The sequence below is a fragment of the Pontibacillus sp. HN14 genome, from assembly GCF_021129245.1.
GTDB lineage: Bacteria > Bacillota > Bacilli > Bacillales > BH030062 > Pontibacillus.
Genome location: NZ_JAJOLR010000001.1, coordinates 1,668,909 through 1,726,579, shown reverse-complemented (window position 1 = coordinate 1,726,579; position 57,671 = coordinate 1,668,909). Strand labels below are relative to the sequence as shown.

Sequence of the window (57,671 nt, the reverse complement as noted above, 5' to 3'; positions counted from 1 at the left end):
GACCTTTCATATTTAGAATTGTTGCCTTTAGCAGGGGAGATCCTCATTGAAGGAGCACCGTCTACAGATTATAGCGAAAACCTGCAGGAACAGTTATCCGAAAAGCTTAAAACGATAAAGATTGAAGAATTTAAGAAAGAAGAAATTCGTAAAGGTCTTCAACTTGCCATTTTAAAAGGAATGAAGGGATCAACTCAGCAACAGCACCTTATTACTCCTGACTCCGTGGCGATCTTTATGGGGTATTTAATTCAGAAGGTCCTTGGAGATGGTCAGCAAGAAACTATTCGACTGTTTGACCCTGCCACAGGAACAGCTAATCTGTTAACGGCCATCATAAATCAGATGGAGCAATCAGTAGAAGCCTACGGAAGTGAAGTAGACCCTACATTGATTCAGTTAGGTCTGTTGAATGCTAATCTGCAGAAAGCTGAAGTAGAGTTCTTCCATCAGGATAGTTTGCGCCCATTGCTACTTGAGCCTGTAGATATTGCCGTAGCTGATTTGCCAGTTGGTTATTATCCGGATGATGTACAAGCTGCTAATTATACGTTAAAAGCTGAAGAAGGTCATTCTTATTCACACCACCTCTTTATTGAACAAACGCTTCATTATGTAAAAGAGGGTGGGTACTCATTATTCCTAATTCCAAACTTCTTATTTGACAGTGACCAGTCAGAACAACTGCATGCCTTCTTGCAAGAACATGTTCATGTTGTGGGTGTGCTGCAACTTCCGGAATCGATGTTCAAAAATGAGAAATTTGGTAAGAGCATTTTCATTGTGCAGAAGAAAGGGCAAGAAACAAAGGCTCCAAAACAAGCTTTAATGGCCAAGCTACCTTCCTTCCAAAATGCGAAAGCGATGAATGATATGGTGAACCAAATTAATGACTGGTTTAAGTCGGAACGTATGTCATAATTTTTAGAAAATAAAGATTTTACCCAGAAACCGTTTCCAATTGCTGAATTGTCTTGAAATGCATGATGGCGGGTGGTTAAATGGGAAATGGTAATCATGAACCTAGAGTATTAAGGGGATGAAATTAATGTCAAAGATTTTATCAATTAATGCAGGTAGTTCTTCTCTAAAGTTCCAACTAATTGAGATGCCTGCTGAGGAAGTTGTAACAAAAGGTCTTGTTGAACGTATTGGTTTAGATGACGCTGTTTTCAAAATTGAATTTAATGGCGAGAAAGATAAAACCGTTACAGATATTCCAAATCACGAAGTTGCTGTACAGCTGTTAGTAGACAAGCTTACATCAACAGGGGTTATTCAATCTCTTGATGAGATTGATGGAATTGGTCACCGCGTTGTACACGGCGGAGAGCGCTTCGCAGATTCAGCTGTTGTGACGGAAGAAGTGATTCAAGAAATTGAGGCAGTTTCTGAATTAGCTCCTCTTCATAATCCAGCGAATCTTACAGGAATTCGTGCATTCCAAGAAGTGCTTCCAAACGTACCAGCGGTTGTTGTATTTGATACGGCATTCCACCAAACCATGCCGGAACAATCTTATCTTTACAGCCTTCCGTATGAGTATTATGAAGAGTATGGAATTCGTAAGTATGGTTTCCATGGTACTTCACACAAATTCGTTTCAGAACGTGCGGCTGAAAAGTTAAATCGTCCAATTGAGCAACTTCGTATCCTTTCTTGCCACATTGGTAACGGTGCTTCCATTGCTGCAATTGAAGGCGGCAAGTCTGTCGACACTTCAATGGGCTTCACACCACTTGCTGGTGTAACGATGGGTACTCGTTCAGGTAACATTGACCCTGCACTTATTCCATATATCATGGATAAAACAGGGAAAACGGCTGAAGAAGTTATCCGTGTTCTAAACAAAGAAAGTGGTATGCTGGCTCTTTCTGGTTCTTCTAGTGATATCCGCGACATCATTGAGAAAGCAGACCAGGGTGATGAGCGTGCGGAATTAGCACTTGAAGTATTCGCTGCGCGTATCCACAAATATATTGGTTCTTACGCAGCTCGTATGCATGGCGTAGACGCTATCGTATTCACAGCTGGCGTAGGCGAAAACTCTGCACCTGTTCGTGAACGTGTTCTTAAAGGATTAGAGTTCATGGGCGTCTATTGGGATCCAACTCTTAACAAAGGGATTCAGGGTGATGAAGCATTCATTAGCTACCCTCACTCTCCAGTTAAAGTAATGGTTATCCCAACGAACGAAGAAGTTGTCATCGCGCGTGACACTGTTCGTTTAACTCAATAGAGTTTATCCAACCTTCCCTGACTTGTCGTCAGGGAAGGTTTTTTTATGTCGGATTGTTATGAGGTTTAAAAATACTGAAATGCTTGGTGGCACAAGGGGAGAAATTCATTTTTGAGAAGAAAAAAGGGGTGGTGAGAGTTGCTGGAGAATAGTTAGGCAATGAAAGGAGTTGAGTTTATGATGCAGAAGAAACGATTATTACCTTTAGAGTTAAAACAGCTCGAAGCCTTAAGGAGACGGATTGACCCGTGTCATTCCCAATTAGGGGCTATTACGGAAGAAATCGAAAAGGTGAAAGGAAACTACCGGAGGAATGTAGACATAGACAACGTCTTACACTTGTTAAACGACGAAGGATTGAATTTGTTTCATGACCTTCAGCTTGAAGACGATTGGGGCGTCCTGTCTCTTAATACTCTGATTGTAGCAAAGTCGTTTATTGCCATTGTTGATGTTCTACAAGTCGAAGGAGAAGTTACATGGAAATGGAATCAGTTTATTGCTCATAGAAGAAGCTTCCCCGAAAGGATTCCTAATCCTTCTAGTCATGTAGCTACACTAAAAATTCGTTTGGAACGATGGTTGGCTCAACATTCCATTACGGCTGTTCCAATCAATGCTTTTGTAACATATACAGAAGCAGAAACTTTTCTAATAACAGAAGATTCCGATGTTCCAGTTTGTGATTTTGATCAACTTCTTGCTCAACTAAGAGATCTCCACTATTTTTCCCCTCCTACTCTTCCTGAAGCTTCTTTGATTTCCCTCTGTGATTTATTCAAGAATAGTCATGTTTCTTCAAAACTAAATGTACTTGAGGTCTTTAACATCTCTGAAAGCGAAGTGTTGAAAGGTGTTCATTGCCCAGATTGCAGGGCTTTGCCTATGAAGCGCTATCCTCAGATATGGCAGTGTCCCTGGTGCTTGTTTCGTTCAAATAATGCACATCAAACAGCCTTGTATGAATATCAGCTATTATATAAGGATACGATTTCTAATAAGGAGTGTCAGGAGTTTTTAATGATTGATTCTCCTCGTAACTCGTATAATTTATTAACGTCAGTAAAAGTAAAGAGCCAACGCGAGCACAAAGGTAGAGAGTATTATCTTTCTCCCATATTATAAACATTCGCAATTTTCTTAAAGTAAAGCTAAAATAAGAGAGAAGGAATGCTACGGATAAGGGGTGGGATGATGAGCGATGAACGGGTAATGAGGGATATTCGGAATTGGGAGAAGCAATGGGAAGATTATCAAGCTACTGACTTCACAGCGATTTATGACCAGTGGATGAAACGATCGTTTCGCAATGTGAATCCTAAGGCCAAAAAGACTTTTTTTCATCAGTTTGATCAATGGTTATTTCATACACATGCTTATATTCAAGGATCAGCTTTTCAAACGGAGGCTAGACAACGAATTCTTACGAGTGGCCGGATTTTTCGTTCTGATATTGAATACTTAGAAGATATGAGGAAGCTCCCCATTGATCAGTTAACGTATTTAGCTCACCAACAGATTGCCAAAGGCAAGCTTTATTCTTTTGCTCAAGGAGGATTAACGGGTGCTGGGGGATGGTTGTTGTTGGGCATTGATTTTCCGCTCATGATGGTTATGAATGTGCGTGCTGTCCAATTAATTGGCTTGACATTCGGATATGAGATCAACCACCCATATGAAATGATGCTGTCATTGAAGGTGTTTCACGCTGCAACACTTCCAAAGAGACTACAGAAAGAGGCATGGGAAGAGCTTAAGATGGAGCTATCTCATGACACTTCTCCGTTTATTTATGAAGGGGATGAAAAACTCACGAATGAGAGATGGTTAGAACAACCTATGAAGCAGGGTATGAAGTCATTGTTTATCCTTATGTTCAGGAAGAAAATGATCCAGGGACTTCCGCTTGTAAGTATGGCCATTGGTGCGAATGCAAATTACCAGTTGACCAAACAAGTTACAGCTTTCGCGCTCCGCTTTTATCAATACCGCCATATTACACAACAAACGATCCCATCATAAAAGCCCAGACTTAAGTCTGGGCTTTTTTTATTAATCCTTTTTGTGATCTTATGGGTAGTATTTAGAGGAAAATTCAGTCCTTTTGCGGACGAACAACAAGAACATCACAGCTTGCATAGCGCGTAATATGCTCAGAAACACTTCCGATAAAAAAGCGTTCGACCGTATTTAATCCTGTGGCCCCGCAAATAATTAAATCCGCATTAAATTTTGGAGCGACTTCCTTAGCGATTTTTACTTTGGGAGATCCGTATTCAACGTCTACGATGACAGATTGTACACCTTGTTCTTTAGCGTGATTTTCGTATTTAGTCAGGATTTCTGTTGCGTACTCTTCAGCTCGGATGGCAAGTGAACGGTCATAAGCTTCAACCGTAGCGAAAGCGCGCGTATCCACGACGTGAGAAAGAAATAACGTTGCGTTATTACGCTTAGCAATCTCAACAGCTTTCTCAAAAGCAAACTCAGATGCATCAGAACCATCAACGGCAACGACAATTCGTTGGTATTCGAAAGACATAACACATCTCTCCCTTCTTTCCTTAATTATAACACGAAAGCGCCTTCAATTGGTAAAAGGTGTAGGGAGGAATGAGGCGAAACTGTGACATACTACAAGTGTGGAGGTGTTTTCATGAAAAGCAAAGACAAGAAGAATAAATTAGGTTTAACTTACGATGCTGAAGGGGAAAACATGGTAGCAAGTCAACTTCGTGACAGCTATCAAAGTGGCTATATCGATGAAAATGCTCAACGTGAGCGCGAACAACTAAAAGGGATTAAACCTCGATAAAAAAAGCTACCCTCATCCTGAGTCTTACACGAACTCAGGATGAGGGTTTCTTATGCTTGCTATAATTCCGTAACCAATCCCGACTACTACAAACGTAATAAATCCTGGAGAGAAAGAGTCTGGAAGAAGGAAATACAGAATACTTCCAAATACCACAAATAAAAAGGGAAGCTTTAAAAAACGCTGCTCTTTTTGGATCGTCTGTAAGGATTGAGGGCTTAGGACTCCCTTTTTAATAACTAAGAAATCCACCACTATAACAGCCGAAATCGGAATGATCAGTCCGCCGAGAATGGAGATGAATTGCTCGGCTTCACTAACTAAAGTGGGAAAAGAACTTAACGCTACTCCGAGCAACCCGAAGATCACAGCACTTGTTATCCTTGATAGTCTAGAGAATGTATTTAGGAGGCTGTACCCTCCTGTATAGGCGTTGCTAATATTAATGGAGACCATCGAGATCATGGCTGTTAGCGTAATAATCCCGAGCAATAAAGGAGAGCTCGTAGCATTGCTTGCTGATACATAAGGATTTAGCTCATTAAATAACACAGCTGAGCTACAACCGATTGTAGCTGTAATCAGAAATCCTATACTGTTTCCGATCCATAATCCAAGTGCTCCTTGCTTTGGACTTTTAGCGTATCGTGTCATATCCGCTGAAGCGCTAACCCCGGATACATACTGAACGAAAGCTAAACTGGCGAAAAAGATCATCATGCTAAGGCTACCGTGTCCCTCGTGTGGGGAGAGCGTAACAAGTGAACTGGATGCTTGATTTGTAGTAAAGTATAAGTAAACCATTACCCCTTCTCCAACCAACAATAAGGGCAGAAAGTAAGAAGTTGCTTTCTTAACAGCTCCAAACCCAACAATAGCCAAGATCACCATGATGATGGACAAGGGAAGAGAGAACATTAAAAATGGATATTCTTTTCCCGTCATTCGTACAATGAGTTGTTGGAGTACATAAGTTCCTCCAATGGTCTGGACGCTGAACCAGTAGAGCGATGTGAGACTTCGAATAGGAGAAGAGATGTATCTAGCACCTTTTCCCCCAAGCATTGTCCGGATTGCGTATTGAGATGGGATTCCATAAAGAGAACCAGGATATGATAATAAGGACACAAATATAAAACCTGCAATTGCACCGATACTCGTAGCGATTACAGCTGCAAGAAATGATAAGTTTCCCTTCATAACCGCTAGAGCAGGAATAAGAAAATTCCCGGCATTAGCCGATATGGCAATTTGAATGATGGCATATTGATACCAGGGTGTTGTTCGTTCGGAAACGGGCACCGCATCTAACCCAATTTTCTCTACGAAAGATTGCTTTGCTGACGTAGCAGCTTGATTCATACCGTCACTTCCTCTCTTAGCACATCAATTGTACATATATACGGAACAAATTGTAAATACAAAAGGAGGTACCAGTATATGCGGCACGCCATTATTACAGCAGGAGCAAAAGGATTAGGAAGAAAAGTTACAGAAGAATTTTTAGAGGCTGGTTTTTCCGTGACGATTACGTATCGAAAGGATCGTCAGAAAGTAGAGGAGCTAGTGGAGAAGTATCCTTCTAAAAAAGATCGAATTCATTTCGTTCAGGTCGATGTTACAAATCAAGGGGATATTAAGAAGCTTGTAAATGAAGCAGTTGAAAAGTATGGGCGTGTTGATGTGTTAGTAAATAATGCAGGTCCATATATATTCGAACGTAAGAAGTTAATGGATTATACCGATGATGAATGGAATACCATGATCCGTGGAAATTTAGACGCAGTCTTCTATTTATTGAAAGCTGTTATTCCGATTATGAGAAAACAACGGTATGGACGAATTATTAACTACGGCTTCCAAGATGCAAGTCAATCACCAGGCTGGGTTTACCGTGCTGCATTTGCAGCGGCGAAAACCGGACTAGTATCTTTGACAAAGTCGATTGCATATGAAGAAGCTGAATATGGAATCACTTCCAATATGGTGTGTCCTGGTAAGATTGAAGGGGACTTAAAAGAAGCTTCGATTGAAACAGGGAAAGATACACCAGATCCAAAAACTCCTGTAGGTAGATCGGGCACGGGTGGAGATATTGCTAGGTCTATTTTGTTTTTAAGTGACGAAAACGCAGACATGATTACAGGAACCATTATGGAAGTAACCGGCGGGGTCGACGTTATTCATAAAAATCGGCAATTCAAATAATCTACACGTTCCTGTTCCTATACGAATAGGAATAGGGACGATTTAATATTCGCTCAGTAAAACGCTAGAGCTTACCTGAATAATTTTGTTACAATGAAAGGGCTTACAAAAATATGTTAGTAGTTTCGATTATGGCCTCATACAAGATCAAGGAGGGAAAAGAATGAGAATTGGCATACCTAAGGAAATTAAGAATAACGAAAATCGAGTGGCGATGACGCCTGCTGGAGTTATGTCATTAAAAAATGCAGGGCATGAAATTGTAGTTGAAATGGGAGCGGGGATCGGTTCTGGCTTTCAGGATGAGGAGTACGTTGAGGCTGGAGCAGAGCTTGTGCAAACAGCTTCTGAAGCTTGGTCGCAAGAGATGGTGATGAAAGTAAAAGAGCCTCTTAAAGAAGAGTTCAATCATTTCCACGAAGGATTAATCCTCTTTACATATTTACATTTAGCTCCTGAACCTGAATTAACTGAAGCCTTAATCAATCAGAAAGTGGTTGCGATCGCCTATGAAACCGTACAAGCTCAAAATGGAACGTTACCTCTCTTGACGCCTATGAGTGAAGTAGCGGGTCGGATGGCATCCCAAATTGGGGCTCAATTCCTTGAAAAGTCTAAGGGAGGAATGGGCATTCTTCTTGGAGGTATTCCCGGCGTCAGAAGAGGGAAAGTCACCATTATTGGAGGAGGCGTAGTCGGGACAAATGCTGCCAAGATTGCTATGGGGCTTGGAGCAGATGTTACGATTATTGATCTTAGTCCTGAGAGATTGAGGGAACTTGATGACATTTTCGGCTCTTCCATTAACACCATTATGTCTAACCCTTTAAACATAGCCAGAGAGTTGCGCACGACTGATTTGGTGATTGGGGCTGTGCTCATACCGGGAGCAAAAGCGCCGAAGCTTGTGACTGAGGATATGGTCAAAGATATGATGGATGGGTCTGTAATCGTTGATGTAGCGATTGATCAGGGAGGGATTTTTGAGACTACTGATCGAATTACAACGCATGACAATCCAACCTACGAAAAACACGGTGTCTTACATTATGCTGTGGCCAATATGCCTGGAGCCGTTCCACGTACTTCTACAATCGGTTTAACGAATGTTACGGTCCCATATGCTCTACAGCTGGCGAATAAAGGGTATAAAAAGGCTTGCCTTGATAATGAAGCCTTATTAAAGGGGATTAATACGCTCGAAGGTTTTGTTACCTATAAAGCTGTAGCAGAAGCACACAATCTAGAGTATTGCGATGCACATTCCTTATTAGACGAATAGAATATAACGAGCAAAGGACAGGCTTAGTAAGCCTGTCCTATCGTATACCAAAGCTAAAGTGGCAGTGAGTGTGACGATTTTTTTGCGTTATAAGGCCCTTAGGGGTTTGCAATCGGAACAAAAAGCGTATGTTAAGTTATATGGATAAAAAACGAAACCTATTTCTGTTACATCCGTAGAAAGGATATACAGGGTTCAATCTAAGAGGCGAGGTGATAAAGTTTTGGGGATATTTTCAAAATGGTTTTCAAAATCAAAACCTAATGAGAATGAAGTAAAAGCAAGGACCCCCCTGACAATTAAGGTGGGGGACATTGTCACTTATGACTTAGCGGACTACGAGGTAGTAGGTAAAATCACTTATAAGGATGGCTCCTATGAATGGTATGCCTATCAATTGCTTGAAGGAAGGAACACGATATGGCTTTCTGCAGAGATGGACGATGAACTAGAGTTAGGTGTGTATAAAACCATCTCGTTACCTGTTGAAGAACCTTTCCCTTCTGAACTTAACTATGAAGGTCAGACGTATCATCTAGAGGAAGAAGGAAAAGCAAAGGTAACGGGTGAAGGTAGAAGCAAGAACATCGATGGTCGTGTCACTCATTACGCTGATTATGCTGATTCTGAAGATGAGCAATTTATAAGTGTTGAAACATGGGGAACAGAAACAGAAGTCAGTCTTGGGGAATCGGTTGAAGAATATGAGATCAAAATACTTGCAGGTTCATAATGAGAAGGAGGATATTCTTGTATGTTTAAATTATTTAAGCGTGTAGGCACAGTCGTTAACTCTGAATTAAATGCGATGCTTGATAAAGCAGAAGATCCGGTGAAGATGTTAGATCAATTCATGAGAGATATGGAGAAGGACATTCGTGAGGCTGAAAGTGCAGTTGCAAAACAAATTGCAAATGAAAAAATGCTTAAGCGAAAGTATGATGATGCACAAGCATTAGTAGATAAACGTCAGGAACAAGCCGAGAAAGCCATTGAAGCTGGAAATGAAGATTTAGCGAAGCGAGCTTTACAAGATAAGAAAAATCAACAAGAGCAATCGGAATCCCTTAAAGAATCATGGGAAAGAGCGCGAACAGATTCAGAATCATTACGCCAGAAGTTAGATGAAATGAAGAAAGAATACCAGGAAATGAAGCTGAAGAAAGACTCTTTAAAAGCGCGGGCAGAGTCTGCTAAAACACGAACAAAAATGAACCGTACAATGTCTGGTATCTCAAGTGATGAATCAAAACGTGGGTTTGAGCGTATGGAAGAAAAGGTTCTAAAATATGAAGCTGAAGCTGAAACAAGCGAAGACCTTTCAAGTGAATCGCGTTCTTTAGATGATGAATTTGAAGAGTTGGAAAAAGATAGTGTGGACGATGAGTTGGCGGAGTTAAAGAAAAAGTTAGGGAAAGAATAAGGAGTTGCTTTACGGCCAGCTTCTACACGAAGCTGGCCTTTCCTTTGCAGTAAAAGTTTAGATAAGGAGGTGAGTAAAGAATGAGGGGCGTTTTTATAGTAGTCATTCTTTCCGTCTTAACCTTAACTGGATGTAGTCAAGGGCTTCAGGAGTTTCAATCTTCCTCATTTGATGAAGGGATGGGCGATTCAAAAAGTGGGATGTCCGGATCGCGAACCTATACATTTCCGGAAGAACCTCCTAAAGACGAAATGGTTGAGCAATTGAATAACAAGAAAAATACCTCACCTGAGGAACTTATTCGCTCGGTCTTTCCCCTCCTGGATGTTGTTGAAGGGTCAAACGCAAATCAGGAAGCTCGTATCTATGTGACACAGCGTTTTTCTATTCAAGAATTGTCGGAAACGTTAACGGATGCATTTCCTCCTAAAAGAGAAAGCGAACTGAAAGAGGGGAAGAAAATTGTAGTCTATCCAAATCTGTTCGTCACATTCAAAGAAAGTGAACAAGACAAGGATGCTGTGTTCATAGAAGTAGCAAGCGATAAATTTGTTCGGGATAATTATAGTCCTAACTTTTTCAATGGATACTTAGCGTTATGGTTTTTAGACGAAGTTCTAGATGTGGATGATTGGGGCAAAAAACGTAAGAAGATCTGTGCTAGTAGTGGTTGCTATGGTGGGTACTCGAATAGTAAATATCGCTCAGGTTCAACTGGAAGCTTAAGGGGTTCTAGCGGCCGAGGTGGAGGACCAGGTACAGGGAAATAAAAAAGGAAAGAAAGGTGATTATAGATGGAGCCATTCTTATGGACGTTTTACTATTTTGTAGTGGCGATTGTAGTTGTTTTTATTGGACTCATTATATTTGAGAACTTAACAAGTCGTTATAAGGACTGGGAAGAAATTAAGAAAGGAAATACGGCAATAGCCCTTTCAATCGCAGGGAAAATCATTGGGATCTGTATTATTTTATCCTTTGCCATTTATCACTCTTTACAATTGATGGACACGTTAATATGGGGAGCTTATGGTGTGGTGTTACAAATGATTGCGTATTTACTTTTTGAAGTGATGACGCGCCGCTTCTCCGTTGAAAAACAGCTTCAAGAAAATAATGTAGCTGTAGGGATTGTAACAATGGGCGTTTCTATAGGGCTTGCATTTGTAATTGGCGCCTCTATAACGTAAATATTAAACCCTTTGCTCTCTTGTAGGGTGAAGGGTTTTTATACGGTCGTCTTTGGAGAATTTCCGGTACAGGTGATACAGGAAATAACTAAAATTTATGAAAGTGAAAGGAGGGAGAGATATGAAAGCTGAAGCGGTAAGACAAAGTAAACTCATTTATTGGGCATCGGGCATTGTATCGATCTGTGGAATCATATTTGAAGTTCTATTCGGTGCCCTTGGTTCATACATACTCGGGGATGGCGTGAAACAATATACGTTAACCATTTCGCTCTTTTTGACAGGAATGGGAATTGGGGCTTCTGTTAGTGAGCGAATCATGAAAGATTTAATCTCTGCTTTTATTAGAGTGGAATTCGCAGTAGCTTTAATTGGCGGCTTTTCAAGTTTCCTTATGTTCGGGATCACGGCGTTTGCTCCATCAGGTTCTGAAGCGTTATTTTTATATACCGTCACCTTTAGTATCGGTGCTTTAACAGGAGTAGAGCTCCCTATATTAATCCGAAAGGCGAACGATTTAGGGGTAGAACTTAACCGGTCCACCGCGCGAGTGTTGTTCTCTGATTATGCCGGCGGCCTAATTGGAGGCCTCTTATTTGCCTTTTATTTAAGGCCGCAAATGGGAATGGTGAAGAGTGCATTTATTGTGGGAGTCATTAATCTTTCTGTAGCCCTTTTTATTCTGTGGTTATTTCGAAACGAGGTCGCCCATTTAAAAACCCATCTATCAGCAGGCATATTGATTGGGCTGCTCTTGATTAGTGGTGTGTTGTTTGGCGAAGAAATGGCTTTTTCATTTGAACAAAAGCTTTATAAGGACCCTATCATACATATGGAAGAAACGGCTTATCAACGGATTGTCATCACAAAAGAACAAGGTGATACAAGATTATACCTAAACGGCGCCTTGCAATTTAGTGCAGCGGACGAACATCGTTATCATGAAACGCTCGTTCATCCTGTGATGGCGAAAGCTTCTTCCCATCAGAATATCTTACTCTTAGGGGGAGGAGATGGACTAGCGGTTCGGGAAATACTTAAATACGAGGATATACAGAGCATTACAGTCGTAGACCTTGACCCCAGAATGACAGAGCTTGCCCAAACGAATTTCCACTTACTGCAATTAAATGAAAATGCCTTAAGTGATGAACGGGTAAGCATATTAAACCGAGATGCTTTTGAGTATTTAGAACATACATCTGAAACATATGATGTCGTCATTGCGGATCTTCCTGACCCTAATAATGAGAGCTTGAATAAACTATATACATGGGAGTTTTATTCTCTTATTCGAAATCATCTCAACCCAGATGGGGCTTTAATGGTGCAAGCAACTAGTCCCGTTTTCGCTACGGACGTGTATTGGACGATCTCTGAGACAATCGCTTCAACTGGTTTACATATAAAGAACCTGCATACGGATGTTCCGAGCTTTGGGAATTGGGGATTCGTACTAGCAAGCCGCTCACCGATAAAGATGGATGAGCTCACTATTGACGTCCCTACAAGGTATTTAAATCAAGAGATGCTTCCGGCTCTTGCTGCATTCGGTAAAGATGAAGATCGAGATATAGATGGTGCGGAGATCAAACCGAATACGTTAATCGATCCTCATTTAATTGAAAAGTATGAACAAGCATGGAAAAACTATTAAACGGGTAAAGACAATAGTGAAGCTAATTTTAATCGATAAAAAGGAGAGATTTCTGTGAAAGTATCGTATCATGGACATTCAGTTGTTAAAATCGAAACCAATGAAAACACGATTCTAATTGATCCTTATATTTCTGAGAATGGAAACTGTGATCTTGACGCTAGTACGGTTAAGGCAGATGTAATCTTATTAACTCATGGTCATAATGACCACGTTGGAGATACGGTTGATATTGCGAAGAGAAATGACTCGTTTGTAGTGGCTCCATTTGAACTTGCTACGTATTTAGGAAATAAAGGATTAAACACTCATCCAATGTACATTGGAGGGGAGCACACGTTTGATTTTGGAACCGTTAAGTTTACACAAGCTTTTCATGGTTCTTCTTACACGGAGGAAGATGGCACGATCGTTTACACGGGCATGCCAACTGGAATCTTGTTTACTTATGAAGGAAAAACCATTTTCCATGCAGGGGATACCGGGTTATTCAGTGACATGAAACTAATCGGTGAACGAAACTCCATTGATTTAGCATTCTTGCCAATAGGAGACAACTTTACGATGGGGCCAGAAGATGCAACGCTAGCTGCTGAATGGTTACAAGCTAAACACGTTGTGCCTGTTCACTACAATACGTTCCCGCTCATAGAACAAGACGGTGAAGCTTTCGCTGAAGGAATAAAAGGTGGAGCTGGAAAAGTGATGCAAGTGGGTGAGTCCCTCACTCTTTAGATTGTAATAGGTGAGAAGATAAGAGCTTACGTCCTCATGAGGACGTAAGCTCTTTTTGTTTTCAAGTTCTGCCCACCGTTACATCTTCCTCCCATTCGTTTCATATAATGAGGACAAGAACAATAGAGGAGGAGAATGTATTGCGTCAACATGCATTATTAAGGTTACTATTAGCGTGCTTTCTGTTTTATGTAGCATGGCCTTCCGTACAGGTACAGAATCATACGATCGGCTCTTTCTTTTGGATGACTTGGCTTGTTTTTTTATTTATGGTGATGGGAGCAAACCTGGCTATCTTATTGAAATTGCCGGTTCAAGTCGAATATGAAGAAGAGGAATCTACAAAAGAAAAAGAGTTTTCTCTTGGTAAAAATTGAAGCCGACTTTGTTCATCTGTATAATAACACTAAGAAGGAAAAAGACTAGTACAGTTTGTATAGTTCGGAAAGCATGGTGAATAAGAGTGGCAACGAAGCATGAACAAATATTGAACCATATCGATTCTTTATCGATCGGAACCAAGATCTCTGTCAGAGGAATTGCTAAAGCCTTAGAAGTAAGTGAAGGAACGGCTTACAGGGCCATTAAAGAAGCTGAGAATCAGGGTCTTGTGAGCACAATTGAACGTGTGGGGACGATTCGAATTGAACGGAAGAAGAAAGAAAATATCGAGCGACTTACATTTGCTGAGATTATCAACATCGTAGATGGCCAAGTGCTTGGGGGAAGAGAAGGTTTATATAAGACACTAAGCAAGTTCGTCATTGGAGCAATGAAATTAGAAGCCATGATGCGTTATACCGAAGCTGGATCTTTACTGATAGTAGGTAACCGGACAAATGCACATGAGTTAGCGCTAAAAGAAGGGGCTGCTGTTCTGATCACAGGGGGCTTTGATACAGAGGAACATGTGAAGCGTCTTGCCGATGAGAAACAACTCCCAATCATTTCGACGAGTTATGACTCGTTTACAGTGGCAACGATGATTAATCGTGCGATATATGACCAGTTGATCAAGAAGGAAATTGTGTTGGTCGATGATATCTACACACCGTTTGAGAGCTCTTATTACCTCCATCCGGATGATCCAGTTAGCAGATGGCATGATTTCAATGAAAAGACCATGCACAGTCGCTACCCTGTCATTGACGGCCAGTTGCGTGTAGTCGGTATGGTGACTTCAAAAGACGTAATTGGAAAAGAACCAAGCCTTTTAATTGAAAGGGTTATGACGAAACAACCGATGACGGTGCAAACGAAAACGTCACTTGCGAATGCCGCTCATATGATGGTTTGGGAAGGCATTGAGATTATGCCTGTTGTGGATGCTTATCATAAGTTCAAAGGAATCATTTCGCGCCAGGATGTATTGAAGGCGCTCCAACAATTGCAACGACAACCACAAGTCGGGGAGACGATTGATGACCTAGTCACAAGTCAGTTGCAAGAAACGGCAGATGCCTTTGATCAAACGGTCTATGAAACACGTGTTACACCACAAATGACCAACCAATTAGGGACACTCTCATATGGCGTGTTTACTTCTCTTGTTGTTGATGCAGGAAGCCGACTGCTTCACCACTACAAAAAGGGAGATCTTGTTGTAGAAAATTTATCGATTTACTTTATTAAGCCCGTACAACTAGATAGTACGCTTGGGATCAAGCCTCGTGTGTTAGAGGTTGGAAGGAAGTTTGCTAAGGTGGACGTAGAAGTGTTTAATGAGAAAGTCTTAGTTGGCAAAGCGATGCTCATGGCTCAATTAATTGATCGCTAAAAAAAGTACCCGAACTCTTTCGTGTGAAAAGGGTGGCGGGTACTTCAGGTTATGCGCTTCGTTCTTTAAGTTGCTTCCCGTAAAAACGGGTGGTTTTGTAGCCATAGACAAGTTGGGCACCACCTAAAGCAATAAACAGAATGGTAATGTAAAGAGCTAGTCGCGTCTGATAGACGAGATAGACGTTAATTGAAATGGAAAGCATAAATAATCCTAGAGCCATCCGTGCTTTTGAATTGGTGTACACTTGTTTTAATGGATCTTCGCCCAAACGAAGGATTTGTACTTTGTAGAATAAGTACATTGCTAAAGAAAGCACGATAATAATCGGGATAATGACCATTTGAATCGACCTTTCACCAAAAATGTAAGACTATTCTTATTGTAACGATATTGATCGTGTTATGCTACCCGTTTTTGGACTGGTATGATTAAATAGTACATAAGAGAAATTAAAAAAGGAGTTCTGTTTATGAGCAAAGCCGAAGTATTTCAATTGATTCAACAATATCAAACAATCATTCTGCATCGCCACGTACGCCCTGATCCGGATGCCCTTGGTTCGCAAGGGGGTCTTGGGGAAATTATTCGTGCTACTTTCCCTGAGAAGAATGTGTATCTTGTAGGGGACGAGGATCCATCTCTTACGTTTCTCACTTCAATGGACGCTATTGAGGATGATGTGTTTGAGGGTGCGCTTGTTATCGTATGCGATACAGCGAACCAAGCCAGAGTAGACGATCAGCGTTATACAAATGCAGAGAAAATTATTAAAATTGACCATCATCCAAACGTGGATCCGTATGGAGACGTTCGTTGGGTGGATACTGAGGCTAGCTCTACCTCTGAATTAATTTATGAGTTTTATGTTTCCTTTAAAGAAAATGGCTTGGAAATGACGGATGAAGCGGCTCGCTTAATATACGCAGGGATTGTTGGAGATACCGGACGATTCTTGTTCCCAAGCGCGACAGGAAAAACGTTTAGCTATGCAGCTGAACTTGTTACGTATAACTTTAACCGCCCTGCTTTATATGATCAGCTTTATAACACTGAACATGAAATTGCCAGGCTGAAAGGGTATATTCTGCAAAACTTTACGGTTGAAGAGTCAGGACTTAGCACGGTTAAAATCACTCAGGATATCCTGAATGAATACAACGTAACACCCCTTCAAACATCAGCTGTCGTAGGAACATTAGGGGATGTTGAAGGAGTCTTAGCCTGGGCGATCTTTGTGGAGGAAGAAGACCAGATTCGAGTTCGGTTACGCTCGAAAGGACCGGTTGTGAATGAAATTGCAGCGAAATATAACGGGGGCGGCCACCCAATGGCCTCTGGTGCTTCTGTGAAAACGTGGGCTGATACAGAAAAGGTAGCTGCTGACTTGAATACAGTTTGCATCCAGTATAAGAATAATTAGCATTCTATGAAACGGAAAAGGTCTAGAGGAATAACCTCCGGGCCTTTTTTGTGTTTAACCCGCTGTTAGGTAGGGACGGGGGACATTCCGTTACCTTTAAGAGAAAACAAAAAAGCACGCCCATTTCTTTTGGGGTGCTGATTGCTCAGTTATGGGCTTTCTTTAAGTGTGGCATAATAGCTTGAGATCTAGATGGGTCAGGGCTACATTTGTGCTAGTTGTTCATCGGAGGGTGCTGGCGAATTTTTCTGAGGGATAAACCAACAACCACTTTCTGTTTCATCTGTAAAAACAGGAATTTGTTGGTTTTCGATCTCGCGCTTCACTAAACGAATGAGTTCTCTTGACTCGGCATAGGCTGTTTGACCTTTATTCAATTGTTCCAGCTTATCTTCCACCATACGCTTTCGGTTCATGATAAACATGTTCCTCACCCCTTTATTTAGTCATGATGTGTTTCTATCTTTATTGTATAAAATTTCGGGCAGTAGGACTATAGATTTCAGAATTTTTCACAAATTGTTCATTACTTTTTGACGAAGTCGATCGTTAAACTCACTTTAAAATTAGGAGCGATAACCAGACGTTCCACTTTAACTTCATAGGTGAAATCATCTACCTTATAACTTCTGTTTTCTATGGATGAGTAAATTAAACTCGTATTCTCTGATAAAGATTCAATATTTTGCCCGATAATGTCAGGGAGCTGCTTTCTTACCATATCCCTTAATTTGTATACGCTAAGACGGTCTAATTTGTGCTCAGAAAGTAGTTTTTTTTCATTTAAAAAAGCAATTTCGATACTTTGAACAGAAATGGATTTCTTTTGCTGTTCATTCAGTTCTTCCTTATCTTTATTCAAGATCTCATAATTGTCTTCTAGAGTCGTAAGTTCACTTTGTAATCGTACATTTTCTTCTATTCGTTGCTCTATAAGGGTCCCATACATAAATAAAAATACTGCAAAAGCTAATATGGCTCCTATGAACACTCCTGCAAAAAATCGTTGCCAGCTTGTCTTCTTATAAAGAGGAGGAATGTGCATTAGGATACCTCCTCTTGTATAAGCCATTCAATAATGAGCAAAGCCGTTTGTACACCGCCCATAGCTGAAAGAATTAAAATAATTTGCTTAAATATATCAATGGTAGACCCATCATAAAATCCCTTTTCAAAGTTTGTTATCGCATCAAACGTACCTCCAATAGCCGCTACGATGGCCCAAATCCGAAGACTTTTGGCTAAACGATTCATATACGTAAAAGGGGCTTCCCCTGTAGCGAATGCTCCAATGGTGCCGATTAAGGTTCCCCCGATCATCACCCCGAGTGCAATGAAGTAATACTGAAAAATCGCTGCAAAGAAACGTTCTTCCATACAATCCTCCCCTTCAGGATGGTACAACCTGCCTTATAGTAAATGTATGGGATAGAATGTCTTAGTATGCCATCGTTTCGTTTCACTAGGAGGATGCGCTATAATGAATAGAAGAATTTGACCATGAGGCGGTAGTTAATATGGATTTTGTTCATCTACAGGTTCGTAGTGGATATAGTCTGATGAGAAGTACAAATACAATTGAAAAATTAGTGGCCACCGCAAAAGAACGAGGGTTCACCTCCCTGGCGCTCACCGATGAGGGTGTCATGTACGGGGCGGTATCCTTTTATCAAACATGCCATAAATATGGCATCAAGCCGATTATGGGGATCACCGTCCGTGTATTTAACGGAGATCTCTCAGAAGAGCTGGTGTTGCTTGCTAAATCGAACCACGGTTATGAGAAGTTAGTGGAGTTAAGTAGTTATCTTCAGTTACGGGAACAAGCTGGTATAGATAGAGAAGATCTACGAGGATATACTCAAGATTGCATCGGTATTTTGCCTTTATATAATTCCTCCCTCCACCCGTTCATTCTACGAAATGAAGACCAGCAACTGTTAGAAGGGTTACAAGATTGGAAAGGATATTTTGGTGAGAGTGATTTCTATATAGGTATAGAGGATCATGGTTTAGAGGAAGAGCGACATCTTCATGTAGCTCTCGATGAAGTGATGCCTGATGGGACTCCCATGGTTGCCTTGCAGGACGTATGGTATTTAAATGAAGAAGATGTCTATGCGTATGATTGCCTGCAATCCATCCGTTCAAACACCAAATGGGATGGACAGCCTGATACAAATCAGAAGCATCACCATTTTAGGTCTTCTTTGGACATGTTTAACTTGTTTGGGGAATGGAGGCCTGAACTTCTAAGCCAAACGGTTGATATAGCCAATCAGTGCGATGTGACTTTAAACTTTGATCGAAGAATGCTACCAAGCTATCCCGTTCCGATAGAGGGAACGTCTGATCAATATTTGCGATCTCTATGTGAAGAAGGGTTGCAGCGTCGCTATGGAAATCCTTCAGAAGAAGTTAGAGAACGCCTTGATTATGAACTTAAGGTTATTGAAGCGATGCAGTTTAGCGATTACTTCTTAATCGTATGGGATTTCATGGCGTATGCGCGAAAAGAGAGGATTATGACAGGACCTGGGAGGGGTTCAGCTGCCGGGTCTCTTGTAGCTTATTTGTTGTACATCACGGACGTAGATCCGATTGAGTATGAATTGCTATTTGAGCGCTTCTTAAATCCTGATCGTGTAACAATGCCAGATATCGATATTGATTTCTCTGATGTTCGTCGCGATGAAGTCATTCAATATGTAGCAGAGAAGTATGGTACGGAGCATGTTGCCCAAATTATTACCTTCGGGACATTCGGACCGCGGTCTGCCATTCGAGAGCTTATTAAAGCAATGGGGATTGACCAACAAGAAGCAGCCTATTTAATGAAGTTTATTCCTCAGCAATCACCAGGGTCTATTGTAGAAATCGTGCAGGAAACGCCAGAGTTAAAGGAATATATACAAGGGTCGGACCAAATGAAGCGGTTATTCAGGATTGCTACAAGGCTTGAAGGGTTGCCTCGTCATGCATCTACTCACGCAGCCGGAGTTGTCATTAGTCAAGAGCCACTTATGAAGAATGTACCGTTAACAAGTGGTCATAATGGCGTTCCCCTTACGCAGTTTGCTATGAATGAGCTAGAAGCTATCGGATTGTTGAAAATGGATTTCTTGGGGCTTCGTAATTTAAGTCTTATCGAACGGATGACCGATACAATTAAGAAGAAGGAATCGAGTCAGATTACGTTTGATACATATTCGGACCCAGCAACATTTTCTCTCCTTCGAAACGGGAAGACAACGGGAGTTTTCCAGTTAGAATCAAAAGGTATGCGTGATGTGTTAGAGCGCCTTGAGCCAACTCATTTTGAAGATATTGTAGCAGTTAACGCCCTGTATCGACCTGGACCAATGGAGTTTATTCAGACCTATATTAATAGAAAGAATGGAAGTGAGGAAGTGAACTATCCTCACCCTGACTTGCATCCGATCTTGCATAAGACCTATGGAGTACTCATTTATCAGGAGCAGATTATGCAAATTGCGCATAAGATGGCTGGGTTCTCTTTAGGACAAGCAGATATTCTTCGAAGGGCAGTCAGTAAGAAGAAAGAACAAGCTATAGTAGAACAAAAAGATGCGTTCATCAATGGATGCCGTTCAAACGGCTATTCAAAGGATGTAGCAGAAGAAATGTTTCAATGGATTGTTCGCTTCTCGAACTACGGTTTCAACCGAAGCCATGCTGTGGCTTATAGCATCATTTCCTACCAGTTAGCTTATTTGAAAGCCCATTATCCGGCGTATTTCATGGCAGAGTTAATGAGTTCTGTTTCAACCGATCGGATTCAATCATATATAAACGAAGCAAGGGATTTGTCTGTAAAGGTTTTGCCTCCTTCGATTAACCGTAGTTTTGGAAGGTATACTGTTGAACGAGGGGCTATCCGGATAGGGCTTGGAAGTATTAAAGGGGTAGGGAAGAATGCATTAAGAGAGATTCTACAGACCCGTAAAGCTAAACTGTTCAATCATTTATTCGATTTTTGCAGGCGTGTTTCCCTTTCCGTTGTAAACCGGCCTGTAATGGAGTCTCTTATATTGGCTGGGTGTTTCGATGAATCAAACCCTAACAGAGCATCCTTATTAGCAAGCCTTGATCATGCGATGGAACAAGGGGAGCTGTTTAGTGAAACAAATGAGCAGGAATCCTTTTTCATGGAAGAGATTGAACTAGGAGCTAACTATGTTGAGGTGGAACCTTTTTCAAAAATGAAACAACTCAGCATGGAACGTGAGGTTCTCGGAGTCTATATCTCTTCACACCCTCTTGCTTCCTACCGTGAGCAATTAAGAGAGAATGGTTTTTTATCTCTACGTGAAGCGAGCCAGGCTGCTCGGAAGAAAAGCTTGAAATCAAGTGTAGTTGTTCAACAGCTTAAGACAATTCGCACGAAAAGAGGAGATCCAATGGCTTTCCTCACTCTAGGTGATGAGCAAACAGAAATGGAAGCGGTCGTTTTCCCTGATCTGTTTCGCGAGGTGCGGCAATGGATTGACGAAGAACTCCTTATTTTTATAGAGGGAAGAATGGAAGAGCGCAATGGAAAGCTTCAGTGGATTCTTGAGAAGATTGGTCCCTTTCAAGAAGAAGAACTGCAGTCTTCCTCTACGGAATCTCGCAGATTGTTTTTAAAAATACAAGATGATCAGGATTCAACCCTTAAAAAGGTGAAGGAGATTACGACTCAATATCCAGGGAAAGTACCTGTTATTGTGCACTACCCCATTCGAAAAGAAACGTATCAATTAGGAATCTCGTATGCCATTGATCCGAAACATGAAGCCATTAAACTGTTAGAAGGCGAACTGGGGAAAGAGAATGTGGTGTTGAAATAGGGGCTGATTTTGTTCCCCTTGCGCTTTTCGTGTCTAGCTCCAGGGGCTAGGGGCTAGCGTGATAAGCAAACTACCTGCAGTGACTAGCGTCACTTTCGGCAGTTTGCTTATCCGTACGCCCCTGACCAAGCCCCTTGCGCTTTTCGTGTCTAGCTCCGGCTCCTAGCCCCTAGCGTCATAAGCAAGCTGATTCCAGTCCGCTACGCGAACTTGCATCATCTTGCTTATGCGGCCCCACAGGAGGTGGGGTCGTTCGACGTTGCCACACGACGTGGCGGTCTTAGTCGAACTTCCTCTTTGGGCTGCCTGCGCTTTTCGTGTCTAGCCCCTGACCAAGCCCCTTGCGCTTTTCTACTTTACACAGATTGGTCATTTGTTATAATGAAGTAGGTTAGTGGTCAGACCACTTTGTGAAGGTTTTTACAATACGTTTTTTACAAAAAAGGAGCGGGTTTTGGTGACGAATTTACGTGAAGAGGCACTTCATATGCACCGTGTTCATAAAGGGAAACTTGCGACGCATTCAAAGGTTCCTGTTAAAAATAAAAATGATTTAAGTTTAGCTTATTCTCCAGGGGTAGCTGAGCCTTGTAAGGAAATCTATGATCATAAAGAAGCTGTCTATGATTATACGATGAAAGGGAACATGGTAGCTGTTGTGAGTGATGGTTCTGCTGTTCTTGGTTTAGGGAACATTGGTGCAGAAGCGTCTTTACCAGTTATGGAAGGAAAGGCGGCTTTATTTAAGAGTTTCGCAGGTGTTGATGCATTCCCAATTTGCCTAGGCACGAATGATGTGGATCAAATTGTGCAGACTGTTAAATTAATGGAGCCTACGTTCGGTGGAGTGAATCTTGAGGATATCGCTGCTCCAAACTGTTTCCTTATAGAAGAACGTCTTAAGAAAGAAACGAATATCCCGATTTTCCATGATGATCAACATGGTACAGCCATTGTAACGGTCGCTGGTTTAATGAACGCATTAAAGCTATCTGGCAAGAAGTGGTCCGACATTAAGGTTGTGGCTAATGGGGCTGGTGCAGCCGGTATTGCGATTATTAAGCTACTTTATCATTTCGGTGTTCGTGACATTATCATGTGTGACTCAAAAGGGGCTATCTTTGAAGGTCGCAGCTATGGAATGAACGACGTGAAAGATGAGATTGCGAAGATGACAAATAAAGACCGTATTGAAGGCGAGCTTTCTGATGTCATGGAGGGCGCAGATGTTTTCGTTGGGGTATCTGTTGGAGGATTACTTTCCAAGGAAATGGTTGAGAATATGAATGATGATCCAATTATCTTTGCCATGGCTAACCCAGAACCGGAGATTATGCCAGAAGATGCGAAGAATGCAGGGGCAAGTGTAATTGGAACAGGTCGTTCTGATTTCCCAAACCAGGTGAACAACGTGTTAGCCTTCCCTGGAATCTTCCGTGGTGCTCTAGATGTACGAGCTACTAGAATTAATGAAAAAATGAAGATTGCTGCGGCAGAAGCGATTGCTTCTCTGGTTAGTGAAGAAGAGCTACACGCCGATTATGTTATCCCTGCCCCGTTCGACTCACGTGTCGCCCCTGCTGTTGCGGCTGCTGTCGCCAAAGCCGCTATGGAATCCGGCGTGGCCCGTCATCAAGTTGATCCGGAAGAGGTTGCAGAGAAAACCCGTCAACTAGCGTTAATTGATGAAGATAACGAATAGGTTTGGTAGTAAACGTAATCTGATATAGGATTATGACCAAAGGAGTGAGCCTGATCCGTGACAATACCATCTAAATCTAAAGTATACGAAGAGGTATTGAAGGAAATCAGACGCTTAATCGATTTAAATAAACTCTCTCCAGGAGATAAGCTTCCATCAGAGCGTGAGCTTTCTGAACAATTGAGTGCTGGTCGCTCTTCAGTTCGAGAAGCTCTACGCGCGATGGAACTTTTAGGTTTAATTGAAACGAGGAGGGGAGAAGGAACTTTTTTAAGTTCTTATCGCCCTTACCATATGGTTGAGATCTTGTCTGCTTTTATACTTCAAGAAGCGAAAACGAAAGAGAATTTAAAGTCTACGAAACAGCTTATTGAGAAGGAAGCTTCTAAAATCGCTATGCATCATTTACAAGAGCAAGATTATCAAACATTAGAAGAGCATATACGGTTATTTGAAAGCGGCTCTGATACGTTTCATTATGACTTTTTTTACACAATCTTTGATGTTGGGGAAAACCAGCTATTGCTAAAAATATGGCGCTTAATGGAAGAGTTTTCACGTACATTCCACAAACCCGTTTACGATATAGAGTTATATAAAGCACTTATTGATGCCCTTCAAACCAAGGACGACAAACGGATAGAAACGCTCTGTGCTCAACTCTATCAGGAGAAATTGTCGAAATGATCAAGACAAAATTCTACAACACTTTTTAAAAACATTCGTTAAAGTGAAAAGGTAGACAGGCTTTATATGTCCTAAAGGAGGAATCACCTTGCTTAAAGATTTTTTTAGCAAGAAGAAAAAATACGCATCCATACCTCGGGAAGAAGCAAAGCAAGAGATTCCCGAAGGATTAATGCAAAAATGTCCTAATTGTCATAAAATCTTTTACCGTAAAGAATTAAAAAAGAACTTAAATGTCTGCCCAAACTGTTCTTTCCATCACCAAATGACAGCGAGAGAACGTATTGATAGTCTATTTGATGAACATACTTTCGAAGAATGGGATCAAAATATTGTTACGGAGAACCCGCTAGGCTTTCCAGGCTATCTTGAGAAAGTTGAAAAAGACCGCGAGAAGACAGGTTTAAATGAAGCGGTTGTAACTGGTAAAGGAAAAATGGATGGCTTAGAAACGGCCTTCGCTGTTATGGACTCTCGTTTTCGTATGGGGAGTATGGGGTCTGTTGTCGGCGAGAAAATTGCTCGCGCTGTAGAAAAGGCACGAGAACAACAAATTCCGTTTATTATATTCACAGCCAGTGGTGGAGCTCGTATGCAAGAGGGTGTTCTTAGCCTTATGCAAATGACAAAAACTTCTGTAGCTATCCAACGCTTTAGTGATGCAGGTGGGCTTATGATTTCAGTTATGACCCATCCTACTACAGGTGGTGTTTCGGCAAGTTTTGCTTCCATTGGAGATTATAATTTTGCAGAACCAGGAGCTTTGATTGGCTTCGCGGGACGAAGAATTATAGAACAAACCATTCGCGAAGAATTGCCAGAAGACTTCCAAACAGCTGAGTTCCTATTAAAGCATGGTCATTTGGACCAAGTGATCCCACGTCACGATATGAAAGAAATCTTAACAACTCTACTAGATATCCATGAAGGAGGTGCACAATCATCGTGAAACAGGTATTAGAATTTGAGAAGCCCGTTATGGAACTGAGAGAAAAGATTGCAGAATTGAAGACATTCACTGCTGAGAGTGATATGGATTTAACTTCTGAGATCGAAACCTTAGAGCAACGTTTAGTAAAACTTGAAGAAGACGTCTACGGAAATATGAAACCATGGGACCGTGTGCAGATGGCTCGCCACGCTGAACGTCCTACAACGCTTGACTATGTACATGAATTGTTTACTCATTTCTTAGAGTTTCATGGAGATCGTTTATACGGAGATGATGAAGCGATCGTCGCAGGCGTTGCGAAATATAAAGGTCAGCCTGTCACGGTTATTGGGCACCAGCGTGGTAAAGATACGAAAGAAAACATTCGACGAAATTTCGGTATGCCTCATCCAGAAGGATATCGGAAAGCTTTACGTCATATGAAGCAAGCGGAGAAATTTAATCGTCCTATTATTTGCTTCATTGATACGAAAGGGGCTTATCCAGGGAAAGCTGCTGAAGAGCGAGGTCAGAGTGAAGCGATTGCCCGTAACCTGATGGAAATGGCTGGTTTGACTGTACCTGTTATATGTATTGTAATCGGTGAAGGAGGAAGTGGAGGGGCTCTTGCACTCGGTGTAGGAGATCGCATTCATATGCTTGAAAACTCTACTTACTCTGTTATTTCACCTGAAGGTGCAGCCGCTCTTCTTTGGAAGGATTCAGGCTTAGCACAAAAAGCTGCTGAGACGATGATGATTACATCTTACGACTTGAAGAAGCTAAATGTAATTGATGATATCATTCCTGAATTAAAAGGTGGAGCACACCGTGATGTGGCGGCTCAAGCTGCTGAAATCGACCAAGTGTTAAGTCAGTCCCTGGAAGAATTAACTCTCTTATCTAATGAAGAATTACTTGAGAAGAGATGGGAAAAATATAAGCAGATAGGAGATTATACGACATTGTAATCTCTCTGTGCTTGATGAGGGTGTCTGAAAAGGCGTAACGGTCTTACGATCTTGCTTGAATAGACACCCCTTTTCATATTCCAAAAAGTTCTCATTAGCTAATATCGACAAAATTCGCGAAGAATGGTAAAGTAAGTTCTTGCCTACTCACTTCTCATTTGTCCGAAAGAACATTGGCTGTTGTGAGTGACAACGTGGAGCAATCATTAGTCCGCCCTAATTTAATCTAATCTAAAAAAGGGTTTTAGATATATGATACATATGGGAATACTGTTTTCAGAAGATTCCTGTTGTTGAAACTTTTAATCAAGATAGGTTTATGGTTGTCAAACGATAGGTTTAGCAGTATCTTTGAATAGGGAGAAAGCTACACACGTTTCGACAATATATGAATCATACTTACTACATTCAATGATTTAAAAAAACATTGATCGTTTAACGAGGTGATCGCAATGAAAAAAATAGGTGTGTTAACTAGTGGAGGAGATGCGCCAGGAATGAACGCTGCGATTCGTTCAGTCGTTCGTAAAAGCATCTACCACGGTATCGAAGTTTATGGAATTTACTATGGATACCAAGGTTTAATTGACGGTAACATCGAGAAAATGGAACTAGGTTCTGTAGGTGATATTATTCAACGTGGGGGTACGATGCTTTATACCGCTCGCTGTGATGATTTCAAAACACCAGAAGGCCGTCAAAAGGGAATTGATCAGTTAAAGAAACACGGCATCGAAGGTTTAGTTGTAATCGGTGGCGATGGTTCATTTATGGGAGCTAAGAAGCTGACAGAAGCTGGTTACCCATGTATTGGTGTACCTGGAACCATTGATAATGATATTCCTGCTACTGATTTTACGATTGGTTTTGATACAGCCTTGAACACTGTAATTGAGGCGATTGATAAAATTCGTGATACAGCAACCTCACATGAGCGTACTTATGTGATTGAAGTAATGGGAAGAGATGCTGGAGACATCGCCCTTTGGGCTGGATTAGCAGATGGAGCTGAAAGTATCATTATCCCAGAGGTGAATGATAACTTTGAGGATATTGTCGAGCGTTTAAAACGTGGCCATGAACGTGGCAAGAAACATAGTATTATCCTGGTAGCAGAAGGTGTTGGTTCAGGATTTGATTATGGACAGCGCATTAAAGATGCAACAGACCTTGAAACAAGAGTAACAGTTCTTGGGCACACACAACGTGGTGGTTCTCCAACTGCTTACGATCGTGTATTAGCTAGTCGTTTAGGTGCTAAAGCTGTGGACCTTCTTATCGAAGGAAAAGCTGGACGTATGGTTGGGATCCAGAACAATAAACTAGTTGATCATGACATTATTGAAGCTTTAAATACGAAGCATGAACTTGACTTAGACATGTATAAGCTATCTCAGGAATTATCTATATAAACTATCCTCAGGACTGTGGGAACGATCTCAGTTTGAATGATAAAATGAAGACTTTTGAGGAGGATCATTACAATGAAAAAGAAAACAAAGATTGTATGTACGATTGGACCAGCGTCTGAGAACGTTGAGCAATTAACGGAACTAATGGAATCGGGCATGAACGTTGCTCGCCTGAACTTCTCTCACGGAGATTTTGACGAGCACGGTGCACGCATCCAAAATATTCGCCAAGCTGCCAAACAAACAGGTAATACGGTAGCCATCCTTTTAGATACAAAAGGACCAGAAATCCGTACTGGTAAACTTAAAGAAGGCGAGATCTACCTTGAAAAGGGTTCTGAAATTAATGTATCTATGGATGAAGAACTTGAAGGTGACGAGAATCGCTTCGCTGTAACGTATCCGGGACTAATCAACGATGTTCACGTTGGAGGAAAAATTCTTCTAGACGACGGATTAGTTGAATTAGAAGTAATTGAAGTACTAAAAGAACAAAACGAAATCCGTACTCGTGTCCTAAACTCAGGACCGCTTAAAAACAAAAAAGGTGTTAACGTTCCGAACGTGAGCGTAAACCTACCTGGAATCACGGATAAAGATGCTGCTGACATCATCTTCGGTATTGAGCAAGGTGTAGACTTCATCGCTGCTTCCTTCGTTCGTCGCGCTTCTGATGTCCTTGAAATTCGTGAATTGTTAGAGAAACATGACGCTACTCACATTCAAATCATTCCAAAGATTGAAAACCAAGAGGGCGTTGACAATATTAAAGAAATTTTAGAAGTAAGTGACGGCCTAATGGTGGCACGTGGTGACCTTGGTGTAGAAATCCCGGCTGAAGAGGTACCTCTTGTACAGAAGGAATTAATCCGTCAATGTAATCAAGCTGGTAAACCAGTTATTACAGCAACACAAATGCTTGATTCTATGCAGCGTAACCCACGTCCTACACGTGCCGAAGCAAGTGACGTTGCAAACGCCATTTTTGATGGAACGGATGCCATCATGCTTAGTGGTGAAACGGCTGCAGGTAGCTACCCTGTAGAAGCTGTAACAACTATGAACAACATTGCATTGCGTGCAGAGTCTGCCCTTGATCATCAAATGATCCTAAGCAACCTTTCTCGTACGAGTGATATGACGATTACAGATGCTATTAGCCAATCTGTTACTCATACAGCGATGAACCTAGACGTAGCTTCTATCTTAACTCCAACAGAAAGCGGCTATACAGCTAAGATGATTTCAAAATACCGTCCGAAGGCTCCACTTGTAGCTGTTACTTCTGATGAGCGCGTACAACGCATGCTATCCCTTGTATGGGGTGTTCATGCTGTATTAGGAGAACGCTCTGAGTCTACAGACGATATGCTTACAAAAGCAATTGAAAATGGACTTAAGACTGGCGCATTCAACCGCGGTGACCGCGTAATCATTACTGCTGGTGTTCCTGTAGGTGAAAGTGGTACAACAAACCTTATGAAAGTACACGTAGTAGGGGACGTTGTAGCAAAAGGACAAGGCATTGGTAAGAAATCTGCTTTCGGTAAAGCAGTTATTGCCAAAACGGCTGAAGAAGCAAACAGTAAAGTAGAAGAAGGAGACATCCTTGTTACAATCGGTACGGATAAAGAAATGATGCCTGCGATTGAAAAAGCAAGCGGTCTTGTTACACAAGAAGGTGGACTAACTTCTCATGCTGCTGTAGTAGGTCTTAGCCTTGGAATCCCGGTTATTGTCGGCGTTTCTGAAGCAACTACAATTGTTAACGATGGTGATGAAATTACGATTGATTCAGCTCGTGGTGACATCTATCAAGGTCATGCAAGCGTCCTATAAGACTCTTTACAAGAGACCAGGGGTTATTCCCTTGGTCTTTTTTTATAGGCACACAAGCCTCCTGACAATTGGAAAGGGCCGATGCCACATACCTCTGAGGAGACGTTAGGATTACGAATCGTTTTCATGTATAATGGACGTAAAGTTTATGTGAAAGGGAGATTCTTGTGTTTCGTTGGTTATTAATTTTTATTTTAGTTGTCCCGGCACTTGAGATCGGAGTGCTTGTTTGGGCCGGAAACCTTGTAGGTCCTTGGTGGGTTATCCTGCTCATTATTGCTACAGGGATCCTTGGAGCGTTTTTAGCTAAGAAGCAAGGAATGGAGACGCTCAATCGCGCAAGAGATCATGTACAGCGCGGTATGGTTCCACAAGAGGAGATCTTTGACGGGGTTTGTATCCTAATTGGGGCCGTGGTGTTGTTTACACCTGGTTTTATTACCGACGCAATTGGTTTCATTCTGCTCCTCCCGATCACTCGAATGCCATTAAAACGTTCGCTCCAAAAGGCGGTCAAGCGCATGATGGAGAATGGAACGATTACGATATTTAGAAGATAGAAGAGAAGTTTATGTAAAAAGTCCAGAATTCGATTCTGGACTTTTTTTATTACTTTGTTTTTATAAAGAACTTGTTTTCCCTATAATGTATCCCCATATCTCTTTAAAGACTCCGCTTTGATGAAGAGTATTTATAATGACGAGCGAAACTGGACCAATGATAAGCCCGAGGAATCCAAAGAGTTGAAAGCCTACAAATAAAGCCATTAACGTCGCAAGAGGGTCTAATCCAATGTTTGATGAAAGCACTTTAGGCTCCATCATCTGTCGTTGAATGATTACGATGGTATATAAAATAGAGAGTCCAATAGTGAGAAAATAGTTTCCGGTAAAGAACATGTATACAATCCATGGAACAAATACAAACCCGGTCCCCAAATAAGGAAGGAGGTCCACTGCTCCTGTTAGAATGGCTATGGTTACAGCGTATTCAACCCGTAAGATAAGTAATCCAAGGAGAACAATGAAGGCTGTTATGGAAATCAGTGTGAATTGAGCTTTAACAAAACCAAGAAGTGCTTTTTGCAGCCCGTCAAAAACATTCACACCCGATTCGGCTACTTTAGAAGGAGTGAATTGCTTAATTCTCCTACCAAGCTTATACCAGTCTTTGCTGATAAAGAAGGTGCCAAGCAATGAAAAAATTAACACAGTCGCGAAGTTCGGAAGTTTCTTAAGATAAGAAGGGATGGCGTTTAGAATTTCCCCAAGTAATTCAGCCCCACTTTGGGCAATATTGGCCCCGACATTTTGGATCTGAGTGATGATTTCTTGTTGTTGAGAGGCGTCTAAGGTATTCATAAAGGAAGTCAGTCGTTCATACAGCGGGACAATTTGGTACGTTAATAGGTTTTCAAGGTAAGAGATTAACGTTTTAAAATGATCGGGTAGCTGCATTCCTAGATACGTAAAGCCGTCAATGAGTTCCACTACTAAGAGAGTAATGATCCCGATAATGGCTCCTAGTAAGAGTAAGATCGCAATAAAGACAGCCAGGCTTCTTGGGGTGTGGAGACGCTTTTCTAATACCGTTACTAGAGGGTTAATTAAATAAGCAATGCATAGAGCAATAATAAAAGGATAAAGGTATGTCCATAATAAAAAGGTCGCATAAATAGCTGAGATCAGAATGATTCCAACCAATAGACTTCTTATTACACGAGCTAAAATTAGCCAGACTTGGTCTTGATCCATCTCTTTAACTTTCCTCCTCTATAGAATGGTGAAAGGAACTGCAAATAGAACGCTTTGTTTAAATGAATAGGGGTGTGATAAGATTACATATGGTTTTTGCTTAAAGTAAAGTTGGAGGGGAACAAATGGTTATATCACAGTCTACTATTTTCTTACTTATATTATTCTTATTAGGACTCATTGGAAAAAATCAATCTATTATGATTGCTGTGTACGTGTTAGCTGGATTAAAGCTTTTTAAATTAGATGAGAAGGTGTTCCCGTTCTTTGAATCAAAAGGAATGAGTATTGGTGTGACGATAATCACGATCTCAGTCTTAATTCCTATTGCTACAGGAGAAATTGGTTTTAAAGAACTCGCCGGAAGTGTGAAGTCTTATTATGCTTGGATTTGTTTAGGAGCAGGAATGTTTGTCGCTTTTGTTGCACGGGATGGACTAAGCTTGCTAGCAAGCGACCCACAATTAACAACTGCTTTGATCATTGGAACCATTCTTGCTGTTGTTTTCTTTAATGGTGTTGCCGTTGGCCCCCTTATTGGGGCGGGGATAGCTTATATGGCGATGAAGTTGGTTGATAGTATTGTTAAATTATTCTAATAAAGAAAAAGGGTTAGGGAAGTTCTCATAAGCAGAGAACTTCCTTTTTTATAGATTCAGAAAAAGATAAAATGTTATTAGGATTTTTTGTTTTGTTGGTGAACAGTTAAAGAAATTTAAGGAAAATAGATGTTTTAATCACCTGATTTAAAGGAATAATTCCCATATCCGTTGTAGATTTTTTCAGAAAATTAAACGGTTTCATTTCACAAAAATCTGATATTTGTTTATAATTGTTTATGGGGATGATATCCTGAAAATTTTTTAATAAATATGTTAAGCGTTTTCTTTGATTTTACATAGGGAACGTATACGGGGAAAAAACAGGGAAAAAAGGAGAGAGTATCAATGGCAGCTACAAAAGGTTTAGAAGGGATTATTGCAACGGAATCCTCTATCAGTTCTATTATTGATGACCAACTCACCTATGTGGGGTACAACATTGATGATTTAGCTCAAAATTCTAGTTTTGAAGAAGTGATCTACCTTCTTTGGAATAAGAAGTTACCTACAAAGGATGAGCTTGATCACTTTAAGGGTGAGTTAAATAGAGAGATGGCGATTCCTCAATCAGTGGTCGACCATCTGAAATCATATGATCTGGAATCGGTTCACCCTATGGCAGCGTTGCGCACCGCCGTTTCCATTCTAGGGTTAAACGATGAAGAGGCCGACGTGATGGAAGCAAGCGCAAATAAGCGTAAAGCGATCCGCATTCAGGCAAAAATGCCAGCAATCGTTACAGCTTTTGCTCGTATTCGTAGAGGACAAGAACCCGTTCAACCAAAAGAAGGTTTAAGCTTTGCAGCGAACTTCTTGTACATGCTTAATGATGAAGAACCAAAAGATCTTGAAGTGGAAGCTGTCAATAAAGCACTTGTGCTTCATGCTGACCATGAGTTAAACGCTTCTACCTTTACAGCGCGTGTTTGCGTGGCGACCTTATCAGATATTTATAGTGGTATTACTTCCGCGATCGGGGCGTTAAAAGGACCACTACATGGTGGGGCGAATGAGCGCGTTATGAAAATGTTGACAGAGATTGGCGATGAAGATCGCGCGATCGATGCGATTAAAGAAAAGCTTGAAAACAAAGAAAAGATTATGGGTATGGGGCACCGTGTCTATCAGAACGGGGATCCTCGTGCGAAGCACTTGAAAGAAATGTCTCGTGAACTTACTGAGCTTACCGGAAATTCGAAGTGGTATAACATGTCAGTGAAAATTGAAGATTATATCAAAGAGCACAAAGGGCTTCCTGCCAACGTCGATTTCTATTCCGCGTCTGTTTACCATAGCCTTGGTATCGACCATGACTTGTTCACACCACTATTTGCTGTGAGTCGTGCTTCTGGTTGGTTAGCGCATATTTTAGAACAGTATGACAATAACCGTCTGATCCGTCCACGTGCTGAGTATACAGGGCCAACAGGCCAAACGTATACACCAATTGAAAATCGTTAATCTATGAAACTAGCATAAGGGAGGCTTTTGAGAACGGTATGGCCGACTTAAGTCTACCCTTTTGAACTTTTTTATTATTTGATTTTAGTATTCGTATGATATGATTATAGTGAGAATATTTGCAATGATTTAGGAGGGGTTATCAGTGACACAAGCTGAAAAAATTACAGTAGAAAATGGCGAAATGAACGTACCAAATAATGCTATCATTCCATATATTGAAGGGGATGGAATCGGACCAGATATTTGGGCTGCGGCGAGTAAAGTAATTGAAGCAGCTGTTCAGAAAGCATATGGCGACACTAAATCAATCGAATGGAAAGAAGTTTACGCAGGTCAAAAAGCTTACGATAAGACTGGCGAATGGCTTCCTAAAGAAACACTTGATACAATCCGTGATTACAAAATTGCGATCAAAGGGCCTCTTACAACACCAATTGGCGGAGGTATTCGTTCATTAAACGTTGCTTTACGTCAGGAGTTAGACCTTTTCACTTGTCTACGCCCTGTACGTTGGTTTGAAGGTGTACCGTCACCTGTTAAGCGTCCACAAGATACGGATATGGCGATTTTCCGTGAGAACACAGAAGACATTTACGCAGGTATTGAGTGGCAAAAAGGAACACCTGAAGCGAAAAAGGTAATCGACTTCTTACAAAACGAAATGGGCGTACATAATATTCGTTTCCCTGAAACGTCTGGAATTGGCGTAAAACCGATTTCTGAAGAAGGAACTAAGCGTCTTGTACGTTCTGCAATTGAATATGCGCTTCGTGAAGGTCGCCGCAATGTAACACTTGTTCACAAAGGAAACATCATGAAATTTACTGAAGGTGCCTTCAAAGCATGGGGCTATGAAGTAGCTGAACAAGAATTCGGTGATAAAGTCTTCACATGGAGACAGTATGACGAAATCGTTGAAAAAGAAGGAAAAGAAGCTGCGAACAAAGCACAAGATGCTGCTGAAGCTGAAGGCAAGATGATTGTGAAAGATGCGATTGCAGATATCTTCTTACAACAAATCTTAACTCGTCCAAAAGAATTTGATGTCGTTGCGACAATGAACCTTAACGGAGATTACGTTTCTGATGCACTTGCTGCACAAGTAGGTGGAATTGGTATTGCTCCTGGTGCTAATATTAACTTTGAAACAGGCCATGCTATTTTTGAAGCAACTCACGGAACTGCACCTAAGTACGCGGGTATGGATAAAGTGAATCCATCTTCTGTTATTCTTTCTGGTGTACTTATGCTTGAACACCTTGAGTGGAGAGAAGCAGCAGACCTTATTACTAAAGCTATGGATAAAACAATTGGTAATAAGACCGTAACGTACGACTTTGCTCGTATGATGGATGGTGCTACTGAAGTGAAGTGTTCCGAATTCGGTGATGCACTTATCAAAAACATGGACTAATCTTAGGATTGGAAGGGGATTAATATGGCCATTCAAAGAAGAAAAGTATCCGTTATTGGCGCTGGCTTCACTGGAGCAACAACAGCACTTATGATTGCGCAAAAAGAGCTTGCGGATGTAGTGCTTGTTGATGTGCCCGATATGGAAAAACCAACTCAAGGAAAAGCGCTGGATATGCTTGAGGCTAGCCCTGTGCAAGGTTTTGATGCAGACATTAAAGGGACATCGAACTATGAAGATACAGCTGGCTCTGATCTTGTGATCATTACCGCTGGAATCGCTCGTAAACCAGGAATGAGTCGTGACGACTTAGTCGCTACGAACTCAAAAATCATGAAGACTGTTACAAAGGAAATCGTTCGCCATTCTCCGGAAACGACGATTCTTGTGTTAACAAACCCTGTTGATGCTATGACCTATTCAGTCTTTAAAGAATCTGGTTTCCCGAAACATCGTGTCATCGGCCAAAGTGGCGTGTTAGACACAGCTCGTTTCCGTACTTTCATTGCTCAAGAACTAAACTTATCTGTTAAAGATATTACAGGTTTTGTACTTGGTGGGCACGGAGATGATATGGTACCACTTATTCGCTATTCCTATGCAGGTGGAATTCCACTTGAGAAGCTTATATCTTCAGAACGTCTAGAAGAAATTGTGGAACGTACTCGTAAAGGCGGCGGCGAAATCGTAGGCTTACTTGGTAATGGTAGTGCTTACTATGCTCCTGCTGCTTCCTTAACGGAAATGGCTGAGGCGATCTTGAAAGATCAGCGTCGTGTTTTACCTGCCATTGCTTATTTAGAAGGAGAGTACGGATACAAAGATATTTATCTTGGCGTACCAACCATCCTAGGTGGAAATGGTATTGAAGAAATTATTGAGCTTGACCTAACAGAGGATGAAAGAACTCAGTTAGATAAATCTGCTGACTCTGTTAAAAAAGTTATGGAAGTAGTACAATAAATGTAATCCAAGAAAAGCTGTCCTCGAATTAGGACAGCTTTTCTAATCAAACATAAGAAAACGCTTACATTTTTGGAGGTGGAGAATATGCTTGGCAAGAGAAGAAAGCTTGGCAAAAAAATAAAAGAAGTTACGGTTGGAGAAGTGTACACAGAAACGATGTCCATTGAAGATAAAGATATCTTACTTTATCTCGGATTAACAAGTGATGCCAATCCGTTATACATTCAACATGACTATGCTTCACAGACTCCTTATAAGCGTCCTTTAGTGCCATCGGTAATGCTATACGGAATGGTGTCTTCCCTGGTTTCCTCACACTTGCCTGGCCCAGGATGCCATATTACAGAACAACTGCTTCGTTACCCAACCCCCTTACACCACTATTCAGAAGTAACCATCACGGTCAAAGTAACCGAAGTCAATGAACACGAACATAACGTAAAGCTTCAGGTGCACGGAGAAAACGAAGACAGCGAAGAGGTCATCGCAGGTACCTTAACCGTTACCCCAGCCTTTGAACCAGAATCCATGACAGCTCGCTCACTGGAAAATTTCTATTAAGAAGAATGCTTAAGTAAATCCCTCTATGAAAAATAGAGGGATTTTTATATACATTAAAAATGGGGATTATTGTTAAAAAGTATGTTTATGGGGGGAGGCAGGTTAGATAGAGGGTCGCAGCTAAACGTTTTAACGAATGCAATTCCACATAATGGGGGGAGGATATCTGGGGAATTCCCCCGTTAAATAATTGTAAAGTTATTGTAAAGAAAAGTATGAACTCCCTAAATGTGCTTTTATTAAAACTGTGATTCATTGTATGATGAAGGTAGAAAAAGAAATAGAGGTGGATGCGAGATGGCTCAAAACATTTTAATCGTAGACGACGAAGAATCGATTGTAACGTTGTTAAAATATAATATAGAACAATCAGGCTTTGAAACGGAAGTAGCCTATACAGGTGCTGAGGCCTTAGAGAAAGCTAATGAACAATTCTTTGATCTTATTGTATTAGATGTTATGCTCCCCGAAATGGATGGGATGGAAGTATGTAAGCAACTTAGACAGAAGCAAGTTCAGACGCCTATTCTAATGCTAACCGCTAAGGATGATGAATTTGATAAAGTGTTAGGGCTAGAACTCGGAGCAGACGACTACCTAACAAAACCGTTTAGTCCTCGTGAAGTTGTAGCGCGTATTAAGGCGATCTTAAGACGGTCTGGTATGCGTGAAACAACTACCGAAGAAGATGACAACATTCACATTGCTGACTTAAAAGTCTTTCCTGAACAATATGAGGCGACGGTTAAAGGCGAGTCTCTCATACTGACTCCTAAGGAATTCGAACTTCTTCTCTATCTAACTAAAAATAAAGGTAGGGTATTATCCAGGGATCAATTACTAAGCGCTGTTTGGAATTACGATTTTGTTGGAGATACCCGAATTGTGGATGTTCATATTAGTCACTTAAGAGAGAAGATTGAACCAGACACAAAGAAACCCGTCTATATTAAAACAATTAGAGGCTTAGGTTACAAGATGGAGGATCCTTCTAAAGATGCGTAACAAGTATGATTCAAGACCTTTTTTAACGTATTCCATTTTAGCAATTCTCCTCATGTTAGGTCTTGGTTTGGTCCTGGCTCAACTCACGAAGAATTTCTTTGTTGATGTTATTGAAGAGCGGGTTGAGAATGAAGCTGTTTATCTTTCTGAATTTGTGGAAGATGCCTCAGATTTAAGTACGCTTGAAGAACTTAGTACGCAGCTTGATATCGGCCTTGTTTTTATTTCTGAGAATCGACAAGTTCTTTTAAATACAACGAAGCAAGTATTATCGTTAACTACCGGGGAAGTCGACACGGTAGATTCGTATATGAATACTCAGCAAGCAGGCTTTAGTCCTTTGCATGAGGGATATTTGAAAGACCATATGTTTTTCTATCCTTTCGAAGCGGAAAATAGTGCGTTGAATGGGCAACTTGTACTTGTGCTAAAGATTGATTCTTTAACCCATATCACCAGTAACATTTGGGTAATTATTGGGATTACTCTCCTGGTTGGTATTTTGGTTATGGCAACGCTCGGACGAAATATATTTGAGAAATATATTAAACCGATCCGTTCTGCGTCTAATGTAGCCGATGAGCTTGCAAGAGGGAATTACAGAGCCAGAACCTATGAAGGGAATTATGGAGAGGCAGCTGTACTTACGTCTTCGATCAATGTGTTAGCGCGCAATCTTCAAGAGATGACGATGCAGCAGGAGATGCAGAAGGATCGTTTAGAAGCCGTTATTAATAACATGGGGAATGGGCTTATGTTAATTGATGAGAAAGGGTACATCAATCTTGTGAACCGTGCTTTTTTAGAGCATTTTGGCGATAACGAACAAAAGTACTTAGGGCACTTATATTACGAAGCAGTGGAAGAAGCGGAGATTCATAAAGCTGTTAAAGAAGTATTTATGACAGAAGATAAAGTACGCCATTCCTTCATACTTCCCCTCCAGATCGAACGAAGATTTCTTGAAGTATTAGGGGCTCCAATCTTTAATGAGGCCAATCAGTGGAAGGGTGTTGTTCTAGTTTTCCATGACATCACTGAATTAAAGAATCTCGAACAAATGCGTAAAGACTTCGTTGCGAATGTCTCACATGAGTTAAAGACGCCAATTACGTCTATTAGAGGTTTTTCAGAAACGCTACTTGATGGAGCAATGTCAGATGAAGGCCTAAGGGAACAGTTTATTACGATCATATTGAAAGAGAGTGAACGATTGCAGTCGCTTATTCATGATCTTTTAGAGCTCTCGAAGTTAGAGAAGGAAGAATTCTCATTAAATATAGAGCATATCTCTGTACAATCATTAGTAAAAGATGTTATTCCAATAGTTGAACAACAAGCCAATCATAAAGGCATCGAAATCGAGCAATATGTGGACACTGAAGGGTATATCGACGGGGATTCAGCCCGTTTAAAGCAAGTGGTTATTAATCTTGTGACGAATGCGATTAACTATACGCCAAGTGGAGGAACCATTAAACTCGAATTAAAGAACCAGAAGAATTCTTTCCTTATTTCCGTTACGGATAGTGGGATTGGAATTCCAAAAGAAGATGTACCGCGTATTTTTGAACGATTCTATCGAGTAGATAAAGCCAGAAGTCGAAATTCAGGTGGCACAGGTTTAGGGCTGGCGATTGTGAAGCATATTGTGGAAGCGCATCATGGTACGATTGATGTGGAAAGTGAATATCAAAAAGGAACAGCCTTTCATATTACGTTACCTAAAAAGTTTACAAAACGTTAACATTGAATTAATTATATGTAAATAATTCCTTGATATAGTATCTTTATGAAACCCTTTCATCCAAGGTGTTTTCTTAACTGACGGAGGTCAACCCGCCTCCGTCTTTTTTTTATGTCTTTTTTTAAGAAAGCACCAATTTTCTTCACATAGAATTTTCGGAACCTTTTTCCTCCTTAATTCGTAAATGAATGGAAATAAAAAGAATAGGGGGGATACGGGTGACGTTAAAACAAATCTATACTTGGATCGCTATGGGGGTAGCGGCAATTGTTCTTATTATAGTGGGGATCACAAGTTGGTATACGGTTGATGAATCTGAGCAAGCTGTTATTCTAACGTTCGGAAACGCAGAAGAAAGCATAACTGAACCAGGGCTTCATTTTAAAATGCCTTGGCCCATTCAAGAAGTGGAAAAGCTGTCGAAGGAAACATTTAGTTTGAACTTTGGCTATTCACAGGATGATAAAAGCAATAAGAAGCAGGTCCAAATGATAACAGGTGATGAGAATATTGTACTTGCTGACCTCGTCGTGCAATGGAAGATTGTGGACCCAGCGAAATATTTATATCAATCACAAGATCCTGAACTTGCTTTAAATAACGCTACTTCCGCTTCTCTAAGAAGTATCATTGGTACTTCTGAGATTGATGAGGCCTTAACTTCCGGTAAAGCTGAAATCGAAAATGAAGTCCGTGAAATGTTAATCCGTTTAGTTGAAGATTATAATATTGGAATCTCGGTTAGTGATGTAAAGTTACAAGAGGTGGATCTTCCGGATGAAGAAGTACGCACAGCTTTCACAAAGGTTACGGATGCCCGTGAGACGAGTAACACCAAAAGAAATGAAGCAGAGAAATACCGTAACGAAAAGTACGAAGAAGCATTAGGGGAGAAAGATGCGATTATTTCACGTGCAGAAGGCGACAAGGTAGCTCGCATTGAAGAGGCAAAGGGAGATGTAGCTAAGTTCAATGCTCTTTATGAAGCTTATAAGAAGTCTCCTGCAATAACGAGAGAACGACTCGTTATTGAAACCCTTGAAGATGTGCTCCCGAATGCAAACTTATATATTATGAATGATGATGGGAATACGCTCAAGTACCTACCGATCGGAAAGCCTTCCTCCGTTCAACCAACACCGAAAGAGGGAGGGTCAGATAATGAGTGATGAGAATGTGATGGAAATGGAGAATGAGTCGAATTCAAACTATGGGAAGCGGATGATTAAGATTGGATTAAGTCTTATCATTTTGATCTTATTACTCGTAGCGCTTATCAGTAGTGTCATGATTGTGAAAGAAGGAGAATATAAAGTGGTTCGTCAATTTGGTGAAATTGTAAGAATTGAAGATGAGCCTGGTCTTAAATTTAAACTCCCTCTTATTCAGACGGTTAGTACTCTACCGAAGAAAAAAATGGTCTATGACGTAAATGAGAAAGAAATCAATACCCTTGATAAGAAACGAATGATTATTGATAATTACGCCATTTGGCATATTGTTGATCCTGATAAGATGATTAACAATGCCAGAACCATGATCGGAGCAGAAGCTCGTATGGGGGAATTTATCTTCTCTGTTATCCGTACCGAGTTAGGGCAGATGAACTATGAAGAAATTATAAATGATGAAGAGTCCTCGCGAGGAGACTTGCACAAGCGTATTACTGAACGAGTAAATCAATTACTCGCTCGAGATGAGTTTGGGATTCGGGTGGATGATGTTCGAATTAAACGAACCGATTTGCCCGATGAGAATGAACAAACCGTATTTCGGAATATGATTTCTGAGCGTGAATCAAAAGCTCAAGAGTACCTTTCAAAAGGGGAAGCAGCTAAAAATCGTATTATCGCTCAGACTGATCGAGAAGTTACAGAAATGCTCTCAAAAGCTAATGCTGAAGCTGCAGCTATTCGAGCTGAAGGAGAACAGGAAGCGGCTAAAATTTATAATGAATCGTTCTCTAAAGATGAAGACTTTTACCAATTATACCGGACCCTTGAATCCTACAAGAAAACGATTAATGGGGAAACGACGATCATCCTTCCGCAAGACTCACCATATGCAAGGAACTTAACGGGATATTTTGAATAGACAAAGGGCGACTTTTTCCTTCTATTATGGAACATGATAGAATAAAGGAAACAAGTCGCCTTTTTTTTGTGGAAAAGGTATGCAAACGAACGAAGGAGTGTAGACATGACAAATAAACTGGTTCTTATTGATGGAAACAGTATAGCCTACCGAGCTTTTTTTGCTCTGCCGCTATTAAACAATGATAAAGGTGTACATACAAACGCCGTTTACGGGTTCACAACGATGCTGTTAAAAATACTAGAAGAAGAAAATCCGACACATATGCTTGTAGCATTTGACGCAGGAAAGACGACGTTTCGTCACAAAACTTATGAAGAATATAAGGGAGGTCGTCAAAAGACTCCACCAGAGCTTTCTGAGCAATTCTCTCTTTTACGTGAGTTATTGGATAACTTCCAAATAAAGCACTACGAACTAAACCAGTATGAAGCGGATGATATTATTGGAACGTTTGCGAAGAGGGGAGAAGAGGAGAAGTGGGAAGTCAAGGTCATTAGTGGTGACCGTGATTTATTGCAACTCGTATCGGATCAAGTTTCTGTAGCGCTAACGAAAAAAGGGATCACCAATGTTGAAACATACACTCCTTCTTACTTAGAAGAGAAAATGGAAGTTCGTGCAGATCAGATCATCGACTTGAAAGCCCTGATGGGGGATAGTTCTGATAACATTCCAGGTGTTCCAGGTGTTGGGGAAAAGACGGCTGTAAAACTGCTTAAACAATTTGAGACCTTATCAAACGTATATGAAGGTCTTGAAGAGGTTAGCGGGAAGAAACTAAAAGAAAAGCTTGAATCAAATAAAGAAAATGCTTTTATGAGTAAACAGCTGGTGACGATTAACGTAGATACACCTGTAGAGATTGGATTAGAAGATGTTACGTATACAGGGTATGAATATCAGAAAGTGAGTGCTTTCTTTAGAGATCTTGGTTTCCAATCTCTAATTAGCCGAATCGGCGGAGAAGAGGAAGCGGAGAAAGTCCAGGAGTCTCTCCCTGAATTAAAGGTCACCGTACTCGATGAGGTGAAGGAAGAGCACCTGAGTTCCTCCACAGCTCTTGTAGTCGAAATGCTAGGGGACAACTATCATACCGCGAACATAGAAGGTATCGGCCTTGTTCATGAAAAGGGAGCTTATTTTATTCCTGCCGATGTTGCGGTCGAGTCCGAACTATTTAAAGATTGGGCAGAGAACAGTCAGAATAAAAAAGCTGTTTTTGACGCAAAGAAAACCTCTGTGGCCCTAACGCGTCATGGAATAGAGATCCGTGGTATAGATTTCGATATGTTACTCGCTTCTTATCTAACTAACCCAAGCGAGAACCATCACGACATTCCATCAATTAGTCATCGTATGGGATATAAAGAGATTCAATTTGATGAAGAAGTGTATGGTAAAGGCGCTAAAATGAAAGTGCCTGAAATCTCTTCCTTGTCTAGTCATGTTGCTCGTAAAGCGAATATGCTCTTTGAGCTAAAGTCGGTTATGGAAGAACAATTACAATCGAATGAACAATGGGAACTCTATGATGAGCTAGAGATGCCACTTGCATTAATACTTGGGGAAATGGAACATACGGGTGTAAAGGTAGATGTCGATCGTCTGAAAGAAATGGGAGCAGAGCTTGAGGAGCGCCTCAACCAATTAGAAGCTGAGATCCATGATTTGGCCGGTGAGACGTTTAATTTAAATTCACCGAAACAGCTAGGGCCTATTTTATTCGAAAAGCTTGAACTGCCTGTTATCAAAAAGACGAAGACAGGCTATTCTACATCCGCAGACGTATTAGAGCAGCTAAGTGATCAGCACGAAATCATTCCAAAGCTTCTCCTTTATCGTCAGTTAGGGAAGCTGAAGTCTACGTACATCGAAGGATTGTTGAAAGTAGTCCATGATGATGCGATGATCCATACACGCTTTAATCAAGCGTTAACACAAACAGGACGATTAAGTTCCACAGAACCGAACTTGCAAAATATCCCAATACGTCTTGAAGAAGGTAAGAAAATCAGGCAAGCCTTTATCCCTTCAAAAGAGGGGTGGTACATCTTCGCTGCAGACTATTCTCAAATTGAGCTTCGAGTATTAGCGCATATTGCTGAGGATGAGAAACTGATTAAAGCCTTTAATGATAATGAGGATATCCACACACAAACGGCTATGGATGTATTCCATGTTGATAAAGATGATGTAACCGATCAAATGAGAAGACAAGCTAAGGCAGTTAACTTTGGAATTGTATACGGAATAAGTGAGTATGGACTTTCTCAAAGTCTAGGAATTAGTCGTAAAGAAGCGAAGCAATTTATTGAACGGTATTTAGATAGTTATCCAGGTGTAAAAAACTACATGGACGAAATTGTGCTTGATGCAAAACAGAAAGGGTATGTAACCACCCTCATGAACAGAAGAAGGTACCTGCCTGATATTACAAGTCGTAACTTTAATAGTAGAAGTTTCGCAGAACGTACAGCGATGAACACACCTATACAAGGTTCCGCTGCTGATATCATCAAGAAGGCGATGGTCGATCTCCATCATCGTTTGGAAGAGGAACAATTAAAAGCAACCCTTCTTCTTCAAGTACACGATGAATTGATTCTTGAAGCTCCAGAAGAAGAACTTGGAAAGCTTGAAGAGATCGTCTCTGAAGTCATGCAAAATACAGTTGACTTAGATGTGCCACTGCTTGTTGATTCTGCTAAAGGAACAACATGGTACGATGCTAAATAAAGGAGTGAAAGGCGTTGCCTGAGTTACCAGAAGTCGAAACCATCAAGAAAACGTTACAACATCTTGTAACTGAGAAAACGATTGAAGATGTTGAGGTGTTTTGGGCAAATATAATTCAACGTCCTAAAGACCCTCAAGCTTTTAAAGAACGATTACAGGGGCAAACCATTCACAATTTGAAGCGACGTGGCAAGTTTTTGTTGTTTTATCTTGATACGGACGTGTTGATCTCTCATCTTCGAATGGAAGGAAAGTATGGTGTTTTTCAGGGGAATGAAGAGAGGGCTAAGCATACTCATGTCGTTTTCCGTTTTACAGATGGAACAGAACTCCGTTACCAGGATGTAAGGAAGTTTGGGACTATGCATATCTACCCGATTGGAGAAGAATTTAATAGTCCCCCTTTGGATCAATTAGGACCAGAACCGTTTGACCCGCTGTTTACACCTGACCACTTATATACAAAGCTTAAGAAGACATCAAGACATGTGAAAACGGCTTTATTGGATCAAGTGATCGTAACCGGCCTAGGGAATATATATGTAGATGAGGCTCTCCATCGTTCCTCTATCCACCCAGAGCGGAAGGGGAAAGATGTCACTAAAGCAGAAGCTGTTCGTTTACATGGTGAAATTGTTGCTACCCTTCAAGAAGCTGTTGAGCAAGGGGGGACAACCATTCGCACTTATGTGAATACACAAGGACAGATTGGGATGTTCCAACAGCGATTAAAAGTATATGGTCGTGAGGATGAACCATGCGAACGATGTGGAACTGTGATCACAAAGACCAAAGTTGGGGGCAGAGGTACTCATTTCTGCCTTCAGTGCCAACCAGAGTAAACCCTTGTTAAGACAGTAACAGCGGGTAGGCTCCTTTCATATACTATGCGTAAATATGAGAGAAGGAGCTTACCGGCTATGGCACCATTCACTACCCTCATTCTACTTGCTTTTGCAGTAAGTTTAGATAGCTTTACAGTTGGATTTACGTATGGATTACGGAAAGTAGGGCTTTCGCTACGGGCCATTGGAGTAATTGCTTTGGTTTCAGCGGTTTCATTCTTTTTATCTATGATGATTGGAAAAGTCATTGCCCATTTTCTTTCTCCGCACATTACTGAAATGTTTGGAGGAGGAATCTTAATTGCAATCGGAATTTGGGTGCTTTATCAGTTTTTTCGTACTGATCAACCTACTGAGACCAAAGATCCCAGTTCCTATATATTCAACTTGGAGATTAAATCGCTTGGGATCGTGATTCAAATATTAAGGAAGCCAATGAGTGCTGATATAGATCGTTCAGGATCCATTAATGGAATTGAAGCTTTTCTTTTAGGGATTGCTCTTTCCCTTGATGCGTTTGGTGCCGGTATCGGCGCAGCGATGTTTGGCTTTTCTCCCATTACGACAGCGTTATTAATTGCATTTATGAGTAGTTCCTTTCTTTGGATTGGGTTGAAGTGTGGCTACTGGTTATCTTATTTTAAGTGGGTTCAGCGGTTAACTTTTTTACCAGGGTTGTTACTTATTATTATTGGGATGTTGAAGTTTACGTAAAGGAGGCATTGGATGGGTATTGTTATTGGATTGACAGGAAGTATTGCCACAGGAAAGAGTACAGTTTCTCTTATGTTTGAGGAGTATAATATTCCTGTCGTTGATGCTGATAAGTTATCACGCAAGGTGGTTGAACCGGGGCGTGAGGCTTATAACCAAGTGGTAAGTGTGTTTGGAGAAGGGATTTTAAGAGACGATCGGACGCTTGATCGGAAGGCGCTTGGAGAAATCGTCTTTAATGACGAAGGTAAAAGAAAGCAGCTCAATGACATTGTTCATCCGGCTGTTAGGCAGGAAATGGTTAGAGAGCGAGACCGCTATTTAGACCGTGGGGACAAGGCGGTTGTTTTAGATATTCCTCTATTGTTTGAGAGCAACTTAACAGGCTATGTCGACAAAACTCTTGTCGTAGCGGTAGATGAGGAAGTTCAATTGCAGCGCTTAATGGAGCGTGATGAGAGTTCTAAAGAAGAAGCCCTGAGCCGCATACGCTCGCAATTATCCATAACCGAAAAGGTGCGTATGGCGGATGAAGTTATTGACAATAACGGCTCTAAAAGAGAGACCTATGATCAACTAGAAGCCATACTACGACAGTGGAATATATTATCCTGACCGAAAGAGGTTGTTCTTTTAACAAGAATGACCTCTTTTCTTGTCAGCACAGCTTTTGCTAATCTTATAAAATTCTATAGGTAACCGCTGTAACACCCATTCCTTCTCATTGAATGAGAGAGATGTGCATATAGTTTAATAAAGTTTGGAAAAAAACGCACAATTCACTCCCTAGGAAATCTTTATTGTGTTATACTATTCATGCGAAATAACAATAAAGTGTATCATAAATGAGAGGGGTATGCAGAATGAAGTCACGCGTTGCTATTAATGGTTTTGGTCGAATTGGTCGAATGGTGTTTCGCCAGGCGATTTTAGATAAGCAGGTAGAGGTTGTTGCCATCAATGCCAGCTACCCTCCAGAAACGTTAGCTCATTTAATTAAATATGATAGCGTACATGGTCATTTTCAAGGAGAAGTGAAAGCGCTTGAAGATGGTCTTGAAATAGACGGAAAGAAAGTTCACCTTTTCGCATCACGCGACCCACTTAAGCTTCCTTGGAAAGAGTATGAAGTGGATATTGTTATAGAAGCTACCGGGAAGTTTAAAACGAAAGAAACGGCTGGGCAGCATATTGAAGCGGGGGCTAAGAAAGTTGTGATTACGGCACCTGGCAAAGAAGTCGATGCTACGATTGTTATGGGCGTAAATGAGAGCGTTTACAATGATAAGGAGCACGATGTGTTATCAAATGCTTCTTGCACAACGAACTGCTTAGCTCCGGTTGTGAAGGTGTTAGATGAGCAATTCGGGATCGAGAATGGCCTGATGACAACGGTTCATGCGTTTACAAATGATCAGAAGAACTTAGATAACCCTCATAAAGACTTAAGGCGTGCCAGAGGATGTACACAGTCGATCATTCCAACTTCTACAGGAGCAGCTAAGGCTCTTGGTGAAGTAATTCCCCATTTAAATGGGAAAATGCATGGCATGGCTTTACGTGTTCCAACACCTAATGTTTCCCTTGTCGACTTAGTAGTTGACGTTAAGCGTGACGTGTCTGCAGACCAAATCAATCAAGCGTTCCTACACGCTTCTAAAAATGATTTAAAAGGCATTCTTCATTATTCAGATGAGCCACTTGTGTCGGTTGATTACACAACATCTGAATACTCTTCTATTATAGATGGGCTATCCACAATCGTAATGGATGACCGGAAAGTAAAAGTTTTGGCTTGGTATGATAATGAATGGGGCTACTCTAAGCGAGTGCTAGACCTTGTGAAGTTTGTTGGTACTCATTTAGCTGCACGGAAGGAAGCGCGTGTTTCCTGAAATTCTAACGTGTGAAATCATTTGGATATTCCCCCTTTAGTGTTTTATACTACTAACAAAGCTTACAGCACCACGTTTCTAATTTGGGTGAGTAAAAAAACTTATTGCAAATTACAGGGAAACACTATATACTAACTTTTGAACTTCTGAAATACCGGCGAACCTATGACTGCTTAAAGGGTTAGGACCTCTTAGGACTAACTTGCCCCCGTGGTAGTGCATAAGCTTGACGTTTAGAAGTAAACTTTTTTGGTTTTAAAGGGGGACTACCGATGGACACAATGGGTAGACATGTAATTGCAGAACTTTGGGATTGTAATACGGAAAAGCTGAACGATATGACGATGATAGAACAAATCTTCGTAGATGCTGCACTGAAAGCTGGAGCGGAAGTTCGTGAAGTTGCTTTCCACAAATTTGCACCACACGGCGTAAGTGGCGTCGTTATTATTTCTGAATCTCACTTAACCATTCACAGTTTTCCAGAACATGGCTATGCAAGTATTGACGTATACACGTGCGGGGATCGCATTGATCCTAATGTAGCAGCTCAATATATTGCGCAATCATTAGAAGCTAAAACACAAGAAACCGTAGAGGTCCCGAGAGGAATGGGACCAGTCGAAGTGAAGAAATTCAACGTACTCTAATATATAATTGTTCGAAAGAAAGTACTCTCCTAAAGAGTACTTTCTTTTTTTTGCAAGAATTTAAAATCGTCACCGAACTACGCATTCCGACATTTGAACCGAAAAAAGTGAAATTCTTGACAGAAGTCTGTATTTAACCTTTTCGATTTTTTGATATAATAGGTTAGAGGTGGACGTTTATGAATATAAAACAATGGTTTTCAACATATTTTACAAATCATGCAGAAACAAGTGAAGAACACTGGAATGAAATGATTCGCACACACTATTTTAAGACTACTAAAGATAAGGCATTTCCCCTTTTGGAGGATTATTATAGAAATTCGAATAAATATAAGGTAATGTCATCCTCAAAGGAGCATGGAGAGATGAGCCTTCAAACAGTAAAGGGAAAGAAAGCGTTTATTGTCGTTAGTGTCGTTATGGTTCAACCCTTGCGTACGGCTGTCGATTTTTCAGTGACGACTGAGTCTACTTTGCCTTTTGATTTTGGGTACAGCCATAAATTGATTCGAGAACAGCAGGAAGAAATGAAAAAATTACTTCCGTTTTTAGAAACGAGTATGGCTCATAAAATGTAGAGAAATGTGGAGTTGATTTTTCTGTGAAATGTCCTAATTGTAATTATAAGAGCACTAGGGTGTTAGATTCACGCCCCGTTGAAGAGGGGAAGTCGATTCGGCGCAGACGCGAATGTGAAGAATGTCATTTTCGCTTTACTACCTTTGAGCGAATCGAAGAAGTTCCTCTAATTGTGGTGAAGAAAGAAGGAACACGAGAAGAATTTAGTCGTGAGAAATTAATGAGAGGCTTAATTCGAGCTTGTGAGAAGCGCCCTGTTGCTGTTGATGAACTTGAAACGATCGCCATGGAAATTGAACGGGAATTAAGAAACCGTGGTGTTTCCGAAGTAAACAGTAAGGAAATCGGCGAGATGGTTATGGACCGACTAGCTCATATAGACGAGGTAGCTTATGTTCGTTTTGCTTCGGTATATAGACAGTTTAAAGATATTAATGTATTCCTTGATGAATTAAAAGATTTGATTAAACAAGATCCAGAAGGGTAATAAGATTTAGGGCCGCTTGGCTCTTTTCTTTTTTTAGGGGTCAAATAAAGACGTCGTTGAATGATTTACCATTCATGACGTAATAGAATAGAATGAATACACCAAGAATATGAGGAAGGAGGGAGTTTTATGGAACATACATCAATTGGGAAGCTTTTGCCTGTAGACGGATTTCGTTTAAAGGTAGCCCGTAGCATGCCCATGGATTTCACAACATCCCTGACTCATTTATATCAGCCATTGATTGGGAACGAGTCCATTAGTTTATACCAGACGTTACTGTCTGAATATGATCTTCAAGAACAGGCCGGAGACGTTCGTACTCACCATTTATTGATGAGCTATCTCAACCTCCCGTTAAATCATATTTATGAAGCGAGGAAACGATTAGAAGCCATTGGGCTTCTTCGAACTTTTGTTGATCAATCTGAGGAGCACAATCTATACACGTATATCCTTCTTCGCCCATTCACACCGAGTGAATTCTTTGCGGACGAGATGTTATCCTTGTTACTATATCATCATCTTGGTCAACAAAAGTACGAACGATTACAACGTACGTTTTCTGGCCAATCTTCTTCGTATGAAAAAGGGGAAGAGGTGACGTCGTCTTTTGAATATGTATTTTCAATGGGGGCGGTTGCTACTGAAGTACCCCCTTCCCAGTTTGAAGAACAAGATCAGGACCTGGTGGAGAGCCAGGGTGCTAATATCAAGGAAAGTCAAATTGATTTTTCCTACGTAAAGCAATCTCTTGATCAACGGATGCTCCCGGTTCAAAGTATTCTTACTAATCGGAATCAAAAAGTGATTTCTCAGCTATCTTTGTTGTATAATCTAACTACTAATGACGTTGAGAAAGCCATACTATGGGCTCTGAATGATGAAAACCAATTGGACTTATCTGAGTTAAAAGAAGCTTGTCATGATCTTTACCAAAGTAAGGGTGGTCAAAGTGAGGATCTGCAAGTGACTCACAAGCGTGATTCGTTAGCGGTTACGGATCATAATCAAGAGCCACAGAAAGAGCAGCAAGCAGACAATAAAGAGGAAGCGTTAATACAACGTCTTGAACATATTTCCCCGCGAGAATTATTGCAAGATCTGTCCGGTGGCGCGGAGCCTCCTGAGAAGGATTTAAGAATGATCCGTGATATTATGACTCAACAGGGATTAACACCTGGGGTCATGAATGTGTTAATTTATTATGTATTACTTAAAACAGATATGAAATTATCAAAAAACTATATGGAAACCATCGCAGGGCATTGGACCAGACTTCAGGTGAAAACCGTGCGCCATGCGATGCGTGTTGCAAAAACGGAGAATAAAAAGTATCAACAATGGGCAAACAACCGTAAAAGCGGAGGGAAGCGTTCCTATAACAAGAACCAAAAGCAAGACGTCCTTCCTGATTGGTTTAAAGATCAAAAAGGTCAGTCAAGTGACAACCAAGACCCTAAACGTCAAAGCGGGAAATCTGCCTCTGAAATTGAGCGTGAAAAACAAGAGCTGGCAGAAGCTTTGAAAAACATGGATGATTAATGGTTTACGAATAATTTGATTTAAGGATGAGTGAAATGGAACCGATCCAAACAGCTTTGAAAAAATGGATGAGGGAAAGTAAGAACTTTCAAGAGCATTACCAAAGTATGCGCGAGGCAATCTTGAAAGATCCTGATATTCAGCAAATTTTGCAGGAACATCCGAACCTCTCTCATCAAGACGTAGAACGACATTTAATGAAACTATATGAGTATCAATCCCAATCCAAGCGCTGTGAAGGATGTCCTTCTCTGGAGAATTGTCAAAATTTAGTCTCAGGTTATTCTCCGAATCTCCATGTTCAGGGGAAAGAGATTCGTTTAACCTATGAGATGTGTCCTCGTAAACGACAATCTCAGCAGCAAGAGGAGAAACGTTCTTTCATCAATAGTCTCTACATGCCTAAAGACATCGTGGAAGCTAAGTTTAAAGACCTGGATCCCGATGATCGGTATGAAGCCATTCGTCAAGCTATGAACTATACAGAGAATGCAGAGACAGAAAAAGGGCAAAAAGGACTTTACTTCCACGGTCCATTTGGTGTTGGAAAGACGCACCTTCTAGGTGCCATTGCGAATAAGTTGGCTAATAAACGAATTGCCTCTTATCTTATTTATATGCCTGAACTTGTTCGTGAGATGAAATCCTCATTAGGGGATAATACGTTAAAAGAGAAGGTAGAAAAGTTTAAAACAATTCCGGTTCTTATGTTAGATGATATTGGGGCCGAATCCATGTCTTCATGGTTCCGTGACGAGATTTTAGGTTCAATCCTACAGTATCGGATGATGGAACGTTTACCTGTGTTCTTTACATCCAATTACAACTTAGAAGAACTCGAAAAGCACCTGATGACGAACAACCGTGGAGATGTTGAGCAACTAAAAGCAGGCCGCATCATTGAACGTATTAAGCAAGTGAGTAACCCGGTAGAAGTGATTGGACAAAATAGACGTAACTAAAAAAGCAGCTCAAGCAGAAGGCCCCGGCCTCTCTCCTTGAGCTGCTTTTTAATGTTCCGCGGTAGTGATAAATACTTTAAGCTGAGACATTCAAGTATGAAAGTGGCCGTTACGTTTATATGTGCTCGGGCTTTCCCGGGGACAACTCGCTTTCCTGCGGGGAGCTGGGAAGCCTCCTCGCTCGCTTCGCTCTCTGTGGGGTCTCCCCTAGGCTCCTTACCCCGCGGGAGTCTCGCAGTCCCCGGGAAAGCCCTGATTTAATTTGAATAACGGCCTCTAGCCTAAGAAGAGGGAGGAGATTACTTACCACCGTCGGTAAGTTCGCGTCATTTTTGTGTTCCAATAGTGTCGTAAAGAATCCACGGAGAGTTTTTTTTATACAGAATAATCATTTTTCTTGTTTCCTTCCCATATACTGTAACAGTTTCGTGTACCACTGTAGGAGGGAGGGAAGACGTTGGCCGAGATCTATTTTTCTTACAAAGAAGAAGCCTTATCATTCTGTGATTTTCTATTCGCGCAGAATGAAGAAATGAGCGTGCAATGGCATTATCATAAAAAATGGGGTCATGTTGTTCTTGTTGATGAAAATGAGGGGAAAGAAGCTCGTATTGTTCAAGGGCTAATCCACGTCTATGTCATACATAGAGAACGATCATGGCTGACAGACATCATACGGAATTGCTACTACTTCACTGACGATGATGAAGTAGCTCACATATATGAATTGTGTTGTTCTTTTATGGACGAGCCAGATGCATGGGGGGAAGATCATCCTTCTTCTCATCGTCATAGACAAGCGTTGGATCGACTAACTAAGGCATTTGAAGAGGCATTGGGGCAAGGGAAGGGTTTTGCGTTTGATTCAATCATAAAGTTTCGACTACAACGTTTTTACGATGAATTAATTGAGGTTGTGGGGGAAGCGATTGATGAGTATAAAAGGGAACAGGATTACCAGTCCTATATCCAACATTTAAGAGAGTATTTACAGGTGACACCTTCAAAAGTAGAGGCGTTAACAATCGTTCAAAGTCAACCGTTTATATTTTACTCCCAGAAAGGTCATAGGTACGCTTTGGAAGAAATTGAGCGACTAACAGCCGATCACCCTTTATATTTATTTGGGCTTGGTAAAGACGAGCTTGATCTTACGCCGATTATGGCACTTGCGCCAGACAAACTTTCCATTTATGGGAATGACCCAAGTGATGCGAAGACACTGACCGTGATGAACATCTTTCAAGAAAGAGCTGAATTTCTCCCGCTGACAAAATTTCCATTTAAAAGATTATCTCCGTTTTAAAAATGGGCTTGCTTTTCGGATTTATTCCCATTATACTAACTTCTATAAAGTTTAAATTTCATTTATGATCAGTGATGATGAGGATAAGAACGAGATGACACGGCTTATACAGAGAGGGAAGTCTAAGGCTGGAAGCTTCCTAAGTACGACACTTGTTTACCACCTCGGAACTCTGTTTGCGAACCCCTTAGTAGTAAGCAGCGATTCGTCCTCGTTACGGATGTGTGAATCAAGCCACAGTGTAGACTGTGGGAATTTGGGTGGAACCACGGGTATAACGCTCGTCCCTTTGCGATTGTGCAAGGGACGGGCGTTTTTTATGTTCGCTTTGTTACCCATTCCATGTTCTTCGAGATGAGAGAGGTAGCAGAGTTAATGTATAAATAATATAAAAGGAGTGACATAAACATGTCGGAAGCTATTCAATTAACATTTCCAGATGGTGCGGTTAAGGAGTTCCCTCAAGGAACGACGACAGAGGATGTAGCTGCTTCCATTAGCTCAGGCTTAAAGAAACAAGCATTGGCAGGGAAGCACAATGGTCAATTGATTGATCTTCGCCGTGCAATTCCTGGTGATGGTTCTATAGAGATTGTAACGATTCGTGATGAGGAAGGTATTGAGGTTCTTCGTCACTCCACAGCTCACCTAATGGCTCAAGCTGTGAAACGCATTTACGGAAATGTCAATCTGGGAGTAGGTCCGGTTATTGAAAATGGGTTCTACTACGATATGGACCTGGATACTTCTATTACACCAGAGGATCTTAAGAAGATTGAAAAGGAAATGCAAAAAATCACAAGTGAAAACTTAGAAGTGGAGCGCCTTGAAGTTTCACGTGAAGAAGCGAAGGAAATGTATCGGGAAATCGGCGATGAGTTAAAACTCGAACTGATTGATGCGATTCCAGAAGGCGATTCTGTTACGATTTATAAGCAAGGTGAATTCTTTGACCTATGCCGTGGACCTCACGTACCTTCTACGAACAAGATTAAAGTCTTTAAATTGTTAAGTGTATCTGGTGCTTACTGGCGTGGAGATAGCGATAACAAGATGCTTCAACGTATTTATGGTACTGCGTTTGAGAAGAAAGACCATCTTGAAGAATACTTGAAAATGCGTGAAGAGGCAAAAGAGCGTGATCATCGTAAACTTGGTAAAGAATTAGACATCTTTACAGTTTCTCAAAAAGTTGGGCAGGGTCTTCCGCTATGGCTTCCTAAGGGTGCGACTATCAGACGTACAATTGAACGCTATATTGTTGATCTAGAAGAACGTCTCGGTTATGACCACGTTTATACGCCTGTATTAGGATCAGTGGATCTTTACAAAACAAGTGGCCACTGGGATCACTATCAAGACGATATGTTCCCAACGATGGAGATGGATAACGAAGATCTTGTTCTTCGTCCCATGAACTGTCCGCACCACATGATGGTTTATAAAAATCAGCTTCACAGCTACCGAAATCTTCCGGTTCGTATTGCTGAGTTAGGAACCATGCACCGTTATGAAATGTCTGGTGCTCTTGCGGGACTTCAACGTGTTCGTGCCATGACGTTAAATGATGCGCATATCTTTGCTCGTCCGGATCAGCTGAAAGAAGAATTTATCCGTGTAGTTCGCATGATTCAAGAGGTATATAAAGACTTTGGTTTAGAGAATTACTACTTCCGTCTCTCTTATCGTGATAAAGAAGACAAAGAGAAGTATGTGGATAATGATGAGATGTGGGATAAAGCACAGGCTCTTCTTAAGGAAACAATGGAAGACCTTGAAGTGGATTATGTAGAGGCAGAAGGAGAAGCTGCATTCTACGGTCCGAAACTAGACGTTCAGGTGAAAACGGCGTTAGGAAAAGACGAAACGTTATCAACGGTGCAGCTTGACTTCCACTTACCAGAGCGTTTTGATCTAACGTACATTGGAGAAGATGGCGCTCACCATCGTCCTGTGGTGATCCACCGTGGTGTTGTATCTACAATGGAACGCTTTGTAGCCTTCTTAATTGAAGAATACAAAGGAGCCTTCCCAACATGGTTAGCTCCTGTTCAAGCGAAAATTATTCCGGTATCCGCGGATGTTCATTTAGACTATGCGAAAAAAGTAGAGGATGAACTGAAGTACGCTGGAGTTCGTGTTGAAGTAGATGAGCGTGACGAGAAAATCGGTTATAAGATCCGTGAAGCTCAAATGCAAAAGGTACCATACCAGCTTGTGGTTGGAGATAACGAAATGGAAGTAGATGGTGTAAACATTCGCCGTTACGGAGAGAAAGAATCTGAAACAAAATCTCTCCAAGAATTCGTTTCTCAAATCAAACAAGAAATTAGCGGTAAACAATAAAGGTAAACTTACCCCAAAGCTTGTCAAAGCTTTGGGGTTTTTGTGATCTTTTGGCCTAAATAAAAAACCAGGTCATATTTATGGTATGATATGGTGGAAAAAAGAGGGGCGCTCATCCTTCTTTATTCTTAAGGCAAGCCAGTGATAGGTTATTGTTCCTTCCCCTCAGTATAGTTAAGCTCTACTCTTGTTCTGGTTTCTAAAATAGAAAGAACGCTAAAGGAGAGGACTTCTATGTCTCAGAATCGAAAGGTTATGATCGCTGCAGTCGCTTTGCTTTCGACCATTACGATGTGTGTCGCATTGACGGTGATATTTAATCATTTTATTCATGCCAGAGGGATAGAGGAAGAGGCAGATAGAAGCGCCGGTGAAGAGGTTATTTTAGTGAATGAACCTCATTTAATAGAAATAGGGGAGGGTGTTGGAGAAATACACAAAGAGTTTAACACTCTTCTTGGCTGGAAACGGTACAAACATTTGAATGCAAAAGATGCTAAGGTACTCAAGACACAAGCTGAACCACTAAAAGACTTACTTAACAAAGCAGAAGACCAATCCCTGAAGGCAGATTTAGAGAATGCACTCCACCATTTAGGTAACGCAAATAGTAAAGAAGATATTCAAGAGTTCCTTACCACTCATCGTATTATGCACGATCTGGACCATTACATTAACGGCGCATCAAACGACGGTAAAGTATGGGGGTATACCCACATTGGTTTTGGCGAACACGCCCCGACACTTGCTTTTAAAAACCGCGATTAAATTGACCCTATGACTTCAATTCGCTCTATATAGTTACGTTTTATCTTCCTCAAAGCTCGCTGTATAGCATGTTTCCGTTACTCTACATAGGGCAAGGTGATTTCCGGAACCACCTTACGTTAAACTAAAGCTAACGGAAACATTCTCTGAGCTTCGGGCCCTCAAATTAAAAATAGTGGTTGCAAATATAAGCTATATCATATATCCTTAAAAAGTCATGCACAGAAGATGTGCATAAAAAAAGATTGGTTTACGTTTGACATTGTTTTTTAAACGTGCTATTCTCAATAAGGTAAACTTAAATATTGTCTGAGACAAGTAGAAGCACCCGCTTCTCACCTGTATTGACGCTCTATGTGAGTAGTTGTCAGGTATGATTTTCTAAACGTAATTGGGAAACGTGTGGGTGCAGTGTGTACCGACACTTTTTTTGATTGTCTGAAATAACAACCATGATTGAGATAGACTTGTCTATAAACAGACGTATATAAACCTTTTTAATAAACCTTGGAGGTGGCTGGTTATTAGCAAAGATATGATCGTCAATGAAAAGATTCGTGCTCGCGAAGTTCGTCTCATTGATTCAAACGGAGACCAATTAGGCGTTAAATCCAAAAACGAGGCTTTAGACATTGCAGCTAATGCAAATCTTGATCTTGTGATGGTTGCTCCAAATGCGAAACCGCCAGTATGTCGTATCATGGACTATGGTAAATATCGCTTTGAGCAACAGAAGAAAGATAAAGAAGCGCGTAAGAAGCAAAAAGTCATCAACGTGAAGGAAGTTCGCCTGAGCCCTGGTATCGAAGAACATGACTTCAATACGAAGCTACGCAATGCGCGTAAGTTCTTATCTAAGGGTGATAAAGTGAAAGCAGCTGTTCGTTTCCGCGGACGTGCAATCACTCACAAAGAATTAGGCCAAAAAGTTCTTGATCGCTTGGCTGAAGAATGTAAAGATCTATCCACGGTTGAAACGAAACCGAAAATGGAAGGTCGTAACATGTTTATGATGCTTGCTCCAGTAAACGAGAAGCAGTAAACATACTCACATATTTCTAAAGGGAGGAATTACTCATGCCAAAAATGAAGACTCACAAAGGTTCTCAGAAACGCTTTCGTCGTACAGGTAGTGGAAAAGTTAAACGTTCTCACGCGTTCACAAGCCACTTGTTCGCTAACAAATCTCAAAAGCAAAAGCGTAAATTACGTAAAGACGCACTAGTATCTAGTGGCGACTTAAAGCGTATCGATGCTATGCTTCCTAAGAAATAATTAAATTTTACTATTAACTTGAAATACAGGAGGGAACTATTATGGCACGTGTTAAAGGTGGAACAGTCACTCGCCAACGTCGTAAGCGCGTCTTAAAGCTTGCTAAAGGTTATTATGGTTCAAAACATGCTTTATTCAAAACAGCAAAACAACAGGTAATGAAATCAGGTCAGTATGCATACCGTGACCGTCGTCAGAAAAAACGTGATTTCCGTAAATTATGGATCGCACGTATTAACGCTGCGGCACGTATGAACGACATTTCTTACAGCCGTCTAATGCACGGACTTAAATTAGCTGGTGTTGAAGTTAACCGCAAAATGCTAGCTGATCTTGCTGTAACTGACGAAAAAGGGTTCGCTGCATTAGCTAACCAAGCTAAAGCTGCTCTTAAATAAGCAGAGACAGATAAAAGCCATTTTCCTACCGCTTAGGAAAATGGCTTTTTTATGTCTGAAGATTGAGAAGAAAAGGAAAAGAGGGATCAATATGTGGTCAATGCTGTTGTGGTATGTGATTGCTGTAAACGTTATTGCTCTCATTCAAATGCAACAAGATAAATCGAGGGCGATTAAAGAAGAATGGAGAATCTCTGAAAAACAATTATGGGTTGTAACGCTAATAGGAGGCTCTCTTGGAACATTTTTAGGGATGAAATGGTTTCGGCATAAGACCAAACATCGCGCTTTTGTAATAGGAGTTCCTGCTGCATTGATTGTGCACGTTCTTTTGGCTTTATATGTATGGCTTAGATAGCTCTTTGAGAGCGAAAGTGTTCTTGTCATAACAGCTCATCTTCTGTCATAAGT

At 40.9% G+C, this 57,671-nt stretch carries 56 protein-coding genes, 1 pseudogene and 1 other annotated feature (1 of these 58 only partly in view); of the genes and pseudogenes, 50 read left to right on the top strand and 7 right to left on the bottom strand.

The window, feature by feature from the left end:
- The 4 genes from LQ226_RS08925 to LQ226_RS08910 form a co-directional block, all read left to right on the top strand.
- On the top strand, positions 1-921 hold the 3' portion of the coding sequence (locus tag LQ226_RS08925; RefSeq protein ID WP_231417470.1) for a class I SAM-dependent methyltransferase. Its footprint begins 72 nt before the window's first position; the window shows 921 of its 993 coding nt (coding positions 73-993); its start codon lies off the left edge, out of view; its stop codon occupies positions 919-921.
- A 127-nt stretch (positions 922-1,048) separates the two neighbouring features.
- Positions 1,049-2,239, top strand: coding sequence for an acetate kinase (locus tag LQ226_RS08920; protein WP_231417469.1), 1,191 nt, complete (start codon positions 1,049-1,051; stop codon positions 2,237-2,239).
- 177 nt (positions 2,240-2,416) lie between these two features.
- The gene (locus LQ226_RS08915; RefSeq protein ID WP_231417468.1) at positions 2,417-3,364 is read left to right on the top strand and encodes a hypothetical protein; all 948 of its coding nucleotides are present in this window, start codon (positions 2,417-2,419) and stop codon (positions 3,362-3,364) included.
- A gap of 66 nt (positions 3,365-3,430) precedes the next feature.
- Positions 3,431-4,261 carry an EcsC family protein gene (locus tag LQ226_RS08910; protein WP_231417467.1) on the top strand — a complete coding sequence of 277 codons (831 nt, stop codon included), beginning with the start codon at positions 3,431-3,433 and terminating at the stop codon, positions 4,259-4,261.
- 73 nt (positions 4,262-4,334) lie between these two features.
- Here LQ226_RS08910 and LQ226_RS08905 read toward each other — a convergent pair whose 3' ends face one another.
- The gene (locus tag LQ226_RS08905) at positions 4,335-4,781 is read right to left on the bottom strand and encodes a universal stress protein (protein ID WP_231417466.1); all 447 of its coding nucleotides are present in this window, start codon (positions 4,779-4,781) and stop codon (positions 4,335-4,337) included.
- A gap of 114 nt (positions 4,782-4,895) precedes the next feature.
- Here LQ226_RS08905 and LQ226_RS08900 point away from each other — a divergent pair, with 114 nt between their 5' ends.
- Positions 4,896-5,054 carry a hypothetical protein gene (locus LQ226_RS08900; RefSeq protein ID WP_231417465.1) on the top strand — a complete coding sequence of 53 codons (159 nt, stop codon included), beginning with the start codon at positions 4,896-4,898 and terminating at the stop codon, positions 5,052-5,054.
- A gap of 24 nt (positions 5,055-5,078) precedes the next feature.
- On the opposite strand, the gene LQ226_RS08895 is transcribed toward LQ226_RS08900, so the two are convergent.
- Positions 5,079-6,416 (bottom strand): purine-cytosine permease family protein, encoded by a 1,338-nt coding sequence (locus tag LQ226_RS08895; protein WP_231417464.1) that lies wholly within the window; start codon positions 6,414-6,416, stop codon positions 5,079-5,081.
- A 78-nt stretch (positions 6,417-6,494) separates the two neighbouring features.
- Here LQ226_RS08895 and LQ226_RS08890 point away from each other — a divergent pair, with 78 nt between their 5' ends.
- The 10 genes from LQ226_RS08890 (at position 6,495) to LQ226_RS08845 (ending at position 15,326) form a co-directional block, all read left to right on the top strand.
- The gene (locus LQ226_RS08890) at positions 6,495-7,262 is read left to right on the top strand and encodes an SDR family oxidoreductase (protein WP_231417463.1); all 768 of its coding nucleotides are present in this window, start codon (positions 6,495-6,497) and stop codon (positions 7,260-7,262) included.
- A gap of 163 nt (positions 7,263-7,425) precedes the next feature.
- A complete protein-coding gene (ald, locus tag LQ226_RS08885) occupies positions 7,426-8,544 on the top strand; it encodes an alanine dehydrogenase (protein WP_231417462.1) in 1,119 nt (372 codons plus the stop codon).
- A 223-nt stretch (positions 8,545-8,767) separates the two neighbouring features.
- On the top strand, positions 8,768-9,277 hold the full coding sequence (locus tag LQ226_RS08880) for a DUF4178 domain-containing protein (protein WP_231417461.1): 510 nt from the start codon (positions 8,768-8,770) through the stop codon (positions 9,275-9,277).
- Positions 9,278-9,298: 21 nt separating this feature from the next.
- The gene (locus LQ226_RS08875; protein ID WP_231417460.1) at positions 9,299-9,967 is read left to right on the top strand and encodes a PspA/IM30 family protein; all 669 of its coding nucleotides are present in this window, start codon (positions 9,299-9,301) and stop codon (positions 9,965-9,967) included.
- A gap of 80 nt (positions 9,968-10,047) precedes the next feature.
- Entirely contained in the window at positions 10,048-10,737 is a 690-nt protein-coding gene (locus LQ226_RS08870; protein ID WP_231417459.1) for a DUF4247 domain-containing protein, read from the top strand.
- A gap of 24 nt (positions 10,738-10,761) precedes the next feature.
- On the top strand, positions 10,762-11,157 hold the full coding sequence (locus LQ226_RS08865) for a DUF350 domain-containing protein (protein WP_231417458.1): 396 nt from the start codon (positions 10,762-10,764) through the stop codon (positions 11,155-11,157).
- Positions 11,158-11,278: 121 nt separating this feature from the next.
- Complete coding sequence (locus LQ226_RS08860) at positions 11,279-12,814, top strand: polyamine aminopropyltransferase (protein WP_231417457.1); 1,536 nt, start codon at positions 11,279-11,281, stop codon at positions 12,812-12,814.
- Positions 12,815-12,868: 54 nt separating this feature from the next.
- Positions 12,869-13,549 carry a metal-dependent hydrolase gene (locus LQ226_RS08855; protein ID WP_231417456.1) on the top strand — a complete coding sequence of 227 codons (681 nt, stop codon included), beginning with the start codon at positions 12,869-12,871 and terminating at the stop codon, positions 13,547-13,549.
- Between the two features lie 140 nt (positions 13,550-13,689).
- Positions 13,690-13,926: a hypothetical protein gene (locus tag LQ226_RS08850; RefSeq protein WP_231417455.1), complete on the top strand. Its 237-nt coding sequence runs from the start codon at positions 13,690-13,692 to the stop codon at positions 13,924-13,926.
- An 86-nt stretch (positions 13,927-14,012) separates the two neighbouring features.
- Complete coding sequence (locus LQ226_RS08845; RefSeq protein ID WP_231417454.1) at positions 14,013-15,326, top strand: CBS domain-containing protein; 1,314 nt, start codon at positions 14,013-14,015, stop codon at positions 15,324-15,326.
- A gap of 49 nt (positions 15,327-15,375) precedes the next feature.
- Here the strand turns inward: LQ226_RS08845 and LQ226_RS08840 are convergent, their stop codons facing one another.
- The gene (locus tag LQ226_RS08840; protein WP_231417453.1) at positions 15,376-15,669 is read right to left on the bottom strand and encodes a YtpI family protein; all 294 of its coding nucleotides are present in this window, start codon (positions 15,667-15,669) and stop codon (positions 15,376-15,378) included.
- Positions 15,670-15,798: 129 nt separating this feature from the next.
- On the opposite strand from LQ226_RS08840, the gene LQ226_RS08835 reads away from it, so the two are divergent.
- On the top strand, positions 15,799-16,749 hold the full coding sequence (locus LQ226_RS08835; protein ID WP_231417452.1) for a DHH family phosphoesterase: 951 nt from the start codon (positions 15,799-15,801) through the stop codon (positions 16,747-16,749).
- Between the two features lie 203 nt (positions 16,750-16,952).
- Here the strand turns inward: LQ226_RS08835 and LQ226_RS08830 are convergent, their stop codons facing one another.
- The 3 genes from LQ226_RS08830 to ytrH all read right to left on the bottom strand — a co-directional run bounded on the left by LQ226_RS08830 (position 16,953) and on the right by ytrH (position 18,126).
- Complete coding sequence (locus LQ226_RS08830) at positions 16,953-17,174, bottom strand: YtzJ family protein (protein ID WP_231417451.1); 222 nt, start codon at positions 17,172-17,174, stop codon at positions 16,953-16,955.
- 101 nt (positions 17,175-17,275) lie between these two features.
- Positions 17,276-17,794 (bottom strand): sporulation membrane protein YtrI, encoded by a 519-nt coding sequence (ytrI, locus tag LQ226_RS08825; protein ID WP_231417450.1) that lies wholly within the window; start codon positions 17,792-17,794, stop codon positions 17,276-17,278.
- A complete protein-coding gene (gene ytrH, locus LQ226_RS08820) occupies positions 17,794-18,126 on the bottom strand; it encodes a sporulation membrane protein YtrH (protein ID WP_231417449.1) in 333 nt (110 codons plus the stop codon). The genes ytrI and ytrH overlap by 1 nt, the downstream gene beginning before the upstream one ends.
- 140 nt (positions 18,127-18,266) lie before the next feature.
- Between ytrH and dnaE the strand changes: the two genes are divergently transcribed.
- The 8 genes from dnaE (at position 18,267) to LQ226_RS08780 (ending at position 29,701) form a co-directional block, all read left to right on the top strand.
- Positions 18,267-21,599 carry a DNA polymerase III subunit alpha gene (gene dnaE, locus LQ226_RS08815; RefSeq protein ID WP_231417448.1) on the top strand — a complete coding sequence of 1,111 codons (3,333 nt, stop codon included), beginning with the start codon at positions 18,267-18,269 and terminating at the stop codon, positions 21,597-21,599.
- 457 nt (positions 21,600-22,056) lie between these two features.
- Positions 22,057-23,301 (top strand): NADP-dependent malic enzyme, encoded by a 1,245-nt coding sequence (ystJ, locus tag LQ226_RS08810; protein WP_231417447.1) that lies wholly within the window; start codon positions 22,057-22,059, stop codon positions 23,299-23,301.
- Positions 23,302-23,358: 57 nt separating this feature from the next.
- The gene (locus tag LQ226_RS08805; protein WP_231417446.1) at positions 23,359-23,988 is read left to right on the top strand and encodes a FadR/GntR family transcriptional regulator; all 630 of its coding nucleotides are present in this window, start codon (positions 23,359-23,361) and stop codon (positions 23,986-23,988) included.
- An 88-nt stretch (positions 23,989-24,076) separates the two neighbouring features.
- Entirely contained in the window at positions 24,077-24,937 is an 861-nt protein-coding gene (gene accD, locus LQ226_RS08800) for an acetyl-CoA carboxylase, carboxyltransferase subunit beta (protein ID WP_231417445.1), read from the top strand.
- Positions 24,934-25,890 (top strand): acetyl-CoA carboxylase carboxyl transferase subunit alpha, encoded by a 957-nt coding sequence (accA, locus tag LQ226_RS08795; RefSeq protein ID WP_231417444.1) that lies wholly within the window; start codon positions 24,934-24,936, stop codon positions 25,888-25,890. The genes accD and accA overlap by 4 nt, the downstream gene beginning before the upstream one ends.
- A gap of 452 nt (positions 25,891-26,342) precedes the next feature.
- Positions 26,343-27,302 (top strand): 6-phosphofructokinase, encoded by a 960-nt coding sequence (gene pfkA, locus LQ226_RS08790; RefSeq protein ID WP_231417443.1) that lies wholly within the window; start codon positions 26,343-26,345, stop codon positions 27,300-27,302.
- A 72-nt stretch (positions 27,303-27,374) separates the two neighbouring features.
- Entirely contained in the window at positions 27,375-29,141 is a 1,767-nt protein-coding gene (gene pyk, locus LQ226_RS08785) for a pyruvate kinase (RefSeq protein WP_231417442.1), read from the top strand.
- Positions 29,142-29,308: 167 nt separating this feature from the next.
- Complete coding sequence (locus LQ226_RS08780) at positions 29,309-29,701, top strand: FxsA family protein (RefSeq protein WP_231417441.1); 393 nt, start codon at positions 29,309-29,311, stop codon at positions 29,699-29,701.
- Between the two features lie 60 nt (positions 29,702-29,761).
- Here LQ226_RS08780 and ytvI read toward each other — a convergent pair whose 3' ends face one another.
- The gene (gene ytvI / locus LQ226_RS08775) at positions 29,762-30,895 is read right to left on the bottom strand and encodes a sporulation integral membrane protein YtvI (protein ID WP_231417440.1); all 1,134 of its coding nucleotides are present in this window, start codon (positions 30,893-30,895) and stop codon (positions 29,762-29,764) included.
- A 125-nt stretch (positions 30,896-31,020) separates the two neighbouring features.
- On the opposite strand from ytvI, the gene LQ226_RS08770 reads away from it, so the two are divergent.
- The 26 genes and pseudogenes from LQ226_RS08770 to LQ226_RS08645 all read left to right on the top strand — a co-directional run bounded on the left by LQ226_RS08770 (position 31,021) and on the right by LQ226_RS08645 (position 57,618).
- On the top strand, positions 31,021-31,494 hold the full coding sequence (locus LQ226_RS08770) for a DUF441 domain-containing protein (protein WP_231417439.1): 474 nt from the start codon (positions 31,021-31,023) through the stop codon (positions 31,492-31,494).
- Positions 31,495-31,842: 348 nt separating this feature from the next.
- A complete protein-coding gene (gene citZ / locus LQ226_RS08765) occupies positions 31,843-32,958 on the top strand; it encodes a citrate synthase (protein WP_231417438.1) in 1,116 nt (371 codons plus the stop codon).
- A 145-nt stretch (positions 32,959-33,103) separates the two neighbouring features.
- Positions 33,104-34,375 (top strand): NADP-dependent isocitrate dehydrogenase, encoded by a 1,272-nt coding sequence (gene icd, locus LQ226_RS08760; protein WP_231417437.1) that lies wholly within the window; start codon positions 33,104-33,106, stop codon positions 34,373-34,375.
- Between the two features lie 24 nt (positions 34,376-34,399).
- Entirely contained in the window at positions 34,400-35,338 is a 939-nt protein-coding gene (mdh, locus tag LQ226_RS08755; RefSeq protein WP_231417436.1) for a malate dehydrogenase, read from the top strand.
- 87 nt (positions 35,339-35,425) lie between these two features.
- Positions 35,426-35,902 (top strand): MaoC family dehydratase, encoded by a 477-nt coding sequence (locus LQ226_RS08750; protein WP_231417435.1) that lies wholly within the window; start codon positions 35,426-35,428, stop codon positions 35,900-35,902.
- Between the two features lie 297 nt (positions 35,903-36,199).
- Positions 36,200-36,907 carry a response regulator transcription factor gene (locus tag LQ226_RS08745; protein ID WP_231417434.1) on the top strand — a complete coding sequence of 236 codons (708 nt, stop codon included), beginning with the start codon at positions 36,200-36,202 and terminating at the stop codon, positions 36,905-36,907.
- Complete coding sequence (pnpS, locus tag LQ226_RS08740) at positions 36,900-38,654, top strand: two-component system histidine kinase PnpS (protein ID WP_231417433.1); 1,755 nt, start codon at positions 36,900-36,902, stop codon at positions 38,652-38,654. Before LQ226_RS08745 ends, pnpS begins: the two co-directional genes overlap by 8 nt.
- A gap of 188 nt (positions 38,655-38,842) precedes the next feature.
- Entirely contained in the window at positions 38,843-39,823 is a 981-nt protein-coding gene (gene hflK, locus LQ226_RS08735) for an FtsH protease activity modulator HflK (RefSeq protein ID WP_370635465.1), read from the top strand.
- Positions 39,816-40,748, top strand: coding sequence for a protease modulator HflC (gene hflC / locus LQ226_RS08730; RefSeq protein ID WP_231417432.1), 933 nt, complete (start codon positions 39,816-39,818; stop codon positions 40,746-40,748). Before hflK ends, hflC begins: the two co-directional genes overlap by 8 nt.
- 105 nt (positions 40,749-40,853) lie before the next feature.
- On the top strand, positions 40,854-43,487 hold the full coding sequence (polA, locus tag LQ226_RS08725; RefSeq protein WP_231417431.1) for a DNA polymerase I: 2,634 nt from the start codon (positions 40,854-40,856) through the stop codon (positions 43,485-43,487).
- Positions 43,488-43,501: 14 nt separating this feature from the next.
- A complete protein-coding gene (gene mutM / locus LQ226_RS08720) occupies positions 43,502-44,329 on the top strand; it encodes a DNA-formamidopyrimidine glycosylase (protein ID WP_231417430.1) in 828 nt (275 codons plus the stop codon).
- A 33-nt stretch (positions 44,330-44,362) separates the two neighbouring features.
- A pseudogene (gene ytaF / locus LQ226_RS08715) lies at positions 44,363-45,046 on the top strand (sporulation membrane protein YtaF); the annotation flags it as partial.
- Positions 45,047-45,058: 12 nt separating this feature from the next.
- Positions 45,059-45,661 carry a dephospho-CoA kinase gene (coaE, locus tag LQ226_RS08710; protein WP_231417428.1) on the top strand — a complete coding sequence of 201 codons (603 nt, stop codon included), beginning with the start codon at positions 45,059-45,061 and terminating at the stop codon, positions 45,659-45,661.
- A gap of 248 nt (positions 45,662-45,909) precedes the next feature.
- Positions 45,910-46,941 carry a glyceraldehyde-3-phosphate dehydrogenase gene (locus LQ226_RS08705; protein WP_231417427.1) on the top strand — a complete coding sequence of 344 codons (1,032 nt, stop codon included), beginning with the start codon at positions 45,910-45,912 and terminating at the stop codon, positions 46,939-46,941.
- Positions 46,942-47,213: 272 nt separating this feature from the next.
- A complete protein-coding gene (speD, locus tag LQ226_RS08700) occupies positions 47,214-47,591 on the top strand; it encodes an adenosylmethionine decarboxylase (protein ID WP_036784461.1) in 378 nt (125 codons plus the stop codon).
- 179 nt (positions 47,592-47,770) lie between these two features.
- A complete protein-coding gene (locus LQ226_RS08695) occupies positions 47,771-48,172 on the top strand; it encodes a cytosolic protein (protein WP_231417426.1) in 402 nt (133 codons plus the stop codon).
- 23 nt (positions 48,173-48,195) lie between these two features.
- Positions 48,196-48,660 (top strand): transcriptional regulator NrdR, encoded by a 465-nt coding sequence (gene nrdR, locus LQ226_RS08690; protein ID WP_036784465.1) that lies wholly within the window; start codon positions 48,196-48,198, stop codon positions 48,658-48,660.
- Between the two features lie 129 nt (positions 48,661-48,789).
- Positions 48,790-50,205, top strand: a complete 1,416-nt coding sequence (locus tag LQ226_RS08685; protein WP_231417425.1) for a replication initiation and membrane attachment family protein — start codon at positions 48,790-48,792, stop codon at positions 50,203-50,205.
- Between the two features lie 35 nt (positions 50,206-50,240).
- Positions 50,241-51,167 carry a primosomal protein DnaI gene (gene dnaI, locus LQ226_RS08680; protein ID WP_231417424.1) on the top strand — a complete coding sequence of 309 codons (927 nt, stop codon included), beginning with the start codon at positions 50,241-50,243 and terminating at the stop codon, positions 51,165-51,167.
- A 457-nt stretch (positions 51,168-51,624) separates the two neighbouring features.
- Positions 51,625-52,473 carry a sporulation protein YtxC gene (gene ytxC, locus LQ226_RS08675; RefSeq protein ID WP_231417423.1) on the top strand — a complete coding sequence of 283 codons (849 nt, stop codon included), beginning with the start codon at positions 51,625-51,627 and terminating at the stop codon, positions 52,471-52,473.
- 408 nt (positions 52,474-52,881) lie between these two features.
- Positions 52,882-54,819 carry a threonine--tRNA ligase gene (gene thrS, locus LQ226_RS08670; RefSeq protein WP_231417422.1) on the top strand — a complete coding sequence of 646 codons (1,938 nt, stop codon included), beginning with the start codon at positions 52,882-52,884 and terminating at the stop codon, positions 54,817-54,819.
- 234 nt (positions 54,820-55,053) lie between these two features.
- The gene (locus tag LQ226_RS08665; protein WP_231417421.1) at positions 55,054-55,587 is read left to right on the top strand and encodes a hypothetical protein; all 534 of its coding nucleotides are present in this window, start codon (positions 55,054-55,056) and stop codon (positions 55,585-55,587) included.
- A gap of 310 nt (positions 55,588-55,897) precedes the next feature.
- Positions 55,898-56,024 (top strand) — a sequence feature (ribosomal protein L20 leader region).
- 98 nt (positions 56,025-56,122) lie between these two features.
- Complete coding sequence (gene infC, locus LQ226_RS08660) at positions 56,123-56,629, top strand: translation initiation factor IF-3 (RefSeq protein WP_036784481.1); 507 nt, start codon at positions 56,123-56,125, stop codon at positions 56,627-56,629.
- A gap of 35 nt (positions 56,630-56,664) precedes the next feature.
- A complete protein-coding gene (rpmI, locus tag LQ226_RS08655) occupies positions 56,665-56,862 on the top strand; it encodes a 50S ribosomal protein L35 (protein ID WP_231417420.1) in 198 nt (65 codons plus the stop codon).
- A 41-nt stretch (positions 56,863-56,903) separates the two neighbouring features.
- A complete protein-coding gene (rplT, locus tag LQ226_RS08650) occupies positions 56,904-57,260 on the top strand; it encodes a 50S ribosomal protein L20 (protein ID WP_231417419.1) in 357 nt (118 codons plus the stop codon).
- Positions 57,261-57,351: 91 nt separating this feature from the next.
- Positions 57,352-57,618, top strand: a complete 267-nt coding sequence (locus LQ226_RS08645; RefSeq protein ID WP_231417418.1) for a DUF1294 domain-containing protein — start codon at positions 57,352-57,354, stop codon at positions 57,616-57,618.
- Positions 57,619-57,671: the final 53 nt, after the last annotated feature.

Bases quoted from the DNA above. Each gene is read 5' to 3' on its own strand.
- LQ226_RS08860 (WP_231417457.1), top strand. From the start codon at position 11,279: ATGAAAGCTGAAGCGGTAAGACAAAGTAAACTCATTTATTGGGCATCG.
- LQ226_RS08865 (WP_231417458.1), top strand. From the start codon at position 10,762: ATGGAGCCATTCTTATGGACGTTTTACTATTTTGTAGTGGCGATTGTA.
- LQ226_RS08905 (WP_231417466.1), bottom strand. From the start codon at position 4,781: ATGTCTTTCGAATACCAACGAATTGTCGTTGCCGTTGATGGTTCTGAT.
- LQ226_RS08890 (WP_231417463.1), top strand. From the start codon at position 6,495: ATGCGGCACGCCATTATTACAGCAGGAGCAAAAGGATTAGGAAGAAAA.
- pyk (WP_231417442.1), top strand. From the start codon at position 27,375: ATGAAAAAGAAAACAAAGATTGTATGTACGATTGGACCAGCGTCTGAG.
- LQ226_RS08705 (WP_231417427.1), top strand. From the start codon at position 45,910: ATGAAGTCACGCGTTGCTATTAATGGTTTTGGTCGAATTGGTCGAATG.
- LQ226_RS08665 (WP_231417421.1), top strand. From the start codon at position 55,054: ATGTCTCAGAATCGAAAGGTTATGATCGCTGCAGTCGCTTTGCTTTCG.
- dnaE (WP_231417448.1), top strand. From the start codon at position 18,267: ATGGATTTTGTTCATCTACAGGTTCGTAGTGGATATAGTCTGATGAGA.
- thrS (WP_231417422.1), top strand. From the start codon at position 52,882: ATGTCGGAAGCTATTCAATTAACATTTCCAGATGGTGCGGTTAAGGAG.
- hflC (WP_231417432.1), top strand. From the start codon at position 39,816: ATGAGTGATGAGAATGTGATGGAAATGGAGAATGAGTCGAATTCAAAC.
- LQ226_RS08910 (WP_231417467.1), top strand. From the start codon at position 3,431: ATGATGAGCGATGAACGGGTAATGAGGGATATTCGGAATTGGGAGAAG.
- LQ226_RS08920 (WP_231417469.1), top strand. From the start codon at position 1,049: ATGTCAAAGATTTTATCAATTAATGCAGGTAGTTCTTCTCTAAAGTTC.
- mdh (WP_231417436.1), top strand. From the start codon at position 34,400: ATGGCCATTCAAAGAAGAAAAGTATCCGTTATTGGCGCTGGCTTCACT.
- LQ226_RS08875 (WP_231417460.1), top strand. From the start codon at position 9,299: ATGTTTAAATTATTTAAGCGTGTAGGCACAGTCGTTAACTCTGAATTA.
- LQ226_RS08895 (WP_231417464.1), bottom strand. From the start codon at position 6,416: ATGAATCAAGCTGCTACGTCAGCAAAGCAATCTTTCGTAGAGAAAATT.
- pfkA (WP_231417443.1), top strand. From the start codon at position 26,343: ATGAAAAAAATAGGTGTGTTAACTAGTGGAGGAGATGCGCCAGGAATG.
- coaE (WP_231417428.1), top strand. From the start codon at position 45,059: ATGGGTATTGTTATTGGATTGACAGGAAGTATTGCCACAGGAAAGAGT.
- ytvI (WP_231417440.1), bottom strand. From the start codon at position 30,895: ATGGATCAAGACCAAGTCTGGCTAATTTTAGCTCGTGTAATAAGAAGT.
- citZ (WP_231417438.1), top strand. From the start codon at position 31,843: ATGGCAGCTACAAAAGGTTTAGAAGGGATTATTGCAACGGAATCCTCT.
- polA (WP_231417431.1), top strand. From the start codon at position 40,854: ATGACAAATAAACTGGTTCTTATTGATGGAAACAGTATAGCCTACCGA.
- LQ226_RS08835 (WP_231417452.1), top strand. From the start codon at position 15,799: ATGAGCAAAGCCGAAGTATTTCAATTGATTCAACAATATCAAACAATC.
- speD (WP_036784461.1), top strand. From the start codon at position 47,214: ATGGACACAATGGGTAGACATGTAATTGCAGAACTTTGGGATTGTAAT.
- pnpS (WP_231417433.1), top strand. From the start codon at position 36,900: ATGCGTAACAAGTATGATTCAAGACCTTTTTTAACGTATTCCATTTTA.
- LQ226_RS08645 (WP_231417418.1), top strand. From the start codon at position 57,352: ATGTGGTCAATGCTGTTGTGGTATGTGATTGCTGTAAACGTTATTGCT.
- LQ226_RS08750 (WP_231417435.1), top strand. From the start codon at position 35,426: ATGCTTGGCAAGAGAAGAAAGCTTGGCAAAAAAATAAAAGAAGTTACG.
- dnaI (WP_231417424.1), top strand. From the start codon at position 50,241: ATGGAACCGATCCAAACAGCTTTGAAAAAATGGATGAGGGAAAGTAAG.
- hflK (WP_370635465.1), top strand. From the start codon at position 38,843: ATGGAAATAAAAAGAATAGGGGGGATACGGGTGACGTTAAAACAAATC.
- LQ226_RS08745 (WP_231417434.1), top strand. From the start codon at position 36,200: ATGGCTCAAAACATTTTAATCGTAGACGACGAAGAATCGATTGTAACG.
- LQ226_RS08695 (WP_231417426.1), top strand. From the start codon at position 47,771: ATGAATATAAAACAATGGTTTTCAACATATTTTACAAATCATGCAGAA.
- ytrH (WP_231417449.1), bottom strand. From the start codon at position 18,126: ATGGAAGAACGTTTCTTTGCAGCGATTTTTCAGTATTACTTCATTGCA.
- LQ226_RS08870 (WP_231417459.1), top strand. From the start codon at position 10,048: ATGAGGGGCGTTTTTATAGTAGTCATTCTTTCCGTCTTAACCTTAACT.
- LQ226_RS08900 (WP_231417465.1), top strand. From the start codon at position 4,896: ATGAAAAGCAAAGACAAGAAGAATAAATTAGGTTTAACTTACGATGCT.
- LQ226_RS08770 (WP_231417439.1), top strand. From the start codon at position 31,021: ATGGTTATATCACAGTCTACTATTTTCTTACTTATATTATTCTTATTA.
- rpmI (WP_231417420.1), top strand. From the start codon at position 56,665: ATGCCAAAAATGAAGACTCACAAAGGTTCTCAGAAACGCTTTCGTCGT.
- rplT (WP_231417419.1), top strand. From the start codon at position 56,904: ATGGCACGTGTTAAAGGTGGAACAGTCACTCGCCAACGTCGTAAGCGC.
- LQ226_RS08915 (WP_231417468.1), top strand. From the start codon at position 2,417: ATGATGCAGAAGAAACGATTATTACCTTTAGAGTTAAAACAGCTCGAA.
- ytrI (WP_231417450.1), bottom strand. From the start codon at position 17,794: ATGCACATTCCTCCTCTTTATAAGAAGACAAGCTGGCAACGATTTTTT.
- LQ226_RS08840 (WP_231417453.1), bottom strand. From the start codon at position 15,669: ATGGTCATTATCCCGATTATTATCGTGCTTTCTTTAGCAATGTACTTA.
- LQ226_RS08830 (WP_231417451.1), bottom strand. From the start codon at position 17,174: ATGTTTATCATGAACCGAAAGCGTATGGTGGAAGATAAGCTGGAACAA.
- LQ226_RS08685 (WP_231417425.1), top strand. From the start codon at position 48,790: ATGGAACATACATCAATTGGGAAGCTTTTGCCTGTAGACGGATTTCGT.
- ald (WP_231417462.1), top strand. From the start codon at position 7,426: ATGAGAATTGGCATACCTAAGGAAATTAAGAATAACGAAAATCGAGTG.
- infC (WP_036784481.1), top strand. From the start codon at position 56,123: ATGATCGTCAATGAAAAGATTCGTGCTCGCGAAGTTCGTCTCATTGAT.